Annotated in this window: 46 protein-coding genes and 1 pseudogene (2 of these 47 only partly in view); 29 read left to right on the top strand and 18 right to left on the bottom strand. The window is 43.2% G+C overall.

Going from position 1 to position 57671, the window contains the following annotated elements; translation table 11 throughout:
- Together SHAL_RS14965 and SHAL_RS14960 are read right to left on the bottom strand one after the other, a co-directional pair.
- Positions 1-192, bottom strand: the 5' portion of a protein-coding gene (locus SHAL_RS14965) for a radical SAM protein (RefSeq protein ID WP_012277968.1). Its footprint begins 699 nt before the window's first position; the window shows 192 of its 891 coding nt (coding positions 1-192); the start codon lies at positions 190-192; its stop codon lies beyond the left edge, outside the window.
- 122 nt (positions 193-314) lie between these two features.
- Complete coding sequence (locus SHAL_RS14960; RefSeq protein WP_012277967.1) at positions 315-1139, bottom strand: enoyl-CoA hydratase/isomerase family protein; 825 nt, start codon at positions 1137-1139, stop codon at positions 315-317.
- A 134-nt stretch (positions 1140-1273) separates the two neighbouring features.
- Here SHAL_RS14960 and SHAL_RS14955 point away from each other — a divergent pair, with 134 nt between their 5' ends.
- Positions 1274-2218, top strand: a complete 945-nt coding sequence (locus SHAL_RS14955; RefSeq protein ID WP_012277966.1) for a LysR family transcriptional regulator — start codon at positions 1274-1276, stop codon at positions 2216-2218.
- Positions 2219-2361: 143 nt separating this feature from the next.
- Here SHAL_RS14955 and SHAL_RS14950 read toward each other — a convergent pair whose 3' ends face one another.
- Positions 2362-5466: an efflux RND transporter permease subunit gene (locus SHAL_RS14950; RefSeq protein WP_012277965.1), complete on the bottom strand. Its 3105-nt coding sequence runs from the start codon at positions 5464-5466 to the stop codon at positions 2362-2364.
- 9 nt (positions 5467-5475) lie between these two features.
- Positions 5476-6579 carry an efflux RND transporter periplasmic adaptor subunit gene (locus SHAL_RS14945; RefSeq protein ID WP_012277964.1) on the bottom strand — a complete coding sequence of 368 codons (1104 nt, stop codon included), beginning with the start codon at positions 6577-6579 and terminating at the stop codon, positions 5476-5478.
- 579 nt (positions 6580-7158) lie between these two features.
- Between SHAL_RS14945 and ompW the strand changes: the two genes are divergently transcribed.
- Positions 7159-7803 carry an outer membrane protein OmpW gene (ompW, locus tag SHAL_RS14940; protein ID WP_012277963.1) on the top strand — a complete coding sequence of 215 codons (645 nt, stop codon included), beginning with the start codon at positions 7159-7161 and terminating at the stop codon, positions 7801-7803.
- Between the two features lie 82 nt (positions 7804-7885).
- Here ompW and SHAL_RS14935 read toward each other — a convergent pair whose 3' ends face one another.
- On the bottom strand, positions 7886-8659 hold the full coding sequence (locus tag SHAL_RS14935) for an SDR family NAD(P)-dependent oxidoreductase (RefSeq protein WP_012277962.1): 774 nt from the start codon (positions 8657-8659) through the stop codon (positions 7886-7888).
- Positions 8660-8877: 218 nt separating this feature from the next.
- Between SHAL_RS14935 and SHAL_RS14930 the strand changes: the two genes are divergently transcribed.
- Together SHAL_RS14930 and metA are read left to right on the top strand one after the other, a co-directional pair.
- Positions 8878-9279 carry a YbaY family lipoprotein gene (locus SHAL_RS14930; RefSeq protein ID WP_012277961.1) on the top strand — a complete coding sequence of 134 codons (402 nt, stop codon included), beginning with the start codon at positions 8878-8880 and terminating at the stop codon, positions 9277-9279.
- A 76-nt stretch (positions 9280-9355) separates the two neighbouring features.
- Entirely contained in the window at positions 9356-10294 is a 939-nt protein-coding gene (gene metA, locus SHAL_RS14925; RefSeq protein WP_012277960.1) for a homoserine O-acetyltransferase MetA, read from the top strand.
- 139 nt (positions 10295-10433) lie between these two features.
- Here the strand turns inward: metA and SHAL_RS14920 are convergent, their stop codons facing one another.
- The 5 genes from SHAL_RS14920 to SHAL_RS14900 all read right to left on the bottom strand — a co-directional run bounded on the left by SHAL_RS14920 (position 10434) and on the right by SHAL_RS14900 (position 15912).
- A complete protein-coding gene (locus tag SHAL_RS14920) occupies positions 10434-11333 on the bottom strand; it encodes a hypothetical protein (RefSeq protein WP_012277959.1) in 900 nt (299 codons plus the stop codon).
- Positions 11320-13770 (bottom strand): fimbria/pilus outer membrane usher protein, encoded by a 2451-nt coding sequence (locus SHAL_RS14915; protein WP_012277958.1) that lies wholly within the window; start codon positions 13768-13770, stop codon positions 11320-11322. Before SHAL_RS14915 ends, SHAL_RS14920 begins: the two co-directional genes overlap by 14 nt.
- Entirely contained in the window at positions 13767-14390 is a 624-nt protein-coding gene (locus tag SHAL_RS14910; RefSeq protein WP_223296199.1) for a fimbria/pilus periplasmic chaperone, read from the bottom strand. The genes SHAL_RS14915 and SHAL_RS14910 overlap by 4 nt, the downstream gene beginning before the upstream one ends.
- A gap of 140 nt (positions 14391-14530) precedes the next feature.
- Positions 14531-15058 carry a hypothetical protein gene (locus SHAL_RS14905; RefSeq protein ID WP_012277956.1) on the bottom strand — a complete coding sequence of 176 codons (528 nt, stop codon included), beginning with the start codon at positions 15056-15058 and terminating at the stop codon, positions 14531-14533.
- 182 nt (positions 15059-15240) lie between these two features.
- The gene (locus tag SHAL_RS14900; protein ID WP_012277955.1) at positions 15241-15912 is read right to left on the bottom strand and encodes a helix-turn-helix transcriptional regulator; all 672 of its coding nucleotides are present in this window, start codon (positions 15910-15912) and stop codon (positions 15241-15243) included.
- A gap of 497 nt (positions 15913-16409) precedes the next feature.
- Between SHAL_RS14900 and SHAL_RS14895 the strand changes: the two genes are divergently transcribed.
- From SHAL_RS14895 to SHAL_RS14850, 10 genes are all read left to right on the top strand, one after another.
- Positions 16410-17600 carry a thiolase family protein gene (locus SHAL_RS14895; protein WP_012277954.1) on the top strand — a complete coding sequence of 397 codons (1191 nt, stop codon included), beginning with the start codon at positions 16410-16412 and terminating at the stop codon, positions 17598-17600.
- Positions 17601-17777: 177 nt separating this feature from the next.
- Positions 17778-19277, top strand: coding sequence for a CoA-acylating methylmalonate-semialdehyde dehydrogenase (locus SHAL_RS14890; protein ID WP_012277953.1), 1500 nt, complete (start codon positions 17778-17780; stop codon positions 19275-19277).
- A 215-nt stretch (positions 19278-19492) separates the two neighbouring features.
- A complete protein-coding gene (locus SHAL_RS14885; protein ID WP_012277952.1) occupies positions 19493-20650 on the top strand; it encodes an acyl-CoA dehydrogenase family protein in 1158 nt (385 codons plus the stop codon).
- 52 nt (positions 20651-20702) lie between these two features.
- Positions 20703-21512, top strand: coding sequence for an enoyl-CoA hydratase (locus tag SHAL_RS14880; RefSeq protein ID WP_012277951.1), 810 nt, complete (start codon positions 20703-20705; stop codon positions 21510-21512).
- 29 nt (positions 21513-21541) lie between these two features.
- Complete coding sequence (locus SHAL_RS14875; protein WP_049763927.1) at positions 21542-22714, top strand: enoyl-CoA hydratase/isomerase family protein; 1173 nt, start codon at positions 21542-21544, stop codon at positions 22712-22714.
- Between the two features lie 176 nt (positions 22715-22890).
- Complete coding sequence (gene mmsB, locus SHAL_RS14870; protein ID WP_012277949.1) at positions 22891-23820, top strand: 3-hydroxyisobutyrate dehydrogenase; 930 nt, start codon at positions 22891-22893, stop codon at positions 23818-23820.
- A gap of 4 nt (positions 23821-23824) precedes the next feature.
- On the top strand, positions 23825-24583 hold the full coding sequence (locus SHAL_RS14865; RefSeq protein WP_012277948.1) for an SDR family oxidoreductase: 759 nt from the start codon (positions 23825-23827) through the stop codon (positions 24581-24583).
- Between the two features lie 12 nt (positions 24584-24595).
- Positions 24596-24700 (top strand): short-chain dehydrogenase, encoded by a 105-nt coding sequence (locus SHAL_RS14860; protein WP_398363184.1) that lies wholly within the window; start codon positions 24596-24598, stop codon positions 24698-24700.
- 147 nt (positions 24701-24847) lie between these two features.
- Positions 24848-25075, top strand: a complete 228-nt coding sequence (locus SHAL_RS14855) for a hypothetical protein (RefSeq protein ID WP_012277946.1) — start codon at positions 24848-24850, stop codon at positions 25073-25075.
- Between the two features lie 76 nt (positions 25076-25151).
- Entirely contained in the window at positions 25152-27185 is a 2034-nt protein-coding gene (locus tag SHAL_RS14850) for a S9 family peptidase (protein ID WP_012277945.1), read from the top strand.
- A 109-nt stretch (positions 27186-27294) separates the two neighbouring features.
- On the opposite strand, the gene SHAL_RS14845 is transcribed toward SHAL_RS14850, so the two are convergent.
- A complete protein-coding gene (locus tag SHAL_RS14845; RefSeq protein WP_012277944.1) occupies positions 27295-27690 on the bottom strand; it encodes a MerR family DNA-binding protein in 396 nt (131 codons plus the stop codon).
- Positions 27691-27812: 122 nt separating this feature from the next.
- On the opposite strand from SHAL_RS14845, the gene SHAL_RS14840 reads away from it, so the two are divergent.
- The 3 genes from SHAL_RS14840 to SHAL_RS14825 all read left to right on the top strand — a co-directional run bounded on the left by SHAL_RS14840 (position 27813) and on the right by SHAL_RS14825 (position 34470).
- Positions 27813-30098: a heavy metal translocating P-type ATPase gene (locus SHAL_RS14840; protein WP_012277943.1), complete on the top strand. Its 2286-nt coding sequence runs from the start codon at positions 27813-27815 to the stop codon at positions 30096-30098.
- 300 nt (positions 30099-30398) lie between these two features.
- Positions 30399-31991, top strand: coding sequence for an ABC-F family ATPase (locus tag SHAL_RS14835; protein ID WP_012277942.1), 1593 nt, complete (start codon positions 30399-30401; stop codon positions 31989-31991).
- An 838-nt stretch (positions 31992-32829) separates the two neighbouring features.
- Positions 32830-34470: a phosphoethanolamine transferase gene (locus SHAL_RS14825; RefSeq protein WP_012277941.1), complete on the top strand. Its 1641-nt coding sequence runs from the start codon at positions 32830-32832 to the stop codon at positions 34468-34470.
- 373 nt (positions 34471-34843) lie between these two features.
- On the opposite strand, the gene SHAL_RS22410 is transcribed toward SHAL_RS14825, so the two are convergent.
- Both SHAL_RS22410 and SHAL_RS14815 read right to left on the bottom strand, forming a co-directional pair.
- Positions 34844-35968: an alpha/beta hydrolase gene (locus tag SHAL_RS22410; RefSeq protein ID WP_012277940.1), complete on the bottom strand. Its 1125-nt coding sequence runs from the start codon at positions 35966-35968 to the stop codon at positions 34844-34846.
- A gap of 179 nt (positions 35969-36147) precedes the next feature.
- The gene (locus tag SHAL_RS14815; protein WP_012277939.1) at positions 36148-37080 is read right to left on the bottom strand and encodes a LysR family transcriptional regulator; all 933 of its coding nucleotides are present in this window, start codon (positions 37078-37080) and stop codon (positions 36148-36150) included.
- 170 nt (positions 37081-37250) lie between these two features.
- On the opposite strand from SHAL_RS14815, the gene SHAL_RS14810 reads away from it, so the two are divergent.
- The 6 genes and pseudogenes from SHAL_RS14810 (at position 37251) to SHAL_RS14780 (ending at position 45599) form a co-directional block, all read left to right on the top strand.
- A complete protein-coding gene (locus SHAL_RS14810) occupies positions 37251-39008 on the top strand; it encodes an alkyl sulfatase dimerization domain-containing protein (RefSeq protein WP_012277938.1) in 1758 nt (585 codons plus the stop codon).
- Between the two features lie 24 nt (positions 39009-39032).
- Entirely contained in the window at positions 39033-39377 is a 345-nt protein-coding gene (locus tag SHAL_RS14805; protein WP_012277937.1) for a hypothetical protein, read from the top strand.
- 791 nt (positions 39378-40168) lie between these two features.
- A pseudogene (locus SHAL_RS14800) lies at positions 40169-40632 on the top strand (VOC family protein).
- 779 nt (positions 40633-41411) lie between these two features.
- Positions 41412-42359 (top strand): universal stress protein, encoded by a 948-nt coding sequence (locus SHAL_RS14790; RefSeq protein WP_012277935.1) that lies wholly within the window; start codon positions 41412-41414, stop codon positions 42357-42359.
- A gap of 428 nt (positions 42360-42787) precedes the next feature.
- The gene (gene rodA / locus SHAL_RS14785) at positions 42788-43867 is read left to right on the top strand and encodes a rod shape-determining protein RodA (RefSeq protein WP_041416028.1); all 1080 of its coding nucleotides are present in this window, start codon (positions 42788-42790) and stop codon (positions 43865-43867) included.
- A gap of 523 nt (positions 43868-44390) precedes the next feature.
- On the top strand, positions 44391-45599 hold the full coding sequence (locus tag SHAL_RS14780; RefSeq protein WP_012277933.1) for a NupC/NupG family nucleoside CNT transporter: 1209 nt from the start codon (positions 44391-44393) through the stop codon (positions 45597-45599).
- Between the two features lie 261 nt (positions 45600-45860).
- Here the strand turns inward: SHAL_RS14780 and SHAL_RS14775 are convergent, their stop codons facing one another.
- The 3 genes from SHAL_RS14775 to SHAL_RS14765 all read right to left on the bottom strand — a co-directional run bounded on the left by SHAL_RS14775 (position 45861) and on the right by SHAL_RS14765 (position 48300).
- Positions 45861-46301: a DUF2059 domain-containing protein gene (locus SHAL_RS14775; RefSeq protein WP_012277932.1), complete on the bottom strand. Its 441-nt coding sequence runs from the start codon at positions 46299-46301 to the stop codon at positions 45861-45863.
- 249 nt (positions 46302-46550) lie between these two features.
- A complete protein-coding gene (locus tag SHAL_RS14770; RefSeq protein ID WP_012277931.1) occupies positions 46551-46853 on the bottom strand; it encodes a Rho-binding antiterminator in 303 nt (100 codons plus the stop codon).
- 316 nt (positions 46854-47169) lie between these two features.
- Positions 47170-48300 (bottom strand): hypothetical protein, encoded by a 1131-nt coding sequence (locus SHAL_RS14765; RefSeq protein ID WP_223296198.1) that lies wholly within the window; start codon positions 48298-48300, stop codon positions 47170-47172.
- A gap of 638 nt (positions 48301-48938) precedes the next feature.
- On the opposite strand from SHAL_RS14765, the gene SHAL_RS14760 reads away from it, so the two are divergent.
- The 6 genes from SHAL_RS14760 (at position 48939) to SHAL_RS14735 (ending at position 55634) form a co-directional block, all read left to right on the top strand.
- Complete coding sequence (locus tag SHAL_RS14760) at positions 48939-49673, top strand: helix-turn-helix transcriptional regulator (RefSeq protein WP_012277929.1); 735 nt, start codon at positions 48939-48941, stop codon at positions 49671-49673.
- 3 nt (positions 49674-49676) lie between these two features.
- The gene (locus SHAL_RS14755) at positions 49677-50348 is read left to right on the top strand and encodes a response regulator transcription factor (RefSeq protein ID WP_012277928.1); all 672 of its coding nucleotides are present in this window, start codon (positions 49677-49679) and stop codon (positions 50346-50348) included.
- The gene (locus SHAL_RS14750) at positions 50339-51556 is read left to right on the top strand and encodes a sensor histidine kinase (protein WP_012277927.1); all 1218 of its coding nucleotides are present in this window, start codon (positions 50339-50341) and stop codon (positions 51554-51556) included. Before SHAL_RS14755 ends, SHAL_RS14750 begins: the two co-directional genes overlap by 10 nt.
- A gap of 431 nt (positions 51557-51987) precedes the next feature.
- Positions 51988-52734 carry an outer membrane protein OmpK gene (locus SHAL_RS14745; RefSeq protein WP_012277926.1) on the top strand — a complete coding sequence of 249 codons (747 nt, stop codon included), beginning with the start codon at positions 51988-51990 and terminating at the stop codon, positions 52732-52734.
- Positions 52735-52759: 25 nt separating this feature from the next.
- Positions 52760-54517: a flavocytochrome c gene (locus SHAL_RS14740; protein ID WP_190273643.1), complete on the top strand. Its 1758-nt coding sequence runs from the start codon at positions 52760-52762 to the stop codon at positions 54515-54517.
- Between the two features lie 193 nt (positions 54518-54710).
- Positions 54711-55634: an FAD:protein FMN transferase gene (locus SHAL_RS14735; protein WP_223296197.1), complete on the top strand. Its 924-nt coding sequence runs from the start codon at positions 54711-54713 to the stop codon at positions 55632-55634.
- 199 nt (positions 55635-55833) lie between these two features.
- On the opposite strand, the gene SHAL_RS14730 is transcribed toward SHAL_RS14735, so the two are convergent.
- Both SHAL_RS14730 and SHAL_RS14725 read right to left on the bottom strand, forming a co-directional pair.
- Entirely contained in the window at positions 55834-57192 is a 1359-nt protein-coding gene (locus tag SHAL_RS14730) for a leucyl aminopeptidase family protein (RefSeq protein ID WP_012277923.1), read from the bottom strand.
- Between the two features lie 156 nt (positions 57193-57348).
- Positions 57349-57671, bottom strand: partial view of a hypothetical protein gene (locus SHAL_RS14725; protein ID WP_012277922.1) — the 3' portion only. 97 nt of this gene lie beyond the right edge of the window; only the last 323 of its 420 coding nucleotides appear in the window; its start codon lies beyond the right edge, outside the window; it ends in the stop codon at positions 57349-57351.

The raw sequence follows: 57671 nt of genomic DNA, 5'->3' as shown, positions 1-57671 counted from the left end.
TATATTGGTGACATAAGCACGTTTTGCCATCTGAATATCTTCTATCAGTTCACCGATATCCCTTGCTCGGTAACGTACGTCTTTGTACATAGAGCAATAGGTGCATTTGTTGTAAGAGCAGCCTATTGTGCATTGCAGTATGTAGGCGTCCGCCTCTTGTGGTGGACGATAAATATTACCTTCGTATCTCACCTTTACCTTTACTTAACCGATTTACGGTCATCTACTTATTTAATAACTTTTTTTAGTAATTCAAAATATAAATAATATGGCAGCCATAGATGTGTTTATAGCTGACCATACTAGATATGCATCTAGCCATTGAATGACTTGGCAAGCTCTGCTGCCGTATCGACAAAGATCCCTTGAATATCCTTTGCTTCACGGTCAGTTTGTCCGCCATGCTTGATAAATGCATCAATGATGGCTTGTGTTTTATTCTCTTTTGCACGTTCTAGAAAATAACGTAGCTCTAGCTCGGCGCCAGCATCTTCATCTATTATTGATGCCGCGATGATCTCTTTGTACATCAGAATATTACGTATTTCTAACTGAGCAATAACGCCAAGTACTTGGGCTAAGAATTCATCCATCTCGGATTTCGGGACATACTGGGTAATTATATTTAATGCTTCAGCTTGTTGAGCTGTGAAGTCATTACCTAATAATAAGGCTTGTAGTGCTTTGTTTTTGCCCATCCTGCGAGCATACTGCACTGCGCCTTGGCCACCTGTTGGGATGTTTACATGTATTTCAGGTTGAGCAAATGCGGCATTTTCTGTTGCATAAGCCAAATCACAGGCCATCACAAATTCATCTCCACCGCCGCGAGCGACGCCATCAACCACGGCAACTGAAAGCTGCTTCATGGCTTTAATGTTGGTGATCATGTGATTAAACTCAATCGATGCAGCTTGGCCTGCAGTCGTACCGTTGATCACATGCAGATCTAAGTGAGCTAAAAAGAACAGTGGGTGGAGCGATTTAAACACGACTATTTTAGTATCACGGTCATATTTTAACGATAAAACAAAGGCGTTAACTTCGTTGATCAAATCACTGGTAATTACATTCGATGGTGGATTATTGATGCTAACAGTGGCTATGCCTTCGCTGTGGCTAATTGATAACTTGCTCATAATATCTTCCTCATGATTTAGTCGGCTCGGTTTGTTTAAGCCATTAAAGTGGAGCTACTATAAAGTTGTTATAAGCTAAGAAAAATGCTTAAACTGGCACTTGATTGGTGCTAAAAATGCAACAAAGAGGGTGTATGGATTTTCCAAGTCGATTATTACTGTTGCTTGAAGTCGCTGAACTGGGCTCATTTAGTAAGGTGGCCGAACAAAGAAATGTTGATAGATCTGTTATCTCTAAACAGATCAACCGACTAGAGCATGAACTTGGGGTGCATTTGCTAAATCGCACCACACGCTCACTTTCTTTAACCGCAGTGGGTCATGAAATGGTGAGCCAAGCAAAATCATTGCGTACTCTGTTAAATGACTCCCATCGATTGGCACAGTATTATCATTCGGAACCCAAAGGCGTACTGCGGATCACCAGCTCGACCTTGTTTGGTCGTCAACATGTACAGCAAGCAGTGTTGGTTTTTCAGCAACAATATCCCGATGTTGATATTGAACTGCGTTTAGAAGATAGGCTCATCGATATGGTTGGTGAGGGGTTTGATATTGGCTTTCGTATTGGCAAACCAAAAGACTCTAACCTGATTACTAGAAAGATTGCGCGAAACCGGCTGTTGATTGTGGCCGCTCCAGAGTTCATCAAAAAACATGGTGAAATAAAGACGCTTGAACAACTAGAGGCTCTACCCGCTGCGGTTTACGCCGCCCCAGGGCTACTGATCGATAAGTTCTCTTATCTTGATGCCAACAACGAAACTAAGCAGTTGCAATTGAATGTGGTTTATAAAGTTAATGATGTTGAAATGATCACCCAAACGGCTGTAGCGGGCAACATGCTGGCTGTGGTTGCCGCGCAGATGATTGATAACGAAATTCTAGAGCAGAAGCTTATTCCAGTAATGACTCAGCTTCATTTAAATGATCTAGGTACATTTTATGCGGTGTATCCGCATCGAGATGCTCCTATCAAAACTAAATTATTTATTAACACGCTTAAAGCTATCATTGGAGAAGAAGTACCAATTTGGGAAAAGAAAATTCCCAACTTTGATAAAATGTATGGGCATTAATAGTCATCACATATTTAGCTAAGTCTTAGCTTTGATATGCTTTTAGGTTCAACGATTGTGAGTATACCGCTGAATCCGTTCACCATTGCTATTGCCAATAACAATGGTAAAGGGTTTACGTTATTGCGGCATTGTCATGGACGTTACTGCGGCGTTAGTTGAGCGTCTTTGTTTACATCACTTTGTTGGTCATCAAATCCCTCATGGAATTTATGATCACTCGCGATATACGTGTACATCACTGGGAGAACAAACAGAGTGAATGCAGTTCCTACTGCAAGGCCTGCAACAATCACTAAACCGATATTGTAACGCGAAGCGGCACCCGCTCCACTCGCAAACAATAATGGAATGAGTCCTGCAATCATGGCTGAAGTTGTCATCAGAATTGGGCGTAGCCTGACAGTGGCAGCTTCAATGATGGCATCATGTTTTGTAGCACCTTTGAATATCTGCTCCTCTTTGGCGACTTCACACATTAGAATGCCGTGCTTGGTTATCAGCCCCACGAGCGTAATCAACCCCACCTGTGAGTAGATATTGAGTGATGTTTCGCCTGAGACATGTGTCCATCCAAGGGCAATTAACGCACCACTAATAGCAAGAGGCACGGTGAACATGATCACTAATGGATCGCGTACACTCTCAAATTGACTGGCTAAGACCAAAAAGATGATGGCAAGCGCGAGGGCGAAGGTAACGTACAGAGAGCTGCCTTCTTCAACAAATTGACGGGCCTCGCCCATAAATGTGTAGGTAAACCCTGGAGGTAAATCTGTTTTCGCCAATTGTTCGAAATATGCAATAGCATCACCCATTGCGACGTTAGGAGCTGGTACAGCCTCAATTGATATTGAGTTCATTTGATTGAAATGGGGTAAAGATTTTGCATTACCATTGACGCTATAACTAACTAAGCTAGACAAAGGAATCGCTGTGCCATTTTGCGCGGTGACATAAAACTGGTCAATTAGCTTAGGGTTGGCCCTATAGACGCGCTCTACTTGGGGAATGACCTCGTAGGAGCGGCCATCAATATTTACCCTATTAATATAGCCACCGCCCATCATGGTTCCGAGTGTTGAGCCGATTTCCTGCATGGTAACCCCGTATGCACCTGCAGCCTCACGATCAATTTTTAGTTGTACCAAGCCTGAATCATATTTTAAGTTCAAATCGGTATAAACAAGCAGTGGACTCTTCTTTGCTTTTTCCAATAACTTATTACCAATATTGTAAAGAGTTTCAAAGCTCGCAGGGCTAGTGATAACAAACTGAATAGGTAAGCCTCCTGACGCGCCTGGAAGTGAAGGCATTTGGTAAGCGGTAGCGGTAATCCCTGGGATTTTTTTAGCTTGTTTATTAACGTTTGCAGAGATCTGTTTTTGGCTTAGCGCTCTATCACTCCAAGGTACAAGCGGAGCAATAGCAAGGCCTTGGCTGCTAGTCGGAACACCAATCAAGGCTAATGACGCTTCTACTTGTGGTTGTTTAGAGATAATTTGGGTAATGAGCTCCATGTTAGCTTGGATATAGTCATTATTCGATGTTGATGGCGTTGTCCCTATCACGACCACAACTCCTTGGTCCTCATCGGGGGCAAGCTGAGAAGGAATGAAACTAAATATGATGGGGAGCGATACGAAGACGATGACAGCAAAAAATACCATCGCACCCCGATGATCAAGTACCGCAAGCAGCGTTTTGTGATAACGAGAGGTTAAACCGCCGAGCACACGCTCAACTGTTTCTTCAAACTTGCTAGGTTGAGCGTGTGGTTTGAGCATCTTTGAACACATCATGGGAGAAAGAGTCAGTGCGACAAAGCCCGAAATAACCACCGAGCCTGCTAGCGTAAGGGCGAACTCTTTAAAGAGAGAGCCCGTAACGCCTCCCATTAATGCGATTGGGGCATACACGGCTGCTAATGTGATGGTCATCGATATGATTGGGACTGCAATTTCTCGTGTCGCAACTAATGCCGCTTCTAACGGTTTTGTGCCCATTTTGATATGACGATCGACATTTTCAACCACCACAATCGCATCATCAACCACTAAACCTATCGCTAATACCATGGCGAGCAGTGTCATCAAGTTTAGAGAAAAACCGAATACCTGCATAACGGCAATCACGCCAATTAAAGAAAGTGGGATAGTGATAATGGGAATGATGACCGCTCGGAAAGAGCCAAGAAAAAGCAGGATCACCACAATGACAATCACAGCGGCTTCTGCAATGGTTTTCACCACTTCATCAATAGAGTCTGTAATGGCCAAGGTGGAGTCATAAATGAGTGTTGATTGGATGGTAGTTGGAAGGTTCTTTTCAACCAAATCAAACTTGGTGCGGATCCCTTCAGCGACATCGAGTGGGTTCGCCGTTGGGGTGGCATTAATACCGATAATCACCGCTTCACGGCCGTTAGCTAGAGCTCGAGTGCTGTCGCTGCTTTTTCCGAGGCTAATATCTGCCACATCTTGCAGCTGAACCACTTGGCCACTGTCACTTTTAATGACTAACTTTTTGAGCCCGTCAACCGTGTCGACTTGGGTGTTAATTGTACCGTTAAGAATGGTTAAACTGCTATTAAACTGACCGACTGCAGATTGATAGTTATTTTGTTGCAAAACAGTGATCAAATCAGCAGTGGTGAGATTATATTGCCCCAGCTTTACTGGGTTAGGCCAGATCCGTAGCGCGAACGGGGTACCGCCCATCATTTGGATGTTAGAGACACCGTTAACGGTTGATAATTGAGGGTTAACCACTCTTTCTAGGTAATCAACGATTTGGCTGGAGTCGAGTTCTTTACTGAAAAAAGAGATATACATGATGGAGGTTGTCGCCCCTGTCGATGAGGTGACTGAGGGATTATATGCTTCTTTCGGTAGCTGGTTTGTCACAGAGTTGATTTGAGATAATACGTTTGCCAGCGCCTCTTCTGGATTAGTATTGAGCCGCATGTTTAGGATAATAGTCGAGGTGCCAAGTTGGCTTGATGAGGTCATAAAATCAAGATTGTCTACTTGGGACAGGGCCTGCTCTAAGGGCTGAGTGATAAAGCCCTCAATTAACTCTGCATCGGCGCCAGGATAGGGTGTCGTTACGGTAATGACCGTGTTGGTCATCTCAGGATATTGTCTGACCTGCAGATCTTTCATTGCATTGAGGCCAAGAATAAATAGTAAAATGCTCAGTGAAGCAGCCATGACTGGACGATGAATAAACGTGTCGGTGAAATTCATATCTCGCTCCTACAGCTTTGGCATTTTATCTGAGGGCGTAATCGGATTCGGTGTCACGCTGACTTTAGTGTTGTTACCAAGATTGAGAATACCGGTTGTCACAACCTCCTGACCAAACGTTAAGGCGCCTTTAACTAACGCGTAGTTACCGTTTCTTTGTAATACGTCAACGGTTACCTGATGAACTCGCGTGTCATCACCTTGCTTATTGATTACAAATACAGAGTTGCCATATAAAGCAAATACAATGGCTGTTTGCGGTACTACAAATTGCTGTTCGAGGTTACTTAAGGCAACACTGACTTCGGCAAACATACCGCCGCGTAACGTTTGATCATCATTGGGCAGCTCTGCCTGAATCATCACTAAGCCCGTTTTGTAATTGATCACTGGCTCAATCGCGTTAATTTTTCCTGAGTATATACGGTCAGGATAGGGGTCAACGGTTAATGAAATAGGTTGACCAACACTGAGTTTACCTATTTGAGATTGGGGGACACTGAAGCGCACTCGCATTACTGACAAGTCTTCTAGACGAACAATGTTAGTGCCTGCTGAAAGAAATTGCCCTAGGTTGATATTTCTAATACCCAGTACGCCATTAAATGGGGCTTTGATTTGACGAAGCTCAATATTTGCTTGCAGGCTTTCTATGTTGGCCTGCAGTGCTTCATATTTCGCTTGTGCTGCCTGTAGACTTTGTTGTGATATGGACTTGTCTTTATAAAGCCTAAGCTGTCTGTTGTAATCATCTCTTACTGCGGGTAACTGTACTTCTTGCTCTTTAAGTTGTGCAGCTTGTACAGATGAGTTGATGTTGACTAAGGTAGTATTGGCCTTAGCTACATCACCATTTTCAAAATTAATCGCAGTGACTAGGCCTGCCACTTCATTAGAAATATTGACCCCTTGATTAGGTTCAATATAACCAATGGCTTTAATGTTTTGGTCCCAAGTATTAGGGGTTAATTTCTCAACTGTTACGGGATAGACGGGTTCAGGGAGGTTGGCGAGGGCAGTCGCTATTTTTTTATTAACAAAAAGGTTAAAACCTATCACGCTCCCAAAGGCTAGTATGGCAACAGTTACTACCCCTATTACCCATTTGTTCATATCCGAATCTCCAGTAGTAAAGTGATTTTATTAACAGTAAATATAGTGACTCAACTAAACATAGGGTTAATTAACAATACTGGCAAGAATGTAACAGCTATTTTAGTGCAAGGTGCTTTGTGGGCGAGCTTTACTGGTATATTTGTAAGACTCTGCATCTGTTTTTAGCCGTAAACTACTGACTTGTGTTGGTGGTTCACCATTAAATCGCTGCTTTGAATAAAGGTTATAGGAATATATTCATTTTCATCTTCATCTAATACTGGCTCTCAACTCTCAACTAAGAGCTATCTGCTCAGAGCCATCAACTTCAGGTCGACTTATTGTTGTGTTCACTCTTTTTACTTTCTGCTTGTTAAATATTCTAAGTGTGCTTTCCTCACGAAATTTAAAGGTGCGACTTCAATGAATGTTCCGTAAATGTGATCTTCATCGCCTTTGCGTGTGGCTGAGTGATAATTCGGGTTTATTTTTGATTCAGGTCAAATTTTGAGCGCTGATATTCTGGCAGGATGCGCGCAACTGTATGGATATTGATAACAAAAGCAGCGTTAAGTGTTGTATTAATGGAGTAGTATAATGAACAAAAAAATCGTTTCTAGCTTAATTGCCACCGCCCTACTAACCACTGGTTTTAGCTCTTCTGTATTCGCTCACCAAGCAGGCGATATTATCGTCCGCGCGGGTGTTGCTGTTGTTGCGCCAAATGAATCTAGTCAAGATGTCGCTGGTTTTGGTGAATTTAGTGTTGATGACAACACCCAGCTTGGTTTGAACTTCGGCTATATGTTGACCGATAATATTGGTATTGAGCTTTTAGCCGCTACGCCATTTACGCACGATATTTCACTCGATGGTGTAGGTAAAATCGCCGAGACTAAGCAGCTACCGCCAACTCTTGTAGCACAGTACTATTTCGGTGATGCGCAATCTAAACTTCGTCCATACATTGGTGCGGGTGTTAACTTCACTAACTTCTTCGATAACGAGTTTACCAATGACTTAGATGGTGCTTTGACTGATTTGAGTATGAGTAATTCTTGGGGCTTAGCGGCTCAGGTTGGTTTAGATTATCAAATCAATGGCAGCTGGTTAATCAACGCATCAGTTTGGTATGCACAGATCAGTACCGACGTGAAATTTAACCTAGGTGCGGATGCTCAGAAAGTTGAAACAGATATTGACCCATGGGTTTACATGATTAGTGTAGGTTACACTTTCTAATCCAAAGATATTTGGACAAATCCTACCCATAAAAAAGGAGCCAATAGGCTCCTTTTTTATGTTTCATACGCAATTGCTGTGGTTACTTCGACTCTTTCTTAGCTGCACGCTCAGCTTTCTTCTGCGCTTTGGTTTTCCAGTGGCGCGTGTTGTAAACAAACTCAGGTAAGCCTTTGGTTAACCATGCCACTAAGCGCCAGCGTTTAGTGACATAGGCTCTGCGTTTACCTGTTTTCATCGCCTTAATTATTTGGCTCGCCACAACAGGTAGTGGTGACAACCACAGACGGTTTTGTTGCATAGCCGCTTTATCTAGCATGCCTAACTGAATATCGGTAATCGTGATAGGCAGCTTCAGGCGCTGGGCATGCATGCTCAAACCTTCGAAGTAGTTCTGCGCATAAGCTTTCGAGGCGTGATAGGCCACACTTGGGCCGCCTCGTAGTCCGGCAATGGAGTTAATCGCGGCTAATTGCCCATAGCCTTGGTCGCGAAATAGTCTAAAGGCCGTATTGCAAATGGCTGAAAAGCCTTGCACATTAACTGTGATGATATCTTGTTCAGGCTGCCAAGGCAGCTCTGGATCGTAATGGGTTAACCCAGTATTGACCAAAATAAGATGAGCACCGCCAAGAGATTGCCAAACGGCATTCAGGGTACTGATAATGGCTTCTGGCTCGTCGATTTGTAGCGGGAAAACTTGCGCCTTAGTGGGCAAGGATTGGCTAAACTCGATAAGAGACTGTGGATCTTGTGCTAATAGGGCCAGTTCAACGCCTTCATCTGCAAGTTGTTTTGCAATTTCACGGCTAAGTAATGAGCTAGCGCCCACAATTATTGCAGTTGCTTGTGTCATATGGGTATTCGACTTCGAATAGGTAACTTATCATAGAAAGATAAGTGTATTAGAACAAGATTAATTGTCTGTTGCTGTGACAAGCATTGTGAGAATACCTATTCTTTAACAGCAGTTATCGGTGGATAGTTAACAGACTTTTTCGATTAACTGATATAAAATTTAAGTACGGACATATAGACTTCCAGATGTCTTAATGTATTATTAGGAGCGTAAATATGAAACAGTGGTTTAAGCCTTTATTACCTTTAGCGGTAGCAGCAAGCATGTTGACTGGTTGTGCAACATCCAATGCTGTGGTGGAGATCCATGGTGAGGTTTGGTACAAGGAGCGAATCGCGCTACCCGAAGACGCGGTGATCAGCGTTCAGGTTCAAGATGTGTCGCGAATGGATGCACCTGCTGAAGTGATTGCAGAGTTTGAGCGTAATGATGTCAGTACCCCAATCCCATTCCAGTTTTTAATTAATAGAGATCAATTTGAAGATGGCCACACCTACAACATAGGTGCACGTATCACGCTAGATGATAAATTGATGTTTATTAATACCCAGGCTTACCGAATCGATCTGGACTCGAGTGAGCCAATGTCTGTATTAGTACAGAGGGTGGCACGTTAACTAAATTAGCTGTGAGTTAGTCTAGCTGGCGCGTCTCTTTCTGATAGGTTACATAATTAGAATAAAGAGGCGCGTTATGCCGGTTAAAATCCCCGATGATCTGCCCGCTGCAGAGATCCTGGAGTCAGAGAATATCTTTGTCATGTCCGAGACTCGGGCGGCGAATCAAGATATTCGTCCAATGAAGGTATTAATCCTTAATTTAATGCCCAATAAGATTGAGACCGAAACCCAACTGCTACGCCTCTTAGGTAATACCCCTCTGCAAGTCGATGTGGATCTGCTACGAATTCACGATAAAGCTTCAAAGCATACCTCTATTGATCATATGAACAATTTCTATCGAGATTTTGAGCAGGTACGGCAGAAAAACTATGACGGTTTAATTATTACTGGCGCGCCGCTTGGGCAGATAGAGTTTGAAGAGGTGTTATACTGGGATCATATCCGTGAAATCATCGATTGGTCACAGCAGCATGTCACCTCGGTGCTCTTCCTATGTTGGGCGGCTCATGCGGCGCTGTATCATCTATTCGGTCTAAACCGATCACTGCTGACAACTAAGCGCTCAGGGGTGTTTACCCATAAGCGCACCTCTGAGCACTATCCCTTGTTGCGTGGCTTCGATGATGAATTTTTTGCACCGCATTCGCGTTTTGCCGAGATGGATATCGATAAGCTAAAGGCGCACCCAGAGCTTCAGGTGTTGACCGAGTCAGAGACAGCAGGTGCCTATATGGTGCTCTGCAAAAACAATCGTAACCTGTTTGTGATGGGGCATCCCGAGTATCAAAAATCGACCTTAAAAGATGAGTATTACCGCGATCTTGAGCAAGGTTTAGCGCCTGAAGTGCCGCAAAATTACTTTACCAACAATGATCCACTGCAAGCGCCCATTGCCCGTTGGCACAGTCATGGCAGTCTACTGGTGAGTAATTGGCTTAACTATTATGTCTACCAGCTGACGCCATATAATCTCGATGATATGACGGGGATAACCCCTTGGGGAACATAATAACCAGTGGAGTAAATCGCTGTTAGTTGCATAAAATGCCAGAATACTCTAATGAGTACTGGCATTTTATGTACCTTTATTTGTAGAGACTCATCGATAGGTGATTAGCATAGAATTAAAATGCAAGAGTCATCATAAGTCATTTCGCAAACAAGTTAATTGTAATTATATCTTCATAATAACCGGCTCGGGCAAAAGGCATTGGCGTATTCTGAAACAAGATTGACATTTTTTGACCATTCAAAAGACGGTTATTAATGTTGAACTCTGCTTCGTTAAGTAAATTGACTTGTTGACCTCGAAATAGGAGTTGATAGGGAACTTTGTTTTTCTTATTGGTTAGGTTAACTAGGTAACCGTTGTTTAAAGACGACATAGATATACCGACGTAGCTATTACTTTCAATAAAAAGTGGCAACTCCTTGCGGTTCTTTTGGGTTAAATTGCCTAAATGAACCCTTATCGATGTCCCCGTTGCTGGTAACCAGCTGTCTTTGCTATTTGCAATTTTGGCTCGAACATAAGGTTCCACTTGAAAGTTAAAAGAGTAATTATTTGTCGATATGATGGTATTGATGTCGCTCTTTAGTTCAATATCCAATATGCCTTGGTATGAGCCCGGGTAAAAGTCTTTACCGCTTGGGATATAGGCCCACAGATTAATTTTCCGTTGACCTAAAACCGGTAATATATAGTTATTTCGACCAGTCGTATTAATTGACTGGCGAGATGTGTTTTTTAATTCGTACCTATGCACTGAAGTCGTTCCTCGTAGCAGAGGTTCACCCCCTTGAGGCTGTTTTATCACAATTTCTTTAACACATTGTGAAAGTGCTCTATCAAGATAAATCGTACCAGGGATCCACACCCCTCGTTGGCCTTTTTTTTCCGAAGTTGAGGATTGTGTTTTTAATTCAATATGCCAGTTACCATCACAAATAGCAGCTTCCTCTTCGGATTTTGCATGAGATAAATTAGCAAAAACAATGCAAAATATCGCCAGCATTAAGACCTCATTTTTGAAGTTATAAACTTTCATCGCAGTTCTCCTTAATACACGTGATTTTGAGTGTGCCGAGATCGATTAAATGGCTATCGACCTGCTCTATGACTAGAGAGATGGGCTGATAACTTTCACTCAAAATAGTAATGATGTACTCGCCTGGGCCTATCCCTTGGATATAGAACCGACCAGACTTATTGGTAAAGAAAGGTAAGGTTATCCCTTCACCTGTAATTGTGCCTTGCAGGTATGATATAGCCTCACCATTGCTTGCATTTAACACACCCTTGGCGGTGTATGAGCTATTTGAACCTATCATGAAGTAGTGACCAGTGGCGGCCCCAGGAGAGACTGTTAATCGGCTTTCCCCCCAGTCATAGCCAATTGGTGCATCAGGCACATTGAGGTCAACAACATTGCTAACATAAGCGACCTCTAGGGGTAGAAGGGCTCCTATCATGGAAGTACCAGAGGCTTCGTAGTTCTGCTTTTGGTCTATACCTAACATGACTTGCTGTTGTGGCAATGATGGGTGTAGCTTTGAGATAATAAATGGACCGTCTTGTGCGCGTCCCCAGCCTACTTGACCATCAACAATACCAATAGCAGTATTACCTCTGATTGAAGCCGAATAGGAGGCATCGTTATCGATACTTGCATTGCTGTTATTTCGCTCTACTTCTAATTCGACCCTAAGCCGGTTTGCAGTGTAATCGAACTGAGCATTTTGGCTATCTCGTCCGTCTTCATATTCCGCTTGTGCTCGGTAGCCAATGCTGCCGACTCTGTCGCTACTTGTTTTACTTGCCTCTAGTCGAGCGTAATTATTAGCACTATTGTAGTTAGCGGCTAGGTTCACTTTATTTTGAGTATTTGATCGCCTCCAATCCAGAGTTACAAAATACTCAATATCTGCATTTTCATAGGTGTCAGTGTCGTTATAGTTAGCGCCAGTCCCTACGGTCCAGTCACCCATTCTCCAGTTCAAAGTCATTGATAAGTTACTTTGCTCAACATCATGGGTATCTTTATAGTAAGAGCCTGAAATTGTAGTATCCCATGCGTTATTGAATATCCAGACATAGTTGGCCAAGTAGCGTTCATAGGACGTGGCTAATATGTCTTTATCCCAAGGGCTTGAAGTAAATGTATCTGAAAAATCAGCACTTAATCTAAGGTTTGGCGCATTATTAGAGTTACCTGCAACCGTGCTTTCAAATGTGAAAGATACTATATTACCCATGCCTGTATCTTCTAAATTGCTAAAAGAGACACGACTAGAAAGGTTACCCCAAGAAGTCCCTAATGTTGCCGTTGCACCTAATATTTGGCCATATTGTGCGATAGCGGCATTTGCCCCAAGGGTTAACCAAGATGACACTCCATACTCGGTAAATCCGATTACCGTCCAAGTATCTAAATATTCAACGCCATTCTCAGCATAGATAGACGGCGCACCAGCGGTAACGCCGAAATTTAACATATCTTTGTTCAGTAGTTTGTTATTGTAGAATTGGCTAAATACAAACCGTTCTGATTTTCCTGACAGATAGGTGACATTAACGATAATGTCATTCGCACCGTTGGTCATTGGTAAATTATTAAGGTTAAATCGCCCAGCCTCTTGCCGACCACTGAATATGATTTGTCCATTTACGGTAATTTCAACTTCAGCACTTTCTTTAAGGATTAACTCCTGACTATTATTAGGGCCTATTATTCTTTCTGGCTGAAGTTCTGCATAATCACTTTTTATCGATAGACCTCCCATACTGGTACCTGATAAGTGGCCTGCAACACTGGAACCTGACTCAACATCGCCCATTGCTAATCTAAATGGAGCGCTAGGTCTATCGTAAAAAGCAGTCCATTCTCCGCGAAGTAAATTTGTTTCGCTATCATTGGCTTCAAGGTGGTTTGCCAAAGTGATATTTATCCCGTTTGCGCCACCAAAGTTCATCTGCGCCAGCCAGTCAGCTGTAGAGAAGCGACTATTTGTCGTAGACTCCCAGTTTTCACTATGAGTAAAGTTAATGCTGTTCAACCAACTAAATGTGCCGCTTTGAGATGGCACAAAAGCATTAAACTGGTTATTAAAGTCAACGTCGAATTGTCCAAAAGCTTCTGGATCAATCTCAAGATCTAAGGTCAAGGTTGACGGGTTAAAGCTTAAATCTAATCCTTTTTGTGCTAAGACGGTAAGAGGTACCATCTGATTGGTGCCTTGCATGCTTACGTTACCCAGCGATAAATCCTGCCAAATATTATCGGATATGCGGGGGCCAAGTATTGATTTTAGAGAACTAAATGAAACTGATTCGACGTCAGAGCCATTTAGATTGACGGGGATAGTCCCTAACACTTGACCGTCTATTTCGAGGGGTAATGAGAAACTCATCGCATAGGTCTGTATAGGTAGAAGCAATGCTAATGACAAACTTAGCCATAGTTGCAGTGCTTTAACGTTTGTCACCGATTTTCCTTTATATCCACCTTTGCTTGACTATCTTTAGGCGAAAGTAAAGTATCAATCGCAATGTTGACCGATTCTCCTGGCACCAAATACTGTTGATTTAATAGGTGTTGAATATCCTGCCATTTCCAATTGTGATTTGCATGATCGCTTTTTACGTTAAAAGACAGCTGGGGGATAATGATAACGCCATCACCTGTGTTAGCTAACTCCATTGAAGCGGGGTGATTGTCTTGATAGGTGATGTCTGCACTCATAGTGTTAGACACATTCGTTGGTGACACAAACACTAAGGCACCAATCTGAAATAACATTTTTATGCTGCTTTCTTTCACGTCATCTTTGATAGGCAGCTGACTAAATACAACGCGATAAGATTGAGATGTATCGACTAAGTTGCCGATATACTTAACTTTGACCATCTGGGTGCTTTTAGGTGGAATAAGCACTTGCGGAGGAAATACAAAAAAATCTTCTGTTTCGGTAAGCTGTTCGAGGTTGTCATTCGCTATATGTCTTTGTCTAACAAAAACCTCTAAAGGTAAGGGTTGTTCAGTGGTGTTGTTAACTTGAAAGAACTGCTCACTTTTACTTCCTTGAGGCGAAAAAAAAGTCACCATCGGGAATAGCTCAAATGCATGTGCCATAGGTGGAAAGAGTAAAAGTATGTGTAATATGAATATAAATATCCGCATAAGTCCTCAAGTGGGGCCTAAAGGGCCCCAATTTCGATAAAATATCACTACAAAATAATGAACATCTATCTTGGATAAAGTGAAACATACATTGATGTTTTATAATCGCCAGCTTTTTCCCATCCAGTAATAACGGGTTTAATTTTTAAAACATTATTCGCACTCAAATAGCCTTCAGTGCTATTACTTACATCCATTCCTACTTCAATTGCATGACTGTTATTGGCATTGTTTTCCGCATCAATAGTGCCAGAAGTACCATTAAATGTGACTTCAAGAGGGATTACATCGATACCATTGCTGTTTTTAAATGCTTGTGCTCCAACAACTAACGTACCTTTCGAATTGTCGTTATTGCACCATGCCTGAAACTTGAATTCGCTCGCAGCTTCATAAGGTGTTTTTACATCTAGTTCAATTGAGCGATCTTGTGTTGAATGCATATAACAACGTTGTGGAATTTCGCCCGTTAGGTTTACATTAAATTGAGTTGCGCCGTTTGTGTGTTCATCAGGGTTGCTTGACCAATTATTTGCTGCCACACCAGCAGAAAAAAGTAAAGCTACTGCTACACCACCAACTAAAGTTTTCATATTATTCTCCGAAGGGTTATTAATTATTCTTGGACGAACAAAATGTATATATTTAGGGTTAATTTTTATATCGACCATTAGGCTAGTTAGTTGTCATATTAAGAACTAATTTAGACCTATTTAACGAGTGCGTAGTTAATTAACTAATTTAGACGCTTTCGATATTTAATATAAGTTTTTCTTTAATTAACTCTAGTTTGGCTATTATTTTCTGCATCCATTAACAACATGTTTATTTGACTCCTGCTGCGTTTCCCCGTTTTTAATAAAATGCTAGAAACATGGCACTTAACTGTACTGAGACTGAGGTGCAGTTGCGACGCAATATCTTTATTGCTTTTGCCATGCAAAAGATGCAAAAACACTTGTTGCTCTCGGCAGGAAAGGGTGTATTTCGCCCCTAATATGTTCACTGAGTGGTGAGTCGTTCCAGCCGAACTGACCAGATGTTTTAGGGTCTGTGACATGGCTTCTCGGCTGAACCATAACTGGCCTGATACAATGGTACGCAGCGCTCTTGGAAGCATTTCTAGGGTAAAAGGTAAGATGATTAAGCCAGAGAAACCAAGCGCAATAGTTCCCGCTACACTCTGTTCATCAATCGAATCGCCATTGACTATCAGCCATTTACCTCCTCGTTCAGAGGGAGAGATACACAATGATGATGGGTTTCCAAGGCTCGATTTATCAAACACCACTAAGGTGTCTTGTGGTAATTCCCATAGCCTTTCAACGGATGTTTCAATCTTAAATGAGTAGCATTCAAATGTGGTGGCAAGGCTGGCAACTGCAACCTCTGCCCATGGTGTATTTCCAGACACAATAAATACGGTCTGTCTTTTAAGGCTTTTCACTTATCAGTCCTTGATGTTGAGTTCTGCTGCTGACTCGTATTAATTGTTATCACTGAGCTACTGCTTTCTCAATTAGCAAACTAACAGTTAGCAACTTCCTTTTGCATTTATATCATTATTTAACAATGTTGTATAAAGTATTTATTTATTTATTGATTGGTTGAGGTTTAATCATTTTCTGTCGCAGCTTTCTGTTCCTCCTTCATTTCAGAGTTTCAATATCGAGTTACCACGCGTTAATTTATTGCTCTTGAGTTTGCGCCTTTGTGTAAATCCTTTGTGACATCTCAACCCTAAACTTTGGTATAAATTTGACCAATAAGCGCTTGCTTTACGTTCGCGTAAACGTCAGAGTGGTGAATGTTGAGCAAGATCACACTTATGTTAGCTAGGCGATAGCCTGAGAACAGTCAATAAGCAAAGTTGCTGAACCCTACAGCGAGAGCGGCTTTGGACTACTTCTAATAAAGGTTAACTAGCATATTACCGGAGTTACTATGAGTTCAGTTCAGTCAAACCAAGATATTGTTATTGTTGCGGCAAAGCGCACCCCAATGGGGGGATTTCAAGGTGCATTGTCCACTGTGGCCTCACCAACATTAGCAGCAACGGCGATTAAGGGCTTGATGCAACAAACAGATCTTGCAGGCGAACAGATCGACGAAGTCTTGATGGGTTGTGTACTGCCGGCAGGCTTAGGTCAGGCGCCAGCAAGGCAAGCCACATTAGGCGCTGAGTTGCCACTATCGGTAGCTGCAACCACGGTTAATAAGGTGTGTGGCTCGGGAATGAAAACCGTGATGCTAGCTCATGATTTAATTAAAGCGGGTAGTGCAAATATTGTGATTGCCGGTGGTATGGAAAGCATGAGCCAAGCGCCTTACTTGTTAGATAAGGCCCGCAGTGGCATGCGCATGGGACATGGCAAGGTGATGGATCATATGTTCCTCGACGGTCTCGAAGATGCCTACACTGGCGGCGCCATGGGGACATTTGCACAAGACACCGCCAACGACTTTAAACTAACCCGTGAGCAGATGGACAGTTTTGCATTGAGCTCACTCGAAAAAGCCAATGCCGCTATCGAATCGGGAGCATTTAGCGATGAGATCACCCCTGTCACCGTGTCGAATCGCCGCGGTGATACCGTAGTCGATACCGATGAGCAACCCGGTAATGCGCGCCCAGATAAAATTCCTACCCTGCGACCAGCCTTTGCTAAAAACGGCACGATTACCGCCGCCAACTCAAGCTCAATCTCCGATGGCGCAGCCGCACTGATGCTAATGAGCCGCGAGCAAGCAAATGACTTAGGGCTTGATGTGCTAGCCACCATTAAAGGTCACGCCACCCACGCGCAAGAGCCGTCGATGTTTACCACCGCGCCAGTGGCGGCTATGAATAAGCTGCTCGAAAAAGTGAGCTGGAGTAAGGATGAGGTGGACCTTTATGAGATCAACGAAGCCTTCGCCATGGTGACCATGTTGGCTATTTCCGAGCTTGGACTCGACGCCAACAAGGTTAATGTTAATGGTGGCGCCTGCGCGCTTGGGCATCCCATTGGCTGCTCGGGCGCACGTTTACTCGTCACCTTGATTTATGCCCTAAAAGCCCGCGGTCTTAAGCGCGGCGTGGCATCACTTTGTATTGGCGGTGGTGAAGCAACAGCGATGGCGATTGAGCTATAAGCCTCCTTGGTAAAGATAAATGCAAGACAAACCACAGTATTCAACAAGACAGGATTGAACTTAGGACCATGGCCTTAACAGCAGTTTTGCTGTTAAGGCCAATATAAAAATCTGGCCAAGTTTAATCATCATTTTGCAATAGCCCTTAACACTGGCATTGCCAAAGTAGGAAGCGATATGACAACTCAAGTGAAGCATTACATCGATGGCGAATGGGTATTAGGCCAAGGCGAAAAGCAGATAGCGGTAACCAACCCTGCTAATAACGAAACCATTGCAGTGGTCAATGCCGCGGTCGATGCCGAAGTCTTAACGGCCGTTGCCAGCGCAAAACAGGCCTTTCAAAGTTGGAAAGAGGTGCCTGTATCTGAGCGCGCTCGCGTCATGCTGAGATACCAGCACCTATTAAAGGAGCACCATGATGAAATCGCAACGATTCTTGCCCAAGAAACCGGTAAGACATTCGATGATGCCAAGGGCGATGTTTGGCGCGGTATCGAAGTTGCCGAGCATGCTTGTAATATCGCCTCGATGATGATGGGTGAGACCGTTGAAAATGTCGCTCGCTCCATCGACACCTACAGCTACACCCAGCCACTTGGCGTATGTGCGGGTATTACCCCATTTAACTTCCCTGCGATGATCCCATTGTGGATGTTCCCTCTAGCGATTGCTTGCGGTAACACTTTTATCTTAAAGCCGTCTGAGCAAGACCCTATGACGCCGCAGCGCCTGATTGAACTTTTTGAAGAGGCGGGCGCGCCCAAAGGTGTAGTACAGCTGGTTCATGGTGATAAAACCGCAGTGGATATCCTGCTGACCCATCCTGATATTAAAGCCATCTCATTTGTTGGCTCGGTGAATGTCGGCCAATACATCTATAAAACCGGTACCGATAACCTAAAGCGTGTACAGGCCTTTGCTGGCGCGAAAAACCACTGCGTTATCATGCCTGATGCCAACAAACAGCAGGTGATCAATAACTTGGTCGGCGCCTCTGTTGGCGCTGCGGGTCAACGCTGTATGGCGCTATCAGTTGCAGTATTTGTTGGCGCGGCGAAAGAGTGGATCCCAGAGCTTAAAGAGGCGATTGCTAAGGTAAAACCTGGTCTTTGGAACGATAAAGATGCTGCCTATGGCCCTGTGATCAGCCCTGCTGCTAAGCAGCGCATTGTTGGCTTAATTGCTAAAGGTAAACAAGAGGGGGCAGATTGCCTACTCGATGGCACAGACTTTACTGTTGAGGGTTATGAGTCGGGCAACTGGGTGGGACCGACCATGTTCGATAAGGTCACGACCGATATGAGCATCTACCAAGAGGAGATCTTCGGTCCGGTATTGTGCTGCATGAATGCAGAGACTTTAGAGGAGGCAATTGCGATTGTGAACGACAGCCCATACGGCAACGGTACCTCAATCTTTACCGCCAGTGGCGCTGCTGCGCGTAAATACCAGCATGAAATAGAGGTGGGGCAGGTGGGGATTAACGTGCCAATTCCTGTGCCGCTACCTTTCTTCTCATTTACTGGCTGGAAAGGCAGCTTCTATGGCGATCAGCACGCTTATGGTAAGCAAGCGGTGCGTTTTTATACCGAGACGAAAACCATCACTGCCCGTTGGTTTGAGTCCGATATTGCAGTGGCCTCGGCGCCCAATATGACGATCGAGCTTAAGTAATACATGAGACAGATTACGCTCCGGTAACCTCTTTGAAAATGGACGTTGTTGGAGTGCAAAACTAAATCGCCAAACTTATTCAACAAACAAATAGAGGTCAGCAGCAATAGATGCCTGCTTAAGACCCATAGCCTCATCGCTTGATGGTGCAGACCTAGGACCTAGGACCTAGGACCTAGAGCAGAGGCAATAGACAGGACAACAGGAGTACTCAGATGGATTTCAACCTGAATGAAGACCAACGTCAATTTAGCGATCTTGCGCAGCAGTTTGCTGCAGAAGAGTTAGCGCCGTTTGCCGCCAAGTGGGATGAAGAGCACCACTTCCCAAAAGATGTGATCCAAAAGGCGGGAGAGCTAGGTTTTTGCTCGCTGTATTCGCCAGAGTCAGAAGGGGGAATGGGACTGTCGCGTTTAGATTCATCGATTATTTTTGAGCAGCTGTCTATGGGCTGCACTGCGACCACTGCCATGCTCACAATTCATAATATGGCGACTTGGATGGTGACCAGTTTTGGCGCTGAAACGCTGCGCCAAGAGTGGTCTGAGTCACTGACCACAGGTGAAAAGTTAGCATCATATTGCTTAACAGAACCTGGGGCGGGCAGTGATGCAGCTGCGCTGCAGACCAAGGCGGTACGTGATGGTGATGAGTATGTGATTTCAGGCTCAAAAGTCTTTATCTCTGGAGCGGGAGCCACCGAGTTGTTAGTGGTGATGTGCCGCACCGGAGGCGCTGGACCTAAAGGCATTTCTGCGATTGCGGTTCCTGCCGATGCAGCAGGCATTATCTACGGCAAGGCGGAAGATAAGATGGGCTGGAACGCTCAGCCAACCCGTGAAATCACCTTTGAAAATGTGCGTGTTCCCGCCTCTTACTTATTAGGTGAAGAAGGCCAAGGCTTTACCTTCGCCATGAAGGGACTCGATGGCGGGCGCATCAATATTGCCACCTGTTCAATTGGTACCGCTCAAGCGGCGCTTGAGCGAGCGACGCAATATATGAATGAGCGTAAGCAGTTCGGTAAGCCTTTGGCGGCATTTCAGGCGCTGCAGTTTAAGCTGGCCGATATGGCGACCGAGCTGGTAGCTGCCCGCCAGTTAGTGCGTCTAGCCGCTTTTAAACTCGATCAACAAGATCCAGAAGCCACCGCATACTGCGCCATGGCAAAACGCTTTGCCACCGATATCGGATTCCAGGTATGTGACGCGGCGCTGCAAATTCATGGCGGCTATGGTTACATTCGAGAGTACCCACTAGAGCGCCATGTGCGTGATGTGCGAGTACACCAAATATTAGAGGGAACCAACGAAATCATGCGATTGATTATCTCTCGCCGTTTATTGGATGAAAACGCGGGCGCGATTCTCTAGGCCGCCTAGCATCAGCTTTAAATTGATTTCAGTTTTATAAAAGGAGTTATCTATGTCTCAGGAGAATGCCAGCACGTTAGCGACAGAGAAATCGCTATTAATCGAACAGATTGTTGGTCACACCGCAGTGATCAGCATGAACAATCCGCCAGCCAATACTTGGACTGCCCAGAGCCTGCAGGAGCTAAAGCAAAAAGTACTAGCCCTCAATGAAAACAAAGAGGTTTACGCCTTGGTGATCACAGCTGAAGGCGATAAGTTTTTCTCGGCGGGTGCAGATCTAAAATTGTTTGCCGACGGTGATAAGCAAAATGCCGCCGATATGGCGCGATATTTTGGTGAAGCCTTTGAAACATTAAGTACCTTTCACGGCGTCTCTATCGCGGCGATTAATGGTTACGCCATGGGCGGCGGCTTAGAAGTTGCGCTAGCTTGTGATTTGCGTATTTGTGAAGAGCAGGCGCAAATGGCACTGCCGGAGGCAACCGTTGGCCTGCTGCCCTGTGCGGGCGGCACCCAAAACTTAACCGCGCTGGTGGGCGAAGGCTGGGCTAAACGCATGATTTTATGTGGTGAGCGTATTAATGCAGAAAAGGCCGAGAAGATTGGCCTAGTCGAAGAGGTGGTTGTACAGGGAAATGCCTTTAATGCCGCCATGGCGCTGGCTGAAAAAGTGGCGAACCAGAGTCCAAGCAGTGTTAAGGCGTGTAAGCAGCTGGTTCAAGCTGGACGCAGCATGCCAAGATCTCAGGTGCTGCCATTAGAGAGAGAGTATTTTGCTAACCTTTTCGATACCGAAGATCAGGCTGAAGGGGTAAGTGCCTTCTTAAACAAGCGCAAAGCGAACTGGAAGAACGGCTAATGAGGGGAGCTAACTTGGATGGTGCAGCTATGAACGGTGCAGTTATAGGTAGTGAGCTCGAGCTGCAACAAGTGTTGTTTAGCACACTGGCAACCGACTCTGGTAAGCAAATTGGGGTAGCGACTCTTAACATCGAAAAGGCCCTCAATGCGCTGAACCTTAATATGGTGCAGGCGTTAACCGCTCAGCTCACTGCGTGGCGTCATGATGACAATATCGTTGCCGTGGTGCTCGATGGCGCGGGTGAAAAAGCCTTTTGTGCCGGTGGTGATGTGCGCGCTATTTATCAAGCATCGGTGCAAACACCGGGCGAGGTAACCGCTGCGGCAACCGAGTTTTTTAAGCAGGAGTACGAGCTAGACTATCTACTGCATAGCTTTGGTAAACCCGTCGTTGTTTGGGGCGATGGCATCGTCATGGGGGGCGGACTAGGTTTGATGATAGGTGCGAGCCACCGCATCGTCACCGAGCGTTCGCGTATCGCCATGCCAGAGGTGACGATTGGTTTATATCCTGATGTGGGCGGCAGTTATTTCCTCAATCGCATGCCTGGTAAAAGTGGTCTATTTTTGGGGATGACAGCCTATAACATGAGTGGCGCCGATGCATTATATGTGGGCATAGGTAACCACTACCTTAACGTTGATGATAAAAGCGCACTGTTTGATCAACTTGCGATGTTGCCATGGAGCGACAATTCTGATGACAATCATCATGTGTTAAATGGCGCTCTTAGCGACATGAGCGCGGCTTGTAAAACGCCGATGGCTGCGAGTCAGCTTAAGCAAAACCAGTTATTAATTGATGAGTTGATGATAGGAACGCTCGATGAGATCATCTCTCGTGTAAGCTGTTTAGATGAGCAAATCGGTGCGCAGCATCCTTGGTTAGCGAAAGCGATTAAGACTCTATTAGCAGGCAGTCCAATCAGCTTAAGTCTGGTGCATCTGCAATCAAAGTTGAGTGAAGTGCTGGGTAGAGAACCGAGCTTAGCTGAGTGTTTTAAGTTAGAGCTTGGCTTAAGCGTTAATTGCTGCGCCAAGGCGGATTTTGCCGAAGGAGTACGGGCGCTGCTTATCGATAAAGACCGTAATCCACAGTGGCGCTTTACTGATGTTGCATCGATCCCACCGGGCTATGCACAAGACTTGCTGCAATCGCCTTGGGATGATGAAAGTCATCCGCTTAAGGCTATGCACTAGCTGGTGCATTAAAAGAAACGAGCTAACGGTTAGCCGAGGCGATAGCTTTTTTAAATTAGCTTATTAACAAGAGCGAGTTCATCAGCTTTAACAGAAGATAAACGCGAGCGGTGAGTCATATTGGCCGCTAAAGGGATTAAGTCGCAAACACTCACAAAAGTGAGCCGGAGCAAATAATGAGTACTGTTGCATTTATTGGTTTAGGAAACATGGGCGGCCCAATGGCGGCCAATCTGATTAAGGCGGGTTTTACCGTTAAAGTATTTGATCTGGTGCCCGCGGCGATGCAGACATTAGCCGAGCAAGGCGCGCTTACTGCAACAAGTGCCTGCGGCGCAGCAGCGGGTGCCGACATAGTGGTAACCATGTTACCTGCGGGTAAGCATGTGCGTAGTCTTTATGTGACTAATGCTACAAGCAGCGATGCAACAAAAGGGCTTATTGATGTAGTCGCACCGGGAACTTTACTTATCGACTGCTCAACCATAGATGCAGACAGTGCGCGCTTTGTGGCAGAGCAAGCGGCCAGCAAGGGCTTAGAGTTTATCGATGCGCCGGTATCTGGCGGCACAGCAGGGGCCGCTGCGGGCACGTTAACCTTTATTTGTGGCGGTAGTGATAACGCTTTTGAACAGGCACAAGGTGTATTAAATGCTATGGGGGGGAATATCTTCCACGCAGGCGGTCCCGGTGCTGGGCAAGTGGCTAAAATATGTAATAATATGCTGCTTTCGGTCTTAATGGTTGCCACATCAGAGTCATTGCAGATGGGAGTCGATCATGGTCTCGACCCAAAAGTGCTTTCCGATATTATGAAAGTCAGCAGTGGTGGTAATTGGACGTTAGAGAAATACAATCCTTGTCCAGATGTGATGGAGTCGGTTCCATCTTCAAACGGTTACCAAGGCGGCTTTATGGTCGACTTGATGGTGAAGGATTTAGGACTATCTCAAGAGGCGGCGCTGTTATCAAATTCAAGCACGCCAATGGGCGCATTAGCGCGTAGTCTCTATGTGAATCATGCGAAACAAGGTAACGGTAAGCGAGATTTTTCGAGTATTTTTGAGCTGTTTGCTCAGTCAGAACAGATAAAAAACAAAGGGTGACCCAATGGATTTAAAAGATAAGGTTGTTGTTATTACTGGTGGTGCAGGTGGACTAGGTTACGCCATGGCGGAGAATTTAGCGGCTGCAGGTGCCAAGCTAGCACTTATCGACGTTGACCAAGAAAAGTTGGAAAAAGCCTGTGCCAACATAGGTGCAACCACTGAAGTTCAAGGTTATGCCGTAGACATCACCGATGAAGAAGATGTATTTGCCACTTTTCAATTCATTAAAGAAGACTTTGGCCGAGTTAACGTATTGATCAATAATGCAGGTATTTTGCGTGATGGTCTTTTGCTTAAAGCTAAAGAAGGTCAAGTATTTGAGCGTATGTCATTTGAACAATTCCAGTCGGTGATTAACGTTAACCTAACGGGTTCATTCTTGTGCGGCCGTGAAGCGGCTGCGGCAATGATTGAAACTGAGCAAGAAGGGGTGATTATCAACATCTCTAGCCTTGCGAAAGCGGGTAACGTGGGTCAGACAAATTACGCAGCATCGAAAGCGGGCGTAGCGGCGATGAGTGTGGGTTGGGCTAAAGAGCTTGCTCGCTACAATATCCGCAGCGCAGCAGTGGCGCCAGGTGTGATTGAAACTGAAATGACCGCGGCCATGAAGCCTGAAGCGCTAGAGCGTTTAGAGAAAATGGTACCAGTAGGGCGTTTAGGTCAAGCTGAAGAGATCGCATCGACAGTACGTTTTATCATAGAAAATGATTATGTGAACGGCCGCGTATTTGAAATCGATGGTGGCATTCGCTTGTAAGTTTAGGTGTTGGTGCAAGAGATCGCATCGACAGTACGCTCTATCATAGAAAATGATCATGTAAACGGCTGGGTGAACGGCCGTGTATTTGAAGTCGATGGTGGCATTCGCTTGTAAGTACAGGCTGCAAATGAAAAATAACGGGCTTAGGCCCGTTTTTTTATGGCCGCGATTTATGATACCAAAATAGGCCGCCCCCCCATTTGAACATTAGCTAAGCTATAGGTCATAATAGTCTCATAATAAAAGAAATATGAGAGCAAAATGGATAAGCTAGAAAGAGCGACGAAATTGATGATGTTAGTTGTAGGTTGCGTCGGGCTACTGGTGATCTATTTTGGTTTTTTTTATCTGTTATTTACAGGTAAAAGCACAGCGGCAATCCCTTGGTATATCTTGTTGTCGCCTTGGGTATGTATCTATTTTGGCTTAAGCCAGCGCAAACAGTTAGGCGTTATTCGATGGTTTGTGAGTAAATGGACCCGAAAGTGAGTCGTTTGCTTGATGCATCGTTATTCTGTTAACAGAGTTAACTTGAGTTTTTAGGGACGCAATTTTTAGGTATAAAATGACAACTTTTAAAACGACATTGTTAGCTCTCGTCGGCTTATTTACTCTAATTGGCTGTGATAATGCATCTAAAAGGAGCGAAGTCATCACTACGGAACCCGCCATTGAAGGGAGCCGTGTAGCCGAATATGGCAGCTGGGCGTCTCCGGTAACGCCTGAAGATGTGTATGATCTCACAGATGATATCACTGATGTACGTGCAACATCTCAGGGTATTTATTTTGTTCAATCTAATGCCGACAATGAAGATAAAAAAGGGGTATATCGGTTAGAGCTCGATGGCACAGCCAGTAAAGTGGTATCGTCAAATTTCGATATCCGTAGCCGTGTCCATGAGTATGGTGGCTCGCCCTTTGTCGCTATCGGCAGTAGTCTATTTGCAACTAAGTTTTCAGATCAAATATTATATCGTATCGCACCGAATCAAGCGCCTTTTCCGTTAACTCCTAATGGCACTCGCCACGCAGGCTGTATCTCAAACCCTAAGGCATCACGACTCATCTGTGTCCGTGAAGATCATCGCGGCAAAGGTGAGCCTGTAAATAGCTTAGTCGGTATCAACTTAAGCTATGCCGATGAAGGTAATACGTTGATCTCTGGAGCGGACTTTTATTCAAAACCCGTGCTATCACCCGACCAAAGTCAACTGGCTTGGGTATCTTGGAACCACCCAAACATGCCATGGGACCAAACCCAGCTTTGGATTGCCGATCTGGATTCAAAAGGGGTCATTGTTAATCCAAGACAAATTAATACTGAGCTGAAAGGGTCGATTACCCAGCCGTTATTTAGCCCGACAGGCCAGCTCTACTTTATTGCAGACTTTAATAACTGGTGGAATATCTATCGGTTAGATGTTCAGCTTGAGACTGAAATGGTGTTAGAAAAGCAAGCCGAGTTTGCGGTTGCCGACTGGAAAATGGGGCAAAGTAGCTATGCTTTTGAAAACGAACACAGCTTAATAGCCAGTTTTAGCCACGAAGGGGTGGCTCAGCTCATTCGTATCGACACCTTAAGTGGTATTGTTGAACCTATAGCAGTTGATTTTGCAGAGATAGCCCACGTCACTCAGAGTGAAAATGAAGTGCTATTTGTCGGTGGCAAAGAGACACCTGAGAAGGGTATTTATAAAGTGCAGGGCCGCTTCGCACAGCTTGTTTATGCGCCTAAACTGCCGGTGATGGATCCTAACTTTATCTCAAGGGCGCAGAGCTTGAGCTTTAAAACAGGCGATAATCAGACCGCCTATGGCTACCTGTATCAGCCTAAGAATCCTAACTTTCAAGGGCCGAAAGATCATGAACCGCCATTGGTGATGATGATGCATCCTGGTCCTACAGCTAAAGCAAGCCGCGCCTTTAGACGGGATATCCAATATTGGACGAGCCGAGGCTTTGCGGTATTTGATGTGAATTATCGCGGCAGTACTGGTTTTGGGCGGGACTATCGCAACAGCCTCTACGGTAATTGGGGCAAGTCAGATGTCGAAGATGCGGTGCGAGCCGCTGGCTTCTTGGTAAACAGTGGTCATGTCGATGGGCGCAAACTGGCGATAAGAGGTAACCGTGCTGGTGGCTTTACCGCACTGTCAGCGGTGGCCTTTTACAGTACCTTCGGTGCCGGAGTGAGTTATTCTGGGATCAGCGACATGGAAGAGTTTAAGCGTCACTCCCATAAGTTTGAGTCGCACTATTTAATGCGATTGCTCGGCAATATGGACAATTATCATCGCCGCTCTGCCATGTCTAACATTAAAGGCTTGAATGAACCTTTACTGCTTATTCAAGGGGTGAATGACTCGCTTATTCCTGCCGAGCAGTCGTTGATAATTTATCAGGCGGTAAAGCGCAAAGGTGTTCCTGTTGCCTATCTTGAGTTTAATGAAGACGCGGCAAATAGGGTTTCAGCCAAGAGCAAGAAGCTGGCGCTGGAAGCCGAGCTTTCGTTCTATGGCCAGATCTTTGGCTTTACTCCTGCAGGCAGCTTGCCGGCTTTGGCGATAGAGAATATCGACAATCTACGCCGCAGATAAGTTGCGGGCAAGTTGCAGGGGCAAGTAGATTGCGGGTAGGTTGTGGATGGGGTGTAGCTAGTTTTCTCGGTTATGAGTCGGCCGTTTATGCCGACCATAGCGATAGGCATTAGTTTGTGCTGTTATGACTTAGGCCTGTGAGTATGGCGCAGTCGGGTTGTTCACCACCATGGCAATCATGGATTAGCTTTGAGAGTTGTTCTTGTAATACGGTGAGTTTGTTTATGCGTAACTCGATATCTTGCAGGTGATGTGAGACGAGCTCTTTTACATCTTTTGCATTACGATGAGTGTTATTTTGAAGTTTAAGTAAGGCTTTGCAATCTTCGAGCGGAAAACCTAATTCTCGACAGTGTTGAATAAACTGCAACGCGTTAACGGCACTGTCGCTGTATTCTCGATAACCATTCTCTCCTCTGTGAGCGACGACTAAATCAATATCATGATAATAACGGATGCTCTTTACCGATAAACCTGTGAGCTTTGCCACTTCACCTATTTTCATCAATACATTCCTCCAGTTAACAATTAAAAATTAATTCAACTAAATTTCAATTTGGCTTTGACTCTCCCCTTATGGGAGACATTACTCTTAGTTTCATCAAGAAACAAATCGGGAATATTCTCATGGCTAATATTAATCTATACGTGCCAAAAATGAGCTGTGCTAGTTGCGTCGCAAAGATTGAGTCCGCATTCGATAAGGTTAATAAAGATCTGCCTGATGGCGAAAGTCATAGCTTATCGGCGAGGGTGAACTTAGCCGATAAACTCGTGTTAGTGTCGGGTGAGATCACAGCGAAACAAGCGATAGCAATCGTCAGTAGTGTTGGCTACGACAGTGAGCTAGTTATCGATGCACAAACCGCTGCAGCGCAAAAAAATGATGATGAACGTAAAGAGTATCGTCTTAGGTTAATACAGGCTGCTATTGGCCTAGGGCTCGGTGTGCCGTTAATGGTGTGGGGCTTACTCGGTGGTGAAATGATGGTGAACAATGCCACGCAACAATTTGCTTGGGGTATTGTGGGAATTATTACCTTGTTGGTGATGGTGCTAACCGGACGACATTTTTTTCAAGGCATGTGGCGCGCCATTAAAGCTAAAAGCGCCAATATGGATACGCTTATCGCTTTAGGCACTAGTGCCGCTTGGAGCTACTCGATGATGGTGGTGATGGAGCCGCAGTGGTTTCCTGCCGATACGAGGCATGTCTATTTTGAAGCTAGCGTGATGATCCTAGGTTTGATTAATTTAGGGCATGCTTTAGAGCTACGAGCTCGTGGCAAAACCAGCGAAGCCGTGCAGCGTTTATTAGGGCTACAGGCTACAACCGCAATCCGAGTCTCAGACACGGGGGATGAAGAGGTTGAGATCAATCAGTTAAATATTGGCGACCGTTTACGCCTTCGCCCCGGCGACAGAGTGGCGCTAGATGGTGAGGTACTCAGCGGCGAGACCTTTATTAATGAGTCTATGCTAACGGGTGAGCCTGTCCCAGTGCACAAGGCGCAAGCTGATAGTATCAGCGCAGGTACGGTTAACGGTAACGGTAGTCTTATCTATCGGGTCACCGCGGTCGCTGAAGACACTAAGCTTTCAAAAATTATTGAATTGGTGCAGCAAGCGCAGATCTCAAAGATGCCCATAGGGCGCTTAACCGATAAAATTTCGGCATATTTTGTGCCGGTGGTTGTCATTATTGCGATAGCAAGTTCATTAATATGGTATCTATTGGGCCCACAGCCCGCGTTATCTCACGCGTTAGTGGTGTTAACCAGTGTATTGATTATTGCTTGCCCCTGCGCATTAGGCTTAGCAACGCCGATGTCGATTATGGTCTCGGTAGGGCGCGCCGCACAGATGGGCGTCTTAGTTCGAAATGGTGAAGCGCTGCAAACTGCCAGCAAGATCACTACAGTCGTGTTAGATAAAACAGGCACTGTTACCCAAGGCTCGCCTGAGGTGACAGAGATTTTGATGTTGGATAACAGCATAAGTCAATTGGACCTACTCGAAGATGTGGCAAGTTTAGAGCAACACTCTGAGCATCCACTCGCCAGCGCCATAATTACAAAAGCGAAGCTGCAATCTATTACGCTCAAGGAGCCAGATAGCTTTACTAATGTGCAGGGCAAAGGGATCACCGGAGTTATCGCTGGACGTCACTACGCCGTGGGTAATATGAGCTTGATGCAGCAAGCAGGTTTAGGCGGCGAGATAGAGGCTGATGCCAATGTAAGTGTAGACGACTTATCTGGTTATCAACAACAGGTGTCAGAGCTTGCGAGTAAGGGCCAAACGCCAGTGTTTGTCGCAAAGGATGGAGTGCTGGTGGCCATCGTTTCGATAGCCGATCCGATAAAAGCCGATGCCGCTCAGGCGGTGCAGGCAATGAAAAGTCAGGGTTTAAAGGTGGTGCTGTTGACCGGTGATAACCCGCTAACGGCTCAAGCCGTTGCTGAAAAAGTGGGTATTGAAAGCGTATTTGCTCAGGTGCTACCCGAGCAGAAACAGCAAAAGGTGCTCGAATTACAGCAAGCTGGGGAAGTGGTGGCTATGGTAGGCGACGGTATCAATGATGCGCCCGCTCTAATGAGCGCCGATGTTGGTATTGCCATGGGCAGCGGCACAGAGGTTGCTATCGAGAGTGCCGACTTCACGCTGCTATCGTCACGACTCATGGTGATCAGCGATACCTTAGCACTGGCGCGAGCAAGCATGACCAATATCAAGCAGAACTTATTTGGTGCATTTATTTATAACTGTTTGGGGATCCCCGTTGCTGCGGGCGTATTGTTTCCATTCACAGGGGTCTTACTCAGTCCCGTGGTTGCAGGCGCGGCGATGGCCTTGTCGTCACTGACTGTAGTGACTAATGCCAATAGGCTGCGTAGCGTTAAACTTAAGTGAGCCATGTTGATAAAAGCTACCATTTCGTACCAGCATCGCAGAGGAGATGATAGCAATATCGCTTTTGAGGGGATGAATGGCTAGGTAGGCTTCATTAAAATGTCACCTCAAATATCCATTGCCAGTTGATAAATTAGGCTAAAATGCTATAATATCGCGCTTAATTTTACAGGTTCGATGCACACTTGCGTCGTCCTTCGGCCGGTAAAGTTGGTTCAGATTAAAACTTGAACTAACTTTACTGGTTTTTGTTTTATCTATGATGACGTTAATCATATAACCAAAAGCGGAATTGTCACTTTGATTACTACAGCTAATATCACCATGCAGTTTGGCGCTAAGCCACTGTTTGAAAACATCTCAATTAAGTTTGGCGGCGGAAACAGATACGGTCTGATCGGCGCGAACGGTTGTGGTAAATCAACCTTTATGAAGATCCTTGCTGGTGATTTAGAGCCAACAGGTGGTAACGTTTCATTAGACGTGAACGAGCGTTTGGGTAAGCTAAGCCAGAACCAATTTGGTTACGAAGAGTTCAACGTAGTTGATACCGTAATTATGGGCCATGCCGAGCTTTGGAAAGTGAAGCAAGAGCGTGACCGTATTTATTCTCTACCAGAAATGACTGAAGAAGACGGCATTAAAGTCGCTGATTTAGAAATGGAGTTCGCTGAGATGGACGGTTATACCGCTGAATCTCGCGCGGGTGAACTACTAATGGGCGTGGGTATTGGTGTTGAACAGCATTTCGGCCTAATGAGCGAAATCGCACCTGGCTTTAAGCTACGTGTACTTTTGGCTCAGGCATTGTTCTCAGATCCAGATGTATTACTACTTGACGAACCAACCAACAACTTGGACATCGACACCATCCGCTGGTTGCAAGAGATGCTAAACCAACGTAACAGCACCATGATTATCATCTCGCACGATAGATATTTCTTGAACTCGGTGTGTACTCACATGGCTGACTTAGACTACGGTGATATACGTGTATTCCCAGGCAACTACGACGAATACATGATGGCTGCGCAGCAATCGCGTGAGCGTTTGATGTCTGACAACGCTAAGAAGAAAGCACAGATTGCTGAACTTCAAGGTTTCGTTGCACGTTTCTCTGCTAACGCATCTAAAGCTAAGCAAGCAACATCACGTGCCAAGCTTATCGATAAGATCAAGCTTGATGAAATAAAAGCATCTAGCCGTGTTAATCCATTTATTCGTTTCGAACAAGAGAAGAAATTGTTCCGTAACGCTTTGATTATTGAAGACTTAACCAAAGGCTTCGATCACCCGCTATTTAAAGATCTTAATATCATTGCAGAAGTTGGCGAGCGTATTGCTATCTTGGGTGATAACGGTGTGGGTAAGACGACATTACTACGTACTCTAGTACACGATATCCCACAAGATTCGGGTACCATTCAATGGTCTGAAAACTCAGCGATTGGTTATTACGCACAGGATCACGAGTCAGATTTTGCTAACGACATGACCTTGTTTGAGTGGATGAGCCAGTGGCGCAAGCCAGAAGACGATGACCAGTCAGTACGTGGTTACTTAGGCCGTATGCTGTTCGGTTCAGACGATATTAAGAAGTCTGTTAAAGTCCTGTCTGGTGGTGAGAAGGGCCGTATGCTGTTTGGTAAGCTAATTATGCAAAAGCCAAACATCTTGCTACTTGATGAGCCAACCAACCACATGGATATGGAATCAATCGAGTCATTGAACAACGCGTTAGAGATGTACGAAGGTACACTAATCTTCGTCAGTCATGACCGTGCATTTGTATCATCATTGGCTAACCGTATTATTGAAATCACACCAAATGGCGTGAATGATTTCAAAGGCACTTATGATGAGTTCCTAACGAGCAAAGGTATCGAAGGTTAATTTTTATAGACCTTGTCTCTTATCTAATTGAGAGACTTAACGGATAGAGCTTGTTTATCGCTTTATAAAAGAGAAAGCCCGAGAAATCGGGCTTTTTTGTGTCTGGAACACTTATGACACTCTTGGTTTAAGGAGCGTCCATGGATGGCAATAATTTTTCGTTTACCTGAAGCACTTATGTCACTCTTAGTTTTAGGTTCGTCTATGGATAGCAAGAATCAGACGTTGTGCCTGAAAGAGTTTCTTAGCCTTCAAATGAAGGCTGGTCATATTTTGTCTGAGCGATTGCTACAGGAAAATGTGCTTGAACTTGTCCCTTCATGGTTACTAATCGTCTATTTGTGACGACAAACGAAGGAGAGTATTAGACAATGCCGAAATAGAGACGCATAGGTCCAATATTCCAAATGACAATGGGATAAAAGTTACTTCTGATTTTGGCAAATTATTTTATGGAACAGTTGGCACATTGCTGAAGTTGACTCACTACTGCGAGTATCAGGAAAGGTAATGAAGACACTGTGTAAATAGTTGATAATACTTTCAATCTGGTTGATGTTTCGCCAAATGCATGCCGATTCACAATACTTTCATTAGGTCGCCTTTAGCAGGTCTTTAGGATGAAAGGATAGAGGTAAGTTTTATCTTTTCCATCATACAGCGGCTTTGTTCAATAAGCTGTGATTCTGCAACGCATTTACCTGCCTCTTGTGGTTTTAGTAGATAAATATGTCATTATTGTTTGACTGTTTAGTCAAAATAGGGATGATGTCTGCTGGGAAATAGCTATCACTGCTGGAAAACTCTTTTGTATATAGAATCTAATAATGTGAGTCATATGATGAAACGCCCCTTTAAGTCTGGCGTATCCTATGCGCTTTTCACCTTAATACTCGCAATCTACTTCTCATTGGTTGTGAACATTCCTATCTATGCCGAGTTGTACACAATATTTAATAATATTAATCCTGTTAAAATTGGCTTTGTACTATCAATTCCAATATTTTTTGGGGCAGCATTAAATTTTCTTTTTAATTTATTTAGTTGGCCTGTTATAGCGAAACCTTTTTTTATCATCTTGCTAATTCTTTCCAGCATTGTGAGTTATGCCGGTTATAATTATGGAACACTCTTTGATTACAATATGATCGCTAATATTGTGGAAACGGATTCGAGTGAAGCGGGGTCTTATCTAAGTAGTTATTCTGTTCTGTGGGTTGTGTTAATGGGCATCATACCCGCATTGATTGTGTTCATGGTCCCCATAGGGATCAAACAGAGTCCGGCTAAAATGCTTTCGATGAAGCTGGTTTCGATGGCGCTATCATTGGTTGTAATAGTGGTGATCGCAGCCCTATATTATCAAGACTACTCATCGGTTGGTCGTAACAATCGCTATTTGAAAAAAGCCATTATTCCCACTCAGTTTGTCTATAGCACTACCGAGTACATCTGGAAAACCTTTCTTTCAGTTCCACTTGAATATCGCCAAATTGGATTGGATGCCAAACAGACAGATTCAACTCTCGCAGCATCCGAAAATAAACCAACGTTAATGGTACTTGTTGTAGGTGAAACAGCACGTTCACAAAACTATGAATTAAATGGTTATCCTAGAGATACCAATGAATACACCCGCGATCTCGGTATCATTTCATTTCAAAACGTAAGTTCATGCGGCACGGCCACCGCAGTCTCAGTTCCCTGTATGTTTTCATCGATGACGAAAAATGAATTCAATCGAGATGTTGCTGATAATCAAGATAATGTATTGGATATCTTAAAACGCGCTAATATTGCATTACTGTGGAAAGAAAATGATGGCGGAGATAAGAATGTTGCTGCTCGCATCGATAAAGTAACCATTGAACGTTCGAATAAAAATGAGTTTTGCGATGGTATGACATGCTATGACATGGCTTTACTGGACAACCTTGAGCAAGATATTGATTCCCTTGAAGGGAATAGAATGATCATTCTTCATATTATGGGAAGCCATGGGCCGACATATTATAAGCGCTACCCAGCAGAGATGAAAAAATTTAAACCAGACTGTCCCAGAAGTGATATAGAAAATTGCTCCATAGAAGAGATTGTTAATTCATACGATAATACAATTTTATATACCGACTATGTGGTCAGCAATGTTATCTCAAAGTTAGAGAAACTTGAAGATAAGTACAATACATCACTTATTTACATATCTGACCATGGTGAATCTCTTGGTGAGAAAGGCATGTTTTTGCATGGTATGCCTTATAGTTTCGCCCCTGATTACCAAACAAAAGTACCACTAATGGTATGGATGTCAGAAGGCTTTAAAGAAACGAAAAACATTAATAGTGAGTGTATTAAAAAAGAAGCCGAATATAATCAATATTCACATGACAATATCTTTCATTCTATATTAGGCGTGATGGACGTTGAAACGAGTGATTATAAAAACAGTTTAGACATATTTAGTTCTTGTAAAGTGTAGATAAAGTTAATAACCAGAATAAAAAATCCAGACGAGCATGGATGCTTAACAGGCTCTTAGATTTGGATATCGTTGCAAGCCTGCCTGACCTCCATGGATGGAGGTAATGCCAAATTCAGTATGGAACTGAATTGGCCCTGTAGGCTCTGCGATGACGTCTGATGTAAACGGATTCACAAAAGCCGCGGTGACATGGACGTCATAGAGCGGCCCAGTCATCGAAGCTCGCAGTTGTATCTACACCGGGTAATTGGTGTCTTATTTTGGGCTATAGCGGCGAGATACCTAGTTTGTAAATACCTAAAAACATTTTCTCGTTTCATGAGTCATAAGATGTGATCCCGCTTTTCACCTCGAGTGTGATTAGAACGTTCTACTTACTTTCAGGCAGCAAAATATCCTCTAATTTGAAAGTTACTGTTACCTTAGTGGGGGTAATGTCATTGTATCTGCCGATATACGCATCAGAAAAGTTATTCATTTCTGCGTAAAAGTTAGTTCTGTCTTTACCCGGCAGCATATAAAAACCGTGAGAGTGCGCTTCGTAAATATGTAAATCCGCATGTGAGCCTGCATCACGAAACGCTCGGTGTAACAAAATCGTATCACTCAACATTAGATCACGAGTTCCTGCGACCAAGATACTTGGTGGGAAACCTGTAAAGTCACCATAAACTGGCGAAAGGTAAGGGCTTTTTGGATCTAAATCACCCACATATAATTCTACCGACGCTTCAATGAGCCCATCCCAAGTACCAAGCAAAGCATCAATACCATCATTAACAAATCGACTGTCTGGATTTTTTAATACATCCGCCGCTGGCGTACCGATAAACAGTGCCGCTGGAAGTGGCATGCCGAGATCTCTCATTCGTAACGTGGCCGCTGTAGTTAAGTTCCCTCCCGCAGAGGTTCCCCCCATCATAATAGAGTCAGCTTGACGCTCAGCAAGCAGTGAGTTCCATACCGTAATAATGTCATTCAATGCTGCTGGCGCTGGGTGAACAGGCGCTTTTCGGTAATTGACGGAAACAACAGGCATTTGCAACTTATGTGCAATCACTACCGCTTCACGCAGCAAGGCATCATTGCCTCCATAAATCCACGCACCACCATGAATATGAAGGAACAGGTTATTCGCATTTTTCTCTGAAATGTTAGCAGGCGTTAAGGTATAGATTTCAACGCCGTTTATGTTTTCTACGCCGTACTTTACATTTAAATCTTTTGCCGCTTGACGACCTTGAACTTCTGTTGGGTGATTAAATTCAGAGATATGCGCTTTCCACTCACCGTCAGTACTTGGCACCGCTATCGCTTTCACTGATCCGCTGTTTAATGGCGCAGGTAAAACAGCCAAGGTATTTTGTACTTCTTGTGAAGCATGAACAGGAATTGGCAGCGATTTTTCGGTCACTTTTAGTGGATTTTGTCCACTCGCTAATATCGAGAATGGTGTCAGTGCGAAAAGTGCTAAAGTCAGGGTTGTCTTTTTCATATCAGGCCTTTAATTGCATATTTAGTCTTCGATTAGAGATGAAGATAATCACCTGTTATCGCGTCGATAGAGACATTATGCTGACTGGCTTAAAAATAGGATATGAATTGGAGATATTCATATTTGCCCTATCAGTAACGACTTGATAAGGCAGAAGTTTGAAATTGTGGAGGGCGATTTTACTGCTTTGGCTGAGTAACACCATCAAAAAACGTCTGCATGGTCTGATGTAAGAGTTGGTTGAGAGGAAATCCACGTTTGGTTTGAAGATACCCGCCGTTTACTTGAATATTACGCAATTCTTTAGGCAATAGGGGAAGAGGATAAGTTGCGACTTCGTCATCAAGCGCTGTCATGTAACTGCTGCCAAATAAAATGTCATCTGAATGCTTTAGTTGATTAAGCAGCACTCTTGCACTGTGAGTAAGCAAAGAGGTTGTCGCTTGATACCCTTTAGCAAGGTAGATTTCTTCAATCGGAGAGCGTTTAGTATTGATTCCATCAACGATCAATCGTGCAAGAGGAAGATGATGAATATCTTCCCACTCACAGCTCTTTGTCAGTACAGGATGATTCTTCCTTGCGACAAGACAAAGGTTGATGCCTTGCAGTTTGTGCTGATAAATTTCTTGTGGAAGCGGAAAGGCTGAAAAGTGGATCATATAATCCACATGACCATTAAGCATCTCGCTCAACGTCTCTTCTTGCCAATATACCAGTTTAAATTTAGCGTTAGGTAATGCCTGCTTTAGCGCAGTGAAAATACCGTCACCGAATAATTCTAAAAAATAGATATTCATTGCTATAGTGAGCTCACTATCAAATTTCATCGGATCAAAGCTGTGATAAGACTGCATCACTTTTTTCACCGGGTTAAGCATTTCATCCGCAGCATCCGCAAGTTTCTCCGCTAATTCAGACGGCTCGACGCCATGCGCCTTACGAATAAAAAGTTGATCGCCAAAGGTTTCACGCAGCTTGGCTAATCCTCGACTCACGCTGGTTTGTGATATCCCTAGTTGCTCTGCTGCAACCTGTGTTTTTCCTGTTTCTACCACCACTTTTAGCAGCTTTAATAGATTGAGATCCAACTCATCTAGGTTGTTTTTCATCGATATCCCTATGCAAACATGGCTTACTTTTGATGATTCATTCTACACAGATACAGCATAAATGACTTTCTCTTATTCATCGATTTGCATCGGCTATACAAGTTTAATAAACGCAGCAAGAGCACAGTTGCTTAACCGTTTCGTTTTCAACTTTATAGAAGGCCTTATTTATGTTTAAAAAAATTATGGGTGGCACCTTATTACTTTCAACATCTTTATTCGTTATTGCAGAACAATATAATCTCTCACTTAATTACGAACCAGTAATGGCTAATAATGGGGCTATAACAACTTCCCCTGCAGTTAATGTTGATACAGCGTGGGGCGTTGATATACAAGATATTACGATGATCACTGAAGGGGTATATCGTATTTCTGGTTGGGGAATTGGCAATATAATTGCAGTTCAAGCGCCTGAAGGCTGGATAATCATTGATGCGGGCGATAGTGTTACTGCCGCTAAAGAGCAAAGAGCGGCATTAGAGAAAAAGCTCAATGGAAAAATCGAAGTTGAAGCGATTCTATACACTCATTCTCACTACGTGTGGGGCGCATCCGTATGGCAAGGCGATAATACAAAAGTCTATGCCCATGAATGGATGGAAAAACACCTTTTAGCAGACAATGGAGTTAGTCCATTATCGGGTAATTTCAATGCTCGTGCGGTGATACAATTTGGCATGCTACACCCAGAGAAAGGTCCGGATGCTTTTCCTAATAAACTAGGTTTTTCTCTCGATAAATTATCGGCAGAAAAAGGCTATCTCTCTCCAGAGATCACGTTTACACATAATGAAATAGAATCACATCGCATTGCTGGCACTGAAGTGGTTGTTTTACCAAGCCCAACCGATGTAACGGATAGTGTTGCTTATTACTTTCCTGAAAAAAGCTTAATGGTCACCAACGCCGTTAACGGTGATAGTACGATTTTCAACTTGTACACCTTACGAGGTGATCGGTATCGCGATCCTATCCGATTGGTTGAAGCCGCCGATTTAGTGCTGTCTTATGACTTTGATTATCACGTGGATATTCATGGCGCTGCGAATGTTACTCGTCAATCTGCAATCGATTCTATTCAAGCATTTCGTGATTCGATGCAACTGATCCACGACCAAACGATTCGAGCTATCAGTTTAGGAAAAGATGCTCAAGGTGCAGCTGAATTTGTTTATTTCCCTGAAGCAATGAGAAAAGATAAAGAAACTTATGGCCAAGTAGAAAGCCATGTTAAGCAAGTTTATAACGGTACGGTCGGGTGGAATGGTTGGGATGTGTACGATATTAATCCAATGCGTAGCAATGAATTTGCACATACTTATATATCCAGTCTCGGTGGCGCTGAGACCGCAACTAAAATGGTCCGTTCATCTAACCAAAAACAAACAGTAGAAGGCTGGCAGTGGTCTTTATATCTAACTTCGCAACTGCTTGAGGTTGACCCCATTAATGCTGAGGTAAAACAATTTCGTGCCGATGCTGCTCGTGCTCTTGGGCAACGAACCAGCTCAGCCAATGCGCGCGGATTTTACATCTCAGAAGCCCTATTGCATGAAGGGCAACTTTCTTTAGCAAACCACAGCATTGATAATTTCCAAACATTAAGCCAAATGCTTGGCTCAGTCGATAAAAACAAACTAGAGCAATCGCCGATTGAAAATAACGTGAATTACCTTCGTTATTTAGTTGATACACGAAAAGCGGAGAGCTTACATGCTCAGTTTAATCTAAAAATGAGTGATAGCCATACTTTGTTTGGTATCGAATTACGCAACGGGATTATCCAAATTAGCCCACAACCGAATAATGGTGTCACCGTCAGTTTATCGCATTCGCAATGGAGTAATGTCGTACTTGGAAATACACGATTTAATCAACTTGATGCTTCATTAGGTGCCTTTGATACCGCATTGACTATCAACTAATCAACAAGCAAATAAGGAGCACTAATGGAGATAACGACCTATTTGAATGATCGCCCTTATCGTATCCTTGATATGGGCGAAGGAGGTTGCTATTTATTCATTGTTTCTACTGTGAATAACGAGCCTCTCAAGGAACTAGAATGGATTCCCCATATCGAGAAGAGTAGAACGGTGATTATGGATCTGTCACTTGCTTGGAATGCTCCTATTGAAACTCTGACGCAAAAGCATTTAATGCAAATTTCCTCAGATATCCATTTGCTGGTTGATATTTATTGGCTAGAAGAAGTTTGTATCAATCTCCAACAAGGCAATGCGTTTTTATACGGTCATTTAAAAAAAGCGTTGAACGAAAGGTTTATCGAATAGTTGGCTAGTACCCTTGAGGGCGAAGGTTTCTTCTAACCTCAAGGATTGAAATTTATCGTGACCAATACGAGGAAGTGCACTTTTCTAGCTCCTTCTTCGAATCAGGTTAATCTTAGTTAAGCGACTCTTACCATACTGAGTTAATTCATGGTTTGTTGTGGTGTAGTGGATTAGATAATTTGGTCAGACATTTGTAGAAGATCTGGAATAGAAAAAGTTATTCGAAAGATTTGACTGTTCAGAACTTCGTAACTCGTTTCTATCAAAAAACGAGTTTGTAACATCTTAGGGATCTAATTCGCAGAGATAAATAGTCAGATGTCGGTGCGGCTGTGGGCTTCGGTTTCAAGGATGAAACCGCAGAGCAGCCAAGGAGGGCTTTATAGCGTCCCACAGAAGTAGCGACATGTGAGCTGACTACGAGCTGTTGCCTTTCTTCGTGGCCTCTTTGTTCCAATAACATCCGTGTTTAACGGCCAGTTCGCTATCCCTAGCTCTCGCTTATTAGCACATGGCTTCGCCATATTCGCCGTGGTGAGCAGCTTTTGTCCAAAAGTGAGTTAAGCAAGTCTTATCGATTTTTTCATAGGCTAGTAGGCTCACTGCCCCCCATCTCACCATCGAAGTGGCTTTACGTTTTACAAAACACCAAGGAGGGCAAGCTGAAGGTGGTTATAATGAAAAGTTATCATATGGATAATTATTGATAATTTATAGTTTTCATTGTCTAGACCTATACTCTCTCCATCGAAATGAGTAACCAATATAACTTTTGAGAGTGGAGCAAAATGATGAAAATGAGTCACGTTGGGATCATGCTCGGTGACATGGACAAAGCCGTTGAGTTTTACACTAAAGCACTGGGCCTATAACTGGTTATGGGTAACACTCAAGTTATTGAAGAGCGTGAGACGGCCATTGGTAGAATGTATATAGCCGTTTTCGGTGACGGCTTCAAAGGTTTCAATATTGCTCACCTAGTGACATCTGATGGTATTGGCGTTGAACTGTTTGAGATGGTTGTTAGTCAAGAGCGCCATGAAGTGGACTTCTTACGTATTGGTATTTTCCATTTCTGTCTTCAAACTGATGACTTTGAAGGTGCGATTAAACGTACTGAAGAATTTGTGTGTAAGGGTGGTGACTTATGCGTTACCACCCTGAAGATGATAACAAACAAGCAAAAATGGTTTATCTAGAAGACCCGTTTGGAAACTTGTTTGAGCTTTATTCGCATACTTACGAAGAAACTTAGTGTAAAGGTGGGCGCGTCTGACTACGAGTAATTGATTCTGTAGCGAACAACTCGCAACGAACAGTGAAAAGGGGTTAGTTGCCATATATCCTATCTACACATTTGGATGCAGTAAAAAGAGGGCTACATTTTACAAGACGCTTTACCTTTATTATAGTGGCGTATAACAAGCCTCTAAATTAAGCCCCATCAAGGCTATTACACCATTCGCTGAGAAAAGGCTTATTGTTTACAAGGAAGTTAATTATGGAGTTTTTTTTTCGATTGTATTAGGTTTGTTTTTTGCCTAAGCCCTTTGTATTTCTTTGTGATGTCATATTTGCATTATAAGAAAAAAATTAAGCCTTCTTCGCGGACAGGGTATTCAGCAAAAGGTCAATTTGTTATGGGTCTAGCTTTTGTATTCGCTGTTATCGGTATAGTAGTACGGCCAAGTGTTGGTACTCTCGAATGTGTATTTGTTTATGGTGTTTTAATATTTGCTGGCCTCTTACTTGAGGGAAAGGAAAAAACTAACTTGAACAATTGGTAAAAAATACCTACTCATTTGACAAAGTGGTGGAGCGGGAAAATCTCCACACTTTGGAAAAAATAGCAACTCTTCAGCCTCATTTCACAGTTCATATTTCACTCTCAGATTGGCAAATTTTCCTGTGTCGAACAATACTTGAAAGGATCTGTTGCGTTTAGCAATGTTTTTCGTCGCTAGCAATAAACAAAACGAGACATTTTAAAGCTCAACGCCAGCCCTCAAGGTGCTCCATATCACGGAGGTAGAGATGAAAAGCTTCAAGAATATATTATTTGTTAGTCAGGGATTGCCTAGTGACAGTGACTCCATAGGGCAAGCGCTGCGACTGTCTCAGGCTAATCATGCACGGGTAAAAGGCTTGATTGTTTGTCCTGCGCTCTCACCTAGCTCACACAAAATAAACGCTCAATATCAAGACATCTATGAAAATGCGCTGCGACAAACAGTCAATCAACAGATAGATAAAAGCAGGCAGGAAAATCATATTGCCGAGGCGGATGCTCCCTTGCCTCTGGAAGTCTTTAGTGGCGAAAAACCGGCGGTAAACATCATAAAAAATATCTTACAGCATAAGCACGATCTGTTGATTAAAGATGCTGAACCTATGGCTGGAACGGGTGAAGGGTTCAAGGCTATCGACATGACATTACTGCGCAAATGCCCGTGTCCTGTTTGGCTTAATCGTTTAGTCCATCAACCGTTGGACAAACGACAGGTTGCAGTTGCGATAGATCCCATTAGCACGAGCCTTGAAGAAAATGCACTCTCAATTAGAATGTTGCAGTTAGCTCGCGATACTGCCAACAGGTGTGACTACCGCCTGCATGTTTTATCTTGTTGGGAATATAATCTTGAAAGTTACTTGAGAAACAGTCTCTGGATTAAAATTGACCAAGAGGAACTAAACGCAGAGCTTGAAAGTTTAAGAGTCAGTCATCGCAAAGCATTAGACAGCCTCATTGAACAATCTGGCATTGGTGGTGACATTATTATTCACCATCTGCAAGGCGCTGCGGATGTTCAAATCCCTGAGTTCGTCAACGAGAAAGAGATCGATATCTTAGTTATGGGCACCTTGGCAAGGACGGGTATTCCAGGCTTTGTTATCGGCAATACCGCAGAGAATATCTTGCAATCGATTAAGTGCTCGTTAGTGGCGTTAAAGCCTGAAGGCTTTGAGTCACCGATAAGTTAACGGATAACACTATTGATATAGCTTCGCTCTTCAAAATTGCCAATATTCAAAAGTAACTGATATTCAAACAAATTACCGGATGCTTTAGCGTTCGGTAATGGCGATTGCATGCTCTAAAAATAGCTAACCATCAATAGCGCTATCTCTATGGGGCAGTACTTTTATTGAGTGCTCTTGTTAAGTGCTTTTGTTAATTTATTATGGGTGGCTAAGCTTTTTTTGTCTGATTAAAGCTGAATTCGGCACTGGATAGACAATCTAGTCAACAAAGTAGTTACAAACGATAAACTATAACGTATTGAAAAATATAAAGTTAAACAAGTTTATTTTAAAAACTAAAAAACTGTTTATACTCTCCCGCATTATGATCACCAGTTTGCTTGTCTCTCTGTTTGATATCTCATGTTTTATGTTGAATGAAGATAGATATGTTTAAATACACTCCTCGAATTGACTTCCCGTTATTACTTGCTATTTCGTTGTTGATTCTGCTTGGCTCACTCACGGTATGGAGCGCCAGTGGTTTCAGTGAGTCTATGCTAGAGCGGCACCTTATTAGAGCTTTTATTGCGATCGGCTGTATTGTTGTTATGTCAGTCATCCCACCAAGGCGGTATCAGCGAGCAACCCCTTATCTATATGCTGTGGCGGTAATTCTGCTGCTCGGAGTCATTTTTGCTGGTGATAGTACTAACGGTTCTCAACGTTGGTTGGTTATTGGGCCGATTCGATTCCAGCCCTCTGAGTTAGTCAAAGTCGCTATCCCCTTGATGGTTGCATGGATTTTAGTTGCCGAAGGTGGACGCCCTGATATTAAAAAAATCTTCATCTGTCTACTCGTCACTTCGGTTCCAGCGGGGTTGATATTTATTCAGCCCGATCTAGATGGGGCGATATTCACCGTTATCTACGCGCTATTTGTTTTGTATTTTGCTGGAATGAGCTGGAAAATTATTGGTTCATTTCTCGCTGGAGTCACAATTACTATCCCTATGTTGTGGTTTTTTGTAATGGAAGCCTATCAAAAAAAGCGTGTGACTCAATTTCTGGATCCTGAATCCGATCCCCTTGGTGCGGGTTACCAAATTATTCAATCATTGATTGCAATTGGTTCTGGGGGAATGCACGGAAAAGGTTGGACAAATGCGACGCAGGGTCAGCTTGGATTCATTCCGGAAAGTCATACTGACTTTATTTTCTCAACCTATGCAGAGCAGTGGGGCTTTATCGGATGCTTACTCTTGGTAGGACTCTATTTGTTTATTACAGGACGAGTCATTTGGTTAGCTTATCAATGTAATTCGTCATTCAACCGTTTAGTCAGCGCCACTTTTGCGCTCAGTTTCTTCTTATATGCCTTTATTAATATGGGGATGGTGAGTGGTTTACTGCCAGTAATGGGGAGCCCATTACCCTTCTTTAGTTATGGCGGTACAGCCATGATCACCCAAGGAATTTGTTTCGGCATTATTATGTCCCTTTGCCTACAAAAATCTTATAAACCATAACAGTTGAGCATGGAAGCAGCATAGAGCTAGAAGTGACACTTCTAGCTCGCATTTATCCAAAATAGCACTTCATCGATCCAAGCTTCCAAATTAGCGATGTTACTAACTTACGTGATCGCAATCACGTTATCCCTGCAAGTAGATCGCTTTAACAACACAAACTGTAATTAAATTAGATTAACGGCTTTTAATCTTGGCGATGGTTCGTATAATTCTGTTCCGGCTAGAACCTCTCGTTCATTGCCACCTTAATCGCCGCTACATGGAAAGTGATTAACCCACGGAGTTGGACCGGCAAAACTTTTGTAAGTTTTTAGGTGCTTCATTCTTGTATCAATGGCCGGACACTCAAATCGCTCGACGCTAAAAGGCGGGTTTACCCCTAGCCTGTTAGTCGACGTCAAATGTCGCTTTCATTAAAGCATTCCCCATATTCTATACAATTGCGACCGCCTGCAACTTAACTCTTTATATTTAAACGTTTTATATTTAAACGTTTTATATTAAAAAAATGAGATAAATTATGCAGTTGTTGATCAGTTTAGTCGGAATCTCTTTTCTCGTTTTCTGTGGTTGGATTTTCTCTGAAAACCGCCATGCCATTAACTGGCGTACAGTTTTCGGTGCATTTTCCTTGCAAGCCGCTTTGGCCGCCTTAGTGCTGTATGTGCCTATGGGACAAAATATTCTCGGCTCGGTGAGTCAGGGGGTTGCGTCGGTGTTAAGTTTTGCCGATGAGGGGATTAACTTTCTGTTTGGTGACCTTGCAACTAACAGCTTTGTGTTCGCTATCCGCGTGCTTCCTCTGGTTATCTTTATCAGCGCGCTGATCTCCATGCTGTATTACTTAGGCATTATGCAGTGGGTGATCAAGATCATTGGTGGTGGTTTGCAGAAACTACTTGGGATCAGCCGTGCAGAATCACTGGTCACCACGGGTAACATCTTTTTAAGCCAAGGTGAATCGCCGTTATTGGTGAGGCCATTCTTATCTAAAATGACTCGCTCTGAGCTATTTGTGGTGATGACAGGTGGCATGGCATCAGTCGCAGGCAGTGTATTAGGTGGCTATGCGGGGCTTGGCGTGGAGCTTAAATACCTGATTGCAGCGAGCTTTATGGCGGCGCCGGGTAGCTTGATGATGGCAAAATTGTTGGTTCCTGAAACCAGTGTGCTGCAATCTCAACAAAGTGTCGATATGAGTAAGAGTGAACACAGTAATGTGATTGATGCTGCCGCCTCTGGTGCGATGAACGGTATGCGTGTCGCGGTGGCTATCGGTACTATGTTGCTGGCCTTTATCAGTGTAATTGCCATGTTTAACGCAGGCCTTGAGCAAGTGGGGGCTTGGTTTAACTTTGATGGTGTGACCATGCAAAGTCTACTTGGTTATATCTTCGCGCCAGTGGCATTTCTGATTGGCGTACCAGTCAATGAGATGATGCAGGCGGGTAGCTTTATTGGCCAAAAACTTATTCTGAATGAATTTGTTGCCTTTATGGATTTCACCACAGTAAAAGAGCAACTATCGATGCATTCTCAAGTCATCATTACCTTTGCCTTGTGTGGTTTTGCTAATATAGGCTCGATTGCGATTCAACTTGGCAGTATAGGCGTGATGGCGCCTGAGCGTCGTAGCGAGGTCGCTAATTTGGGCTTGAAAGCGGTATTGGCTGCAACTTTGGCAAACTTGATGAGTGCGGCGTTAGCGGGTATTTTTATTAGCTTGTAATCCATCAAGTTTGAATAAAAAGAGTAGTTTAGCTGTAATGCCGTTCACTTAAGGAAGTTACTCAGAGAAAATTCGATGACTTCGAAAGATAAGAATGGACCACAAAGGACACGGAGAGCATGAAGAAAAGCCCCCGAGCTTTTTTCTTCGTGTCCTCTGTGTAGCAAACGAAGTAAGCGCTTCGTGGTTGATAGTTTTTCAAGCAAAGAACCCAGTTTGTGCTGGGCTCTTAGTTTTTTGTTTATCAGAGTTTTTCTAAGCTTACTGAGACTGCTGGTTTTGTATCCTGTATTTCGCCATCACATCTTGAGCCACTGCCTGTCCCCATTGCTGGCCTGCCATCATCGACTCTTGCATTATGTGAGGTTGCACTTTAATCAGCTTCATACCTGCAGGTGTGTCATAGAAATCGTTAAGTGCTTGGACTTCCTCTTCAGTAAGGTACTTCTGATAGATAGGCACTGTCATTTCAATCAAATCTTCTGGATTAAACTCAGCCATGTAGTCGCTCCAGAATTCTTCTGGCGCGTCTGGAATAAGGCCTTTAAGGGCTGGCAGCATCTGGTTCATCGCCTGTATGCCTAGCTCTCCTGCGCCCGTTTTATTCATCAGCTGTTTAACACTCTTTGCTGAAGCGGGCTCAGCAAAGACATTACTAGAAAAGGTGATAAACGCCAGAAGAGGAAGTATTGCGAGTTTCATATTGAGCATCCTGCTATTAATGGGGACTAATCCTTAGCCATTAAAGTTAGCCATTAGAGTCGGCCGCTTTAGCTTAAAGAGAGTTAGAAGCTAACTATAAAAGCTGGTTAAGATTAGCCAAGTTATCAGATTGATTACAGTTTTGTGTATGAGGACAGCATAGAGCAGAGCGTGTCTTAGTCAAAGAGAATTATTTATCCCTATGACCTTGGTTCGGTAATTGGATTTTAATGGGTAGATAGGTAAACATTATTTAAATTCGACAGACTGGAAGTGTGGATTATCGATACAGACGTGAATGCTTGCGATGTCATCAAGGATAATCAGCTGAGTTACGGCTAGGTCGTTATTGACGCCATCATCTTCACTATCATCAGCGTCAGTATTTGGGCTGTCTTGGTAGGTTAGTTTGATGCACTCCCGCTTTTTAGAGTCACGTGCTGTATCTAGGGCGATACCGCTAATGGTTTCACCGCTTTTAAGCTTGAGTGCTATCGGGTAGCGATACAAACAGACGATTTCGATATAATCGTATTGATTGCAACTGATCATCTTTTCCCCTCTTTAAGTAAAGCTCACTAAACCTAAATAGCTTAAATCTAGATTAGCACAGATAATAAATGACAGAGGAGAGCGCTGATGTTTGTTTTATGGCATCAGTTGTAAGCGACAGCAGTTTAATCAATGAGTGAATTTTACAAAGTCAGAAACAGAGCCAAAGCGGCGCTTTAAGTTTGTGGTAAGTCTATTTGAATAGGAGGGTTGCTATATAGATAGCAGGAAGCTCACGCAAGGCTGAGGTGGGTATAAAACTCATGCTCGCCTTGCGTGATGGTTACTCACAAAGTAAGTAGCCTAGCAGTCTGTACTAGAAGTAGTAGTTAAGACTGATGTTGAATAGAGAGTGGAAATCATCATCTTGGTTTTCGATACCAACACCTTGCTGACCGCCAATCCATACTGCATTCTTACCGTAGATGTGGTCTACGAAGATAAAGAAATCAGATACCGCAATGCTCATACCTGTTGTGTTGATAACAGAGTCATTCAAGTTAGCATTAACATCGGTGTTTGGTGTCAAGTGGCTGTAGTCGTTATACAGAGTAACGGTACCCCAGTCATAACCGATAGATTTTGCGATGTTCGCAGCAAAGATTTGGCCTTTAGCAGCAACTTCATAAGCGCCACCGCCCATCTTCATTGCGTATAGGCCATCTTTATTTGCCTGGTACTGGTCGTAGTCATAATCAACCATCTGTAGCTGTAGCTGGTAACCGCTGTACTGAGCATCTAAGTGCACAGCATAAGCAGTAGATGTACCGTTATCGTCGTGAACTGTGTCGTATAGCTGACCGTATTCTAGTGACGCACCCAGTTGCACAGTTAACTTGTCAAAATCTAAAACGTAAGATTGACGAATGTTGAATGTGTTGGTTTCTTCGTTATTGTAAGTATTGTCGCCTACAGAACCTGTGAAACCATCGGCGCCGTAACCACGGGTATCAGATGACGAGTATTCGCTGTTCTTAAAGAAAGCAACTTCAGAGGTCCAGTTACCAGAGCTATAGATAGCCTTAGCACCTAGATCATAGTCATCTTCAAAGCCCATGTAGTAGTTGATACTTTCCCACCAGTTGTGAGAGATGAAGCTCTTGTTACCGAATGGCTTGCTGATAACACCACCCTGGAACTGCCAATCTTCAACACCATTGTACGCAGCATAAGCGTACTTAATGAAATGGTTGCTTGAAGAGTTCTTGAAAACGTATTTCGCACTTGCTGTCCAGTTTTCGCTAATCTGACTATCGATATCAAGTTCTAATGCGTCAAATGCGAATGTACCGCCATTTGATTTAGAGGCTTCGTTAGCATCATCAATGAAGTACTTAACCTTAACCGCGCCACCTAAATCAACAGAAGGTTTGAATTCATCAGCCATGACAACTGTAGGAGCGCCTAGTAACGCACCAATTAAAATAGATAACTTTAGCTTTTTCACTTTATTATTCTCATATTCTAATCCGACATTGGATTACGGAGATGGATAATATCTACAATTGAATATTAGATTGTGACGGAATACGCAATCACAGCACCTATAGAGTTTAATTGAGTAATAATGTGAACTAGATAAGATTTTTGAGGGGAACTTTTTAGCTTTGTTGGTGGCACCTTGATTCACTTTGGCTAGGTATAAGGGGATAGCACAAAGTTAAGTGTTAATTTTTAGCTTTGCCTTCTGGTTAAAGAACGAGCTGTGAAACAGCCGTAAGAATAATATCAGTGTAAGCCTTAACGTCCTTAAGCTGATGCATTTATGTGCATCATTACTTTTAAAGCATAGTTTTTCATCTGTTGCTTCATATTTTCTTGGTAACTCTTACTCAGTATAAAACAGTCCTCGTCAAATTTTCGTCAAAAATCGTAATTTAAAATCTAAAATTTATATTTTTGTTGCACGGTTAGAAACTCCTTATTAAGTCTATATATATGTTAGTTTGATTTGATTAGAGTTTCTGTTACAAGTTCAACTCACTTGGTTTTCTATATCATTTAAGTTGTTATCGTCTGTGACTGTAGAGGTCTTAATGATAAGTGTTCTAATGTGACCTTAATTGAGTATGAGATTGTGCTGAAATGAAGAACTTATCAAGCTATGAATCGGTGCTAAATTGTCCAGATAATCCTCTTGATGATATGAGGCAAACTTTTGTGAACTACGGTTTTTCAGGGTTCTGGTTCCAAGGCATTGCAAATAACGCTTACCTTGATTACCAGAACGGCAGCCCAAATAGCTTACTTACACGAAGAATGCTATTAAGTTGCGATGGTGTTATAGCTTCATCTTTAACGGTGAAAAAGCTTCATGAACAATATGTGACTCGGATCGCGCCAACGGATCTCAATTTTGCTGAAGCCCTAAAGCTTGATTCTCCTTACTGCTATATATTGAATGAGCCCTGTAAAGTAAAAAAATTGTTCAGTAGGCATGGAGTTAATACTGTTATTAGCTGGCCGTTAAAACACTTTGCCTCCAATGTGTGGAGTGGAAGGTTTACCTTACTTTCTAAGCAATCAAATGAAGCGATAGATTTAACAGGTTTAGAGATATCACTAAAACAAGCCCAAATGATTTTGCTAGAACATTTTTATAGTGAAATAACGCCTTTTCGGCAACATAAGTTATTTAACAAAACAGCGATGAGAATATTAGAAATGGCTGCGTTAGGCTTGCAGAATGATGAGATTGCTCATGAACTAGACATTACTATTCGTGGAGTGGAGTATCACTTTGAGTCGATGAGAAGTAAATTATCGGCAACTAATCGGGCAAATTTAGTTCATATTGCACATCAGTTGGAGATTATATAAAGCATGTTGGTATTACTAGTTGAAGATAACTTGTTATTGGCAAAGAATATAATTCAATATCTAGAATTAATAGACATTGAGTGTGACTATGCAGGGTCGTTAGCACAAGCAGAAGTTCAAGTGTATAGTCGTTCTTTTGACGCAATTATATTGGATTTAAACTTACCTGATGGTGATGGTTTAGAAGCGTGTAAAAAGTGGAAAGAACAGCGTGTCGTCTCACCTGTGATTATGTTAACTGCACGAAGTGGATTACAAGATAAACTGTCAGGTTTTGAAGTCGGTGCAGACGACTATCTTATAAAACCATTTGCCATGCCTGAGTTGGTGGCAAGATTAAGGGTCGTCGCAGAGAGAAGACCCGCGCCTAAAGTATTAAGGTTGGGAGAACTTGAGTTTGATTTCGCGGGACATACAGTACACAGATTAGGTAAAGAGTTGCCTTTATCACGTACGGGGTGGCAAATTTTGGCTTTATTGGCTCGTCGTAGCCCTGAAACGGTAGAGCGAGAAGAGATAGAGCGCACGCTATGGCCTGATAGCTTACCCGATAGTGACAGCCTAAGAAGTCATGTACATTTACTCAGAAAAATAGTTGATAAGCCTTTTGAACATCAATACCTGCATACTGTACGCGGCGTAGGGTTGTGCTTAAAGGTTGAAGCATGTCAATAAACAATAATATGAGCTTAAAGCGTGTATACCAGTGTTATGGTGTCATATTCTTAGCTGTAACTTTGCTTATTAATATCTTTATCCCACTTTGTTTGATGTGTACTGGAATGTTTAGTATGCATGGTATCACGATGAAGAGTGCTGCCCAAGCAGCAGAGCAATATATCGCAGAAACGGGGAATATATATCAAACTGATAATATTAAAATCTATACTGACTGGCATAGCGCACCTGAACAAGTTAAATCAATCACTGATGGGATTATTCCTACCGAGATAAATGAAGTTCAGTATCAGCATTGTCATGGTGAGTTTATTGATGCACTGATGGTATACCAACAGAAGTCAGGGGAGAATTTGTATGTATGGCTTAACTATAATGCGACCCATGACTTAGAGTTTGCTCCAAAGAATATGGCGGCAATAGTTTTGTTGATCACCATGACTTTTGGTGTTGTAGCCAGTTTAGCTTTGCATTTACAAAGAAGAGTTATCTCCCCTGTACACCAAATTAGTCGGGCGATAAAGCAGCATGACTGGCAAAAAATGCAACGCCTTCACTTTCCTCAGCAATGCTATGCTGAATTACAGTCGATTGTTGATGCATTGGATATTTCAATCAAACAATTGAAAGATGCACAGCAAAGAGAGTTATCTTTTTTACGTTTTGCTAGTCATGAGCTACGTACCCCTATCGCAATATGCCAATCTTCTTTCGATATTTTGACTCTTCAACATGGACAACTCGAAGGACCAATATTACATGCTAGTCAGGCCACTAGGCAGATGAAATCGATCACCGAGACTCTGCTATGGTTAATGAGCTCTGAATGCACATCTATGCAATACAGTGAAATAAAATTAGCCGATTTATTACAGCAGGTTATAAGTGATCAACAAGCTGCTAAAGGTGACTATTTACCGATAGAATTGCTATGTGATGAAACTGTAATCAGCGTTCAAAGAGATCCATTGACTATTATATTGAATAACCTTGTTCGTAATAGCTTAGAGCACGGGACAGAGGGGGTGATAATTAGACAGTCAAATAGCAAAATAGAGATCATTAACTCTATGTCTCCACATAATAGCAGTGGATTTGGCCTAGGTTTAATGTTGGTAGAACGTTTAGCTAAGCAATTAAACTGGAATTACTATTCGACTAGAGATAATAATCAGTTCTGTGCAAGAATTAATATTCTAAATTAAGATGGTGTTAACTCTTAAAAAGGCTAAGTAATACTTTGTTACTTAGCCTTTTTTATTGTGGTGAACTTTAAAATATGTGCCACCATTTATTGTTACGTTCATTGTTTACGATGTTTTCTTATGCATTGCCTCTTTTTTTTATGATTTTCTCTTTCTATTGTTTACCTTGGAGTTTGAACTAAGTGAGCGTGTACGTAATCTGTTGTTATTAATTTGACATAATTTTGACGTAGTGCCGTGTTTATATATTTTTGTTTGACGCAACTTTCACGTTGAACATTAGTTGTTTTTATCACTTATTACCGTTTATTTTGTTTTTACTTCCTAAAACCACAGTAAATATCAAAAAAAACATAGATGGGGATTAAGCTCACAAAGTATATTTATTGATTGTTTAATCTGTTGCTTAATCTATTTTAAGGAACAGTAGTATGAAAAAGCAACTTATTACAGCACTCTCAATCTTTTTCGTAGCCCCAGCGATGTCTGCAACTTCAGTTGATATTGGCTATAAAGCCTATACCTCAGAAACGAAGGATGACAATGGCGGAGCCTATGATCAACCGTTCGTAAGATTAACCCATTTTAATAAGGCTGATTGGGGCACTTTGTTGACTTATATTAAGCTGGAAAACCCTGGGGAAGTGAAAGACGCGCAGAATGATACCGATGGTAAGTTGACTGTCAAATCGCTAGTTATTGTTGATAAGAAAATAGGTGACTCAAACTATAACTATTGGGCCCAGAATTTCCTTTCATCTAATCGCACTGTAATGGAAGACAATTTATACCTAGGTGTAACGACTAACCGTAAATACGGTGATTTGTTTATTAATACTGGTATAGGCCTGAACTATTCTGCAGCAAGCTTCTCTCCAACAGGGGCTCACTTTGATGGTATCAGTGGATATGCTGCGGTAATTAATGCCAGCTACCCATTCTCAGTACTCGGACTTAAAAACTCACTGTCAGTTAACTATGAAGGACAGTTTGATCGAGATGAGGAGCATATGAGCACATTAGGTTATGACAGCTACGGCCATCAAATCATCACAACCCTTAAAACAAGTATTACAAACTCGTTCTATACCAAATTGCATTTAACTCATTTCGATAGCTGGGGCGCAGCCCCGAATGACGGCATTGAATATGGCGTTGCTGTTGGTTTTAGCTTTTAGTATTTGATTGATATAATAGGAATAAATCGTGATTAAGAAAACAATAATTGCAAGTGCTATCTTGGCACTAACCGTGGGATGTTCTGTACAAGACTCAGGCAAAGTTGTAACCAGTGAAGGTACGGCTTTTGGAAAACATGGCGAAATTAAGGTTCAAACTGCCACTAAAGGTGGGCAGTTGGTTAGTATTAATGTGCTTGAACAAAAAGAAAATAAGGTATTAGCAGCGTCAGTTTATACTGAAATGAAAGATGCTATGATCAATCAAAATACCACCGAAGTTGACGGTATTAGTGGTGCTACAGTCACAAGTAATGCATTTAAAGAAGCGGTTGAAAGCTCACTTGCAGCAGCTGGGGTGAGTTTGGTCGCGGGCTTAGCTAAGGCAAATGACACTAGCAAAGCGATTATAGAGACTGAGCAGAATTTTGATGTTGTGGTTATTGGTTCAGGCGGCGCAGGACTCAGTGCAGCGATTACTGCAAAAAATGCAGGTGCGGATGTTGTTATTATTGAGAAAATGCCAACTGTGGGCGGTAACAGTTTAATTACTGGTGGGCAAATGAACGTTCCTGGTAACTGGGTTCAAAAGTCTATGGGTATTGAAGATAGCATTGATGTTTTTGTTCAAGATACCCTAAAGGGCGGTGATTATCTTGGCGACCCAGAAATGGTTCGACTAATGGCCGAAGAAGCGCTACCTGCTGCTGAGTGGTTACGCGATTATATTAAAGTTGATTTTTATCCGGACCAATTATTCCAATTTGGTGGGCATAGTGTGAAGCGTGCTTTGATCCCAAGAAATCACACGGGAGCAGAGTGGATCAGTAAGTTTATGGCAAAAACTGATGAGCTTGAGATCCCAATTCATACTCGTACAACTGCTACTGCTTTGATTCAGGATCAGAACGGTCGTGTGATTGGTGTTGAAGCCGAGAAAAATGGTCAGAAAATTACTTATATGGCAGATCGTGGCGTGATTATGGCAACCGGTGGTTTCGGTGCTAACGTGGCAATGCGTACTAAGTATGTACCAGAGCTAGATAATCGTTACGGCACAACTAACGCTCGAGGAATTATGGGTGACGGTATTGTGATGGCTCAAAAACTGAATGCCAAGACTCACAATATGGAATCAATCCAAACTTATCCTATTTGTCATACCGACACGGGGGTGATCTCTTTAATCGCTGACTCTCGCTTCTTTGGCGCTATCGTTGTTAATAAAGAAGGTCACCGTTTCGTTGAAGAGCTAGAGCGACGCGATGTAATTAGTCGTGCAATTTTGGCTCAAACTAATCAACAAGCTTACGTGTTATGGGGAAGTGAAATCGAGCAGATTGCTGAAACAGCTAAAGTTCATAAAGATGAATTCAATGAACTAAACCGTAAAGGCATGATGTACAAAGCGGACTCAATTGAAGAGTTGGCCAGCAAGTTTGGCGTTGATAAAAAAGCACTGATGAAGCAAGTTGAGCGCGTTAATCAATTTGCTAAAAATGGTAAGGATAGCGAATTCAATCATCGTGGTGGTTTGAAGCCAATAATGAAAGCACCTTTCTATATGCTAGTTGCTAAGCCATCTGTTCACCACACTATGGGGGGATTGATGACAGATACTAAAACTCGTGTACTTGATAGCAAAGGTAAAGTTATCGATGGTTTATATGCGGCAGGTGAGGTCACTGGTATGACGCATGGATCTAATCGTCTAGGTGGTAACGCGATTACCGATATTACCGTTTTCGGCCGTATTGCAGGTAAAGAAGCTGCAGCGCACTAATTTGTGATAGCGCTTAACGTAAATGCCGCTCACGACAGTGAGCGGCATTTTTTTGCTTATTAAATAGATGATAGCTGTTGGATTTTCCTCTAGGTGCTGTATGAGAAAACTAAAGATAGTTTGTTTAATGTTATTGTTACTCGCTCACAAAGTCTCAGCTGAATCGAGCCATATCCAGATACATGGAAATACGATGGGGACGACATATAGTCTAACGCTTGATACGGCTGATATATCGTTATCTGAATTAGAGTTACAGATTGCAGTGGAACAAGAGCTCAATAAGGTCAATAACGGCTTGTCTATTTTTAGAGCAGAGTCAGAGATCTCTAAACTTAATCTTAACCATGGGCGGCAAGCTATCGAGATATCTCAACAGCTATGGGACGTTCTCGCTATTTCAAAACAAGTGTCGCAGCAAACTGAGGGTGCGTTAGATATCACCTTGGAGCCAGTCATCGAGTTTTGGGGCTTTGGTGTTAAGGCGAGAGATCTCAAAGGGAAAAACCGTGGTCAATTAGAATATGCACGTTCAAAAACAGGCATGGATGGATATGTTTTAGATAATGGGATGATTGTTAAAGTTATTCCAGATCTAGCGATTAACCCCTCTGCTGTAGCAAAAGGTTACGGAGTCGATAGAGTCGCCAACGTATTGGATGACTTAGGAATTGCCAACTATTTAGTAGAGATTGGTGGTGAGCTGCGCGCCAAAGGCGTTGCTGCAGACGGTCATTTTTGGAATATCGCCATATTGCGTCCTGAAAAGTTTAGTATGCAGATCCAAGAGGTTGTTAGCCTTAATAATATGGCTATAGCCACATCTGGAAGCTACGTTAATTACCTCGAAAGCGGTGAAAGCCAGCTGAGCCATATCATTAATCCCAATACCGGTATGCCCGTTAATAATAGTGTCGTTTCTGCCACAGTACTGCATAAGCAATGCGCTGTTGCCGATGCTTTTGCTACCGCTCTAATGGTGTTAGATGTGGAACGTTCGTTGCAAATTGCCGATAGTTTAGGACTTGCAGTGATGTTAATTGAGCAAACTGATAAGGGATCTGTGACTCATTTTAGCAGAGGCATTTTCCGATACTTACCCAATAAGGAGCCTTGATACATGATGGATTTTGATCAGGTATTGCGTAAAGTCGCTGGCTTCAGCGCCCTTGTTCTGGTTTTTTGTGGTTTAACGTTAGGCTTGTTAATTACGTCCGGTTATCATCATTAATCACAATTTTAGAGTATGAGTAATTAAATTAAAGAAGGCCCATTTATGAGCCTTCTTTGATTGCTAATCCGCAATATCAATATCGCTATTTAAAGCGATTTTGCAAATAATCAAATACCGCGCGAATGCCAAAGGCTTCACCGCCTACCGGGCGCCCGGGTAATTTGCGCACATTGTAGGCCATTACGTCAAAATGGCTCCAACTAATACCTTTATCTACAAACTCTTCTAAGTAAAGTGCTGCTGTTATTGCGCCGCCAAATGGCGTTTTAGCGCAGTTGGCGAGATCGGCAATATCGCTACCCGTTAAATCGAGGTAAGGTCTGTGCAGCGGCATACGCCATACAGGGTCATCAACTTTTAGTCCCGATGCGGTAAATCCTGCGGCAACCTCTTCGTCGTTACTGAAAAAACCTGGAAGCTCTGTGCCTAGTGCGATGCGCATTGCGCCCGTGAGTGTGGCAAAGTCGATTACCAGCTCAGGTTTGTCACTGTTGGCCTCTGTTAGGGCATCACACAAGACTAAACGGCCCTCAGCATCGGTATTATCAATTTCAACGGTAATGCCTTTACGTGTCGTGATCACGTCCCCAGGTCTAAAGGCATTAGCTGATACCGCGTTTTCAACCGCAGGCACTAAGACTCGCAATCTAACAGGTAAGTTATGGGCCATGATCAACTGAGCAAGACCGATGACATGAGCTGCGCCGCCCATATCTTTTTTCATCAGGCGCATGCCAGAGGTAGGTTTAATATCCAGCCCGCCAGAATCGAAACAGACGCCTTTACCGACTAAGGTGAGTTTTGGGGCCGATTCATCCCCCCAAGTCAGATCGATCAAGCGTGGCAGGTTTTCACTGGCACGGCCAACCATATGTATGGTGGGGTAGTTATGTTCGAGCAGCTCATTGCCAACAATTTGCGTCACGGTCGCACCAAATTCCTGCGACATGGCGATCATGATGTCACCTAAGTGTTGTGGCATCATGTCGGCAGCAGGAGTGTTAACCAGATCGCGCACCAGTGATACCGAACGGATGAATTTATTGGCCTCATCCGCCTGAGCCTGAGTGGGCACTACGAGCACGGGTAACTCTTTATCGCCCTTTTTATAACGGTCGAACTGATAAGCCCCTAATCCCCAGCTAAATGCCGCGGTTCTGATTAGCTGTTCTGAGCCCTTAAGTTCATATTGACCGCTGGGCAGTTGATTAACTAAATCACCACAAAGCCAGTAGGAGTCGTCGCTATCGCTGACAAAAATAACCTGTTCTAGGTTGCCTTCTGGGCCAGGAATCAAGCTTGCGCCTTTGCCGTTAAATTGAGTGGTGTTGAGCCAGTTTTGAATGCGTTGCTCTTGCTGCTCACGCCAAACGTTAAAAGATTGGCTATTGAAAATAGATAAAGGGATGCCAGAAGCACCAGAGATAATTAGGTTGCTCATGTAAGGACTCTTTTTGTTATTAATGAGGAGAATAGCTTAGGGGATAGAGTATCAGGCTATACCTTTAGGAGAAAGGCAACGGCGAAAATTTAGCAATTCAATACTGGACTCGAGTTTTACTCTACCGGAGGCTCGCTTTTAGATAAACGTTGAGATTTAATTTATTTGCTCTGAGCTGGCTTGTAATCGTGCCTCACTGGCGACGCGTCTGATATTGGCTCTACGCTCCGACATATTATTAAACGAGCTTGGAAGCACGTCGACGCCGACAATCTTGCCAAGCTTTACTACCAGTGGAATTGTGATCGGTGCGAAGGGTAAAACGGCAAACATACCGAGACCGAGGCCTTTTAGCAGATCGGCGAACTGCTTGTTCGCTTCAATCAGTTCCTCTTTTGACGCTTGTCTACAGGTATAGCGCTTGTAGGTGACTAGCATATCTTTAGTCTCTTGCTTTTCTTGAGACAGCGCATCCTTTA

Source organism: Shewanella halifaxensis HAW-EB4 (assembly GCF_000019185.1).
Classification (GTDB): Bacteria; Pseudomonadota; Gammaproteobacteria; order Enterobacterales; family Shewanellaceae; genus Shewanella; species Shewanella halifaxensis.
This window is presented reverse-complemented; position numbering and strand designations above follow the sequence as displayed.

What these genes read in the sequence shown, in the direction of transcription:
- metA (WP_012277960.1), top strand. Translation starts at nt 9,356, where the DNA reads ATGCCGGTTAAAATCCCCGATGATCTGCCCGCTGCAGAGATCCTGGAG.
- SHAL_RS14960 (WP_012277967.1), bottom strand. Translation starts at nt 1,139, where the DNA reads ATGAGCAAGTTATCAATTAGCCACAGCGAAGGCATAGCCACTGTTAGC.
- rodA (WP_041416028.1), top strand. Translation starts at nt 42,788, where the DNA reads ATGTTTAAATACACTCCTCGAATTGACTTCCCGTTATTACTTGCTATT.
- SHAL_RS14735 (WP_223296197.1), top strand. Translation starts at nt 54,711, where the DNA reads ATGGGGACGACATATAGTCTAACGCTTGATACGGCTGATATATCGTTA.
- SHAL_RS14840 (WP_012277943.1), top strand. Translation starts at nt 27,813, where the DNA reads ATGGCTAATATTAATCTATACGTGCCAAAAATGAGCTGTGCTAGTTGC.
- SHAL_RS14780 (WP_012277933.1), top strand. Translation starts at nt 44,391, where the DNA reads ATGCAGTTGTTGATCAGTTTAGTCGGAATCTCTTTTCTCGTTTTCTGT.
- SHAL_RS14935 (WP_012277962.1), bottom strand. Translation starts at nt 8,659, where the DNA reads ATGACACAAGCAACTGCAATAATTGTGGGCGCTAGCTCATTACTTAGC.
- SHAL_RS14805 (WP_012277937.1), top strand. Translation starts at nt 39,033, where the DNA reads ATGGAGATAACGACCTATTTGAATGATCGCCCTTATCGTATCCTTGAT.
- SHAL_RS14755 (WP_012277928.1), top strand. Translation starts at nt 49,677, where the DNA reads ATGTTGGTATTACTAGTTGAAGATAACTTGTTATTGGCAAAGAATATA.
- SHAL_RS14875 (WP_049763927.1), top strand. Translation starts at nt 21,542, where the DNA reads ATGAACGGTGCAGTTATAGGTAGTGAGCTCGAGCTGCAACAAGTGTTG.
- SHAL_RS14885 (WP_012277952.1), top strand. Translation starts at nt 19,493, where the DNA reads ATGGATTTCAACCTGAATGAAGACCAACGTCAATTTAGCGATCTTGCG.
- SHAL_RS14745 (WP_012277926.1), top strand. Translation starts at nt 51,988, where the DNA reads ATGAAAAAGCAACTTATTACAGCACTCTCAATCTTTTTCGTAGCCCCA.
- SHAL_RS14850 (WP_012277945.1), top strand. Translation starts at nt 25,152, where the DNA reads ATGACAACTTTTAAAACGACATTGTTAGCTCTCGTCGGCTTATTTACT.
- SHAL_RS14865 (WP_012277948.1), top strand. Translation starts at nt 23,825, where the DNA reads ATGGATTTAAAAGATAAGGTTGTTGTTATTACTGGTGGTGCAGGTGGA.
- SHAL_RS14905 (WP_012277956.1), bottom strand. Translation starts at nt 15,058, where the DNA reads ATGAAAACTTTAGTTGGTGGTGTAGCAGTAGCTTTACTTTTTTCTGCT.
- SHAL_RS14730 (WP_012277923.1), bottom strand. Translation starts at nt 57,192, where the DNA reads ATGAGCAACCTAATTATCTCTGGTGCTTCTGGCATCCCTTTATCTATT.
- SHAL_RS14775 (WP_012277932.1), bottom strand. Translation starts at nt 46,301, where the DNA reads ATGAAACTCGCAATACTTCCTCTTCTGGCGTTTATCACCTTTTCTAGT.
- SHAL_RS14760 (WP_012277929.1), top strand. Translation starts at nt 48,939, where the DNA reads ATGAAGAACTTATCAAGCTATGAATCGGTGCTAAATTGTCCAGATAAT.
- SHAL_RS14825 (WP_012277941.1), top strand. Translation starts at nt 32,830, where the DNA reads ATGATGAAACGCCCCTTTAAGTCTGGCGTATCCTATGCGCTTTTCACC.
- SHAL_RS14790 (WP_012277935.1), top strand. Translation starts at nt 41,412, where the DNA reads ATGAAAAGCTTCAAGAATATATTATTTGTTAGTCAGGGATTGCCTAGT.
- SHAL_RS14845 (WP_012277944.1), bottom strand. Translation starts at nt 27,690, where the DNA reads ATGAAAATAGGTGAAGTGGCAAAGCTCACAGGTTTATCGGTAAAGAGC.
- SHAL_RS14910 (WP_223296199.1), bottom strand. Translation starts at nt 14,390, where the DNA reads ATGGTGACTTTTTTTTCGCCTCAAGGAAGTAAAAGTGAGCAGTTCTTT.
- SHAL_RS14855 (WP_012277946.1), top strand. Translation starts at nt 24,848, where the DNA reads ATGGATAAGCTAGAAAGAGCGACGAAATTGATGATGTTAGTTGTAGGT.
- SHAL_RS14945 (WP_012277964.1), bottom strand. Translation starts at nt 6,579, where the DNA reads ATGAACAAATGGGTAATAGGGGTAGTAACTGTTGCCATACTAGCCTTT.
- SHAL_RS14880 (WP_012277951.1), top strand. Translation starts at nt 20,703, where the DNA reads ATGTCTCAGGAGAATGCCAGCACGTTAGCGACAGAGAAATCGCTATTA.
- SHAL_RS14750 (WP_012277927.1), top strand. Translation starts at nt 50,339, where the DNA reads ATGTCAATAAACAATAATATGAGCTTAAAGCGTGTATACCAGTGTTAT.
- SHAL_RS14920 (WP_012277959.1), bottom strand. Translation starts at nt 11,333, where the DNA reads ATGAAAGTTTATAACTTCAAAAATGAGGTCTTAATGCTGGCGATATTT.
- ompW (WP_012277963.1), top strand. Translation starts at nt 7,159, where the DNA reads ATGAACAAAAAAATCGTTTCTAGCTTAATTGCCACCGCCCTACTAACC.
- SHAL_RS14815 (WP_012277939.1), bottom strand. Translation starts at nt 37,080, where the DNA reads ATGAAAAACAACCTAGATGAGTTGGATCTCAATCTATTAAAGCTGCTA.
- mmsB (WP_012277949.1), top strand. Translation starts at nt 22,891, where the DNA reads ATGAGTACTGTTGCATTTATTGGTTTAGGAAACATGGGCGGCCCAATG.
- SHAL_RS22410 (WP_012277940.1), bottom strand. Translation starts at nt 35,968, where the DNA reads ATGAAAAAGACAACCCTGACTTTAGCACTTTTCGCACTGACACCATTC.
- SHAL_RS14770 (WP_012277931.1), bottom strand. Translation starts at nt 46,853, where the DNA reads ATGATCAGTTGCAATCAATACGATTATATCGAAATCGTCTGTTTGTAT.
- SHAL_RS14930 (WP_012277961.1), top strand. Translation starts at nt 8,878, where the DNA reads ATGAAACAGTGGTTTAAGCCTTTATTACCTTTAGCGGTAGCAGCAAGC.
- SHAL_RS14810 (WP_012277938.1), top strand. Translation starts at nt 37,251, where the DNA reads ATGTTTAAAAAAATTATGGGTGGCACCTTATTACTTTCAACATCTTTA.
- SHAL_RS14890 (WP_012277953.1), top strand. Translation starts at nt 17,778, where the DNA reads ATGACAACTCAAGTGAAGCATTACATCGATGGCGAATGGGTATTAGGC.
- SHAL_RS14955 (WP_012277966.1), top strand. Translation starts at nt 1,274, where the DNA reads ATGGATTTTCCAAGTCGATTATTACTGTTGCTTGAAGTCGCTGAACTG.
- SHAL_RS14895 (WP_012277954.1), top strand. Translation starts at nt 16,410, where the DNA reads ATGAGTTCAGTTCAGTCAAACCAAGATATTGTTATTGTTGCGGCAAAG.
- SHAL_RS14950 (WP_012277965.1), bottom strand. Translation starts at nt 5,466, where the DNA reads ATGAATTTCACCGACACGTTTATTCATCGTCCAGTCATGGCTGCTTCA.